This is a genomic window from Streptomyces sp. LMG1-1-1.1, assembly GCF_040815545.1.
GTDB lineage: Bacteria > Actinomycetota > Actinomycetes > Streptomycetales > Streptomycetaceae > Streptomyces.
The window spans coordinates 563,315-619,054 of record NZ_JBFPNH010000001.1 but is presented as its reverse complement, the minus strand read 5'-3'; the positions used below and the strand labels follow the sequence as shown (position 1 = coordinate 619,054).

Annotated in this window: 47 protein-coding genes and 2 pseudogenes (1 of these 49 running past the window's edge); 23 read left to right on the top strand and 26 right to left on the bottom strand. The window is 73.6% G+C overall.

Annotated features, from left to right (window positions below; all coding sequences use genetic code 11):
- Positions 1-36: 36 nt before the first annotated feature.
- Together MRBLMG1_RS02535 and MRBLMG1_RS02530 are read right to left on the bottom strand one after the other, a co-directional pair.
- Complete coding sequence (locus tag MRBLMG1_RS02535; RefSeq protein WP_367820202.1) at positions 37-744, bottom strand: ABC transporter ATP-binding protein; 708 nt, start codon at positions 742-744, stop codon at positions 37-39.
- A gap of 78 nt (positions 745-822) precedes the next feature.
- Complete coding sequence (locus tag MRBLMG1_RS02530) at positions 823-2,295, bottom strand: ABC transporter permease (RefSeq protein ID WP_367820201.1); 1,473 nt, start codon at positions 2,293-2,295, stop codon at positions 823-825.
- 107 nt (positions 2,296-2,402) lie between these two features.
- Between MRBLMG1_RS02530 and MRBLMG1_RS02525 the strand changes: the two genes are divergently transcribed.
- The gene (locus MRBLMG1_RS02525) at positions 2,403-3,227 is read left to right on the top strand and encodes an MBL fold metallo-hydrolase (protein ID WP_367820200.1); all 825 of its coding nucleotides are present in this window, start codon (positions 2,403-2,405) and stop codon (positions 3,225-3,227) included.
- Positions 3,228-3,506: 279 nt separating this feature from the next.
- On the opposite strand, the gene MRBLMG1_RS02520 is transcribed toward MRBLMG1_RS02525, so the two are convergent.
- Positions 3,507-4,715, bottom strand: a complete 1,209-nt coding sequence (locus MRBLMG1_RS02520; protein ID WP_367820198.1) for an ROK family transcriptional regulator — start codon at positions 4,713-4,715, stop codon at positions 3,507-3,509.
- Between the two features lie 80 nt (positions 4,716-4,795).
- Between MRBLMG1_RS02520 and MRBLMG1_RS02515 the strand changes: the two genes are divergently transcribed.
- Positions 4,796-5,368, top strand: coding sequence for a winged helix-turn-helix transcriptional regulator (locus tag MRBLMG1_RS02515; RefSeq protein ID WP_367820196.1), 573 nt, complete (start codon positions 4,796-4,798; stop codon positions 5,366-5,368).
- Positions 5,365-6,291, top strand: a complete 927-nt coding sequence (locus MRBLMG1_RS02510; protein WP_367820194.1) for a ketopantoate reductase family protein — start codon at positions 5,365-5,367, stop codon at positions 6,289-6,291. Before MRBLMG1_RS02515 ends, MRBLMG1_RS02510 begins: the two co-directional genes overlap by 4 nt.
- A gap of 200 nt (positions 6,292-6,491) precedes the next feature.
- Here MRBLMG1_RS02510 and MRBLMG1_RS02505 read toward each other — a convergent pair whose 3' ends face one another.
- The 4 genes from MRBLMG1_RS02505 to MRBLMG1_RS02490 form a co-directional block, all read right to left on the bottom strand.
- Positions 6,492-7,742 carry a serine hydrolase domain-containing protein gene (locus tag MRBLMG1_RS02505; RefSeq protein ID WP_367820192.1) on the bottom strand — a complete coding sequence of 417 codons (1,251 nt, stop codon included), beginning with the start codon at positions 7,740-7,742 and terminating at the stop codon, positions 6,492-6,494.
- Positions 7,743-7,871: 129 nt separating this feature from the next.
- Complete coding sequence (locus tag MRBLMG1_RS02500; RefSeq protein WP_367820191.1) at positions 7,872-8,102, bottom strand: hypothetical protein; 231 nt, start codon at positions 8,100-8,102, stop codon at positions 7,872-7,874.
- 85 nt (positions 8,103-8,187) lie between these two features.
- The gene (locus tag MRBLMG1_RS02495; protein WP_367820189.1) at positions 8,188-8,790 is read right to left on the bottom strand and encodes a hypothetical protein; all 603 of its coding nucleotides are present in this window, start codon (positions 8,788-8,790) and stop codon (positions 8,188-8,190) included.
- A 175-nt stretch (positions 8,791-8,965) separates the two neighbouring features.
- A complete protein-coding gene (locus MRBLMG1_RS02490; protein WP_367820187.1) occupies positions 8,966-10,612 on the bottom strand; it encodes an FGGY family carbohydrate kinase in 1,647 nt (548 codons plus the stop codon).
- A gap of 110 nt (positions 10,613-10,722) precedes the next feature.
- Here MRBLMG1_RS02490 and xylA point away from each other — a divergent pair, with 110 nt between their 5' ends.
- On the top strand, positions 10,723-11,892 hold the full coding sequence (gene xylA, locus MRBLMG1_RS02485; protein ID WP_367820185.1) for a xylose isomerase: 1,170 nt from the start codon (positions 10,723-10,725) through the stop codon (positions 11,890-11,892).
- Positions 11,893-11,910: 18 nt separating this feature from the next.
- Here xylA and MRBLMG1_RS02480 read toward each other — a convergent pair whose 3' ends face one another.
- Entirely contained in the window at positions 11,911-12,984 is a 1,074-nt protein-coding gene (locus tag MRBLMG1_RS02480) for a LacI family DNA-binding transcriptional regulator (RefSeq protein WP_367820183.1), read from the bottom strand.
- A gap of 95 nt (positions 12,985-13,079) precedes the next feature.
- Positions 13,080-13,400, bottom strand: a complete 321-nt coding sequence (locus MRBLMG1_RS02475; protein ID WP_367820182.1) for an L-rhamnose mutarotase — start codon at positions 13,398-13,400, stop codon at positions 13,080-13,082.
- A 159-nt stretch (positions 13,401-13,559) separates the two neighbouring features.
- Between MRBLMG1_RS02475 and rhaI the strand changes: the two genes are divergently transcribed.
- From rhaI to MRBLMG1_RS02445, 6 genes are all read left to right on the top strand, one after another.
- Positions 13,560-14,726, top strand: a complete 1,167-nt coding sequence (rhaI, locus tag MRBLMG1_RS02470) for an L-rhamnose isomerase (RefSeq protein ID WP_367820180.1) — start codon at positions 13,560-13,562, stop codon at positions 14,724-14,726.
- A 95-nt stretch (positions 14,727-14,821) separates the two neighbouring features.
- Positions 14,822-16,867 (top strand): bifunctional aldolase/short-chain dehydrogenase, encoded by a 2,046-nt coding sequence (locus MRBLMG1_RS02465; protein ID WP_367820179.1) that lies wholly within the window; start codon positions 14,822-14,824, stop codon positions 16,865-16,867.
- Positions 16,864-18,354, top strand: coding sequence for a rhamnulokinase (locus tag MRBLMG1_RS02460; RefSeq protein ID WP_367820178.1), 1,491 nt, complete (start codon positions 16,864-16,866; stop codon positions 18,352-18,354). The genes MRBLMG1_RS02465 and MRBLMG1_RS02460 overlap by 4 nt, the downstream gene beginning before the upstream one ends.
- A complete protein-coding gene (locus MRBLMG1_RS02455) occupies positions 18,354-19,070 on the top strand; it encodes a (Fe-S)-binding protein (RefSeq protein WP_367820176.1) in 717 nt (238 codons plus the stop codon). Before MRBLMG1_RS02460 ends, MRBLMG1_RS02455 begins: the two co-directional genes overlap by 1 nt.
- Positions 19,071-19,141: 71 nt before the next feature.
- Positions 19,142-20,545 carry a LutB/LldF family L-lactate oxidation iron-sulfur protein gene (locus MRBLMG1_RS02450; RefSeq protein WP_367820321.1) on the top strand — a complete coding sequence of 468 codons (1,404 nt, stop codon included), beginning with the start codon at positions 19,142-19,144 and terminating at the stop codon, positions 20,543-20,545.
- Complete coding sequence (locus MRBLMG1_RS02445; protein ID WP_367820174.1) at positions 20,542-21,207, top strand: LutC/YkgG family protein; 666 nt, start codon at positions 20,542-20,544, stop codon at positions 21,205-21,207. Before MRBLMG1_RS02450 ends, MRBLMG1_RS02445 begins: the two co-directional genes overlap by 4 nt.
- 71 nt (positions 21,208-21,278) lie before the next feature.
- Here MRBLMG1_RS02445 and MRBLMG1_RS02440 read toward each other — a convergent pair whose 3' ends face one another.
- From MRBLMG1_RS02440 to MRBLMG1_RS02425, 4 genes are read right to left on the bottom strand one after another with little or no spacing between them, the layout of a single operon-like run.
- Positions 21,279-22,304, bottom strand: a complete 1,026-nt coding sequence (locus MRBLMG1_RS02440; RefSeq protein ID WP_367820173.1) for a LacI family DNA-binding transcriptional regulator — start codon at positions 22,302-22,304, stop codon at positions 21,279-21,281.
- Positions 22,305-22,333: 29 nt separating this feature from the next.
- The gene (locus MRBLMG1_RS02435) at positions 22,334-23,272 is read right to left on the bottom strand and encodes a carbohydrate ABC transporter permease (RefSeq protein WP_367820171.1); all 939 of its coding nucleotides are present in this window, start codon (positions 23,270-23,272) and stop codon (positions 22,334-22,336) included.
- On the bottom strand, positions 23,269-24,201 hold the full coding sequence (locus MRBLMG1_RS02430) for a carbohydrate ABC transporter permease (protein ID WP_367820169.1): 933 nt from the start codon (positions 24,199-24,201) through the stop codon (positions 23,269-23,271). The genes MRBLMG1_RS02435 and MRBLMG1_RS02430 overlap by 4 nt, the downstream gene beginning before the upstream one ends.
- Positions 24,198-25,505, bottom strand: coding sequence for an ABC transporter substrate-binding protein (locus MRBLMG1_RS02425; protein ID WP_367820167.1), 1,308 nt, complete (start codon positions 25,503-25,505; stop codon positions 24,198-24,200). The genes MRBLMG1_RS02430 and MRBLMG1_RS02425 overlap by 4 nt, the downstream gene beginning before the upstream one ends.
- Positions 25,506-25,713: 208 nt before the next feature.
- Here MRBLMG1_RS02425 and MRBLMG1_RS02420 point away from each other — a divergent pair, with 208 nt between their 5' ends.
- Together MRBLMG1_RS02420 and MRBLMG1_RS02415 are read left to right on the top strand one after the other, a co-directional pair.
- On the top strand, positions 25,714-27,738 hold the full coding sequence (locus MRBLMG1_RS02420) for a beta-galactosidase (protein WP_367820165.1): 2,025 nt from the start codon (positions 25,714-25,716) through the stop codon (positions 27,736-27,738).
- Between the two features lie 184 nt (positions 27,739-27,922).
- Positions 27,923-29,500, top strand: coding sequence for a glycoside hydrolase family 53 protein (locus MRBLMG1_RS02415; protein ID WP_367820163.1), 1,578 nt, complete (start codon positions 27,923-27,925; stop codon positions 29,498-29,500).
- Positions 29,501-29,568: 68 nt separating this feature from the next.
- Here the strand turns inward: MRBLMG1_RS02415 and dgoD are convergent, their stop codons facing one another.
- The 5 genes from dgoD to MRBLMG1_RS02390 all read right to left on the bottom strand — a co-directional run bounded on the left by dgoD (position 29,569) and on the right by MRBLMG1_RS02390 (position 34,184).
- A complete protein-coding gene (gene dgoD, locus MRBLMG1_RS02410; protein ID WP_367820162.1) occupies positions 29,569-30,714 on the bottom strand; it encodes a galactonate dehydratase in 1,146 nt (381 codons plus the stop codon).
- On the bottom strand, positions 30,711-31,463 hold the full coding sequence (locus tag MRBLMG1_RS02405) for an SDR family NAD(P)-dependent oxidoreductase (protein WP_367820160.1): 753 nt from the start codon (positions 31,461-31,463) through the stop codon (positions 30,711-30,713). The genes dgoD and MRBLMG1_RS02405 overlap by 4 nt, the downstream gene beginning before the upstream one ends.
- A 50-nt stretch (positions 31,464-31,513) precedes the next feature.
- Positions 31,514-32,521 carry a sugar kinase gene (locus MRBLMG1_RS02400; protein WP_367820159.1) on the bottom strand — a complete coding sequence of 336 codons (1,008 nt, stop codon included), beginning with the start codon at positions 32,519-32,521 and terminating at the stop codon, positions 31,514-31,516.
- 74 nt (positions 32,522-32,595) lie between these two features.
- On the bottom strand, positions 32,596-33,234 hold the full coding sequence (locus MRBLMG1_RS02395) for a bifunctional 4-hydroxy-2-oxoglutarate aldolase/2-dehydro-3-deoxy-phosphogluconate aldolase (RefSeq protein WP_367820157.1): 639 nt from the start codon (positions 33,232-33,234) through the stop codon (positions 32,596-32,598).
- Between the two features lie 26 nt (positions 33,235-33,260).
- Positions 33,261-34,184, bottom strand: a complete 924-nt coding sequence (locus MRBLMG1_RS02390) for an SMP-30/gluconolactonase/LRE family protein (protein WP_367820156.1) — start codon at positions 34,182-34,184, stop codon at positions 33,261-33,263.
- A gap of 159 nt (positions 34,185-34,343) precedes the next feature.
- On the opposite strand from MRBLMG1_RS02390, the gene MRBLMG1_RS02385 reads away from it, so the two are divergent.
- The gene (locus tag MRBLMG1_RS02385; RefSeq protein ID WP_367820154.1) at positions 34,344-35,621 is read left to right on the top strand and encodes an ROK family protein; all 1,278 of its coding nucleotides are present in this window, start codon (positions 34,344-34,346) and stop codon (positions 35,619-35,621) included.
- A 16-nt stretch (positions 35,622-35,637) separates the two neighbouring features.
- On the opposite strand, the gene MRBLMG1_RS02380 is transcribed toward MRBLMG1_RS02385, so the two are convergent.
- Positions 35,638-36,411, bottom strand: a complete 774-nt coding sequence (locus tag MRBLMG1_RS02380; protein WP_367820152.1) for an IclR family transcriptional regulator — start codon at positions 36,409-36,411, stop codon at positions 35,638-35,640.
- Positions 36,412-36,577: 166 nt separating this feature from the next.
- On the opposite strand from MRBLMG1_RS02380, the gene MRBLMG1_RS02375 reads away from it, so the two are divergent.
- The 3 genes from MRBLMG1_RS02375 (at position 36,578) to MRBLMG1_RS02365 (ending at position 39,797) form a co-directional block, all read left to right on the top strand.
- On the top strand, positions 36,578-37,732 hold the full coding sequence (locus MRBLMG1_RS02375; protein ID WP_367820150.1) for a mandelate racemase/muconate lactonizing enzyme family protein: 1,155 nt from the start codon (positions 36,578-36,580) through the stop codon (positions 37,730-37,732).
- Positions 37,729-38,751 (top strand): zinc-dependent alcohol dehydrogenase, encoded by a 1,023-nt coding sequence (locus MRBLMG1_RS02370; RefSeq protein ID WP_367820148.1) that lies wholly within the window; start codon positions 37,729-37,731, stop codon positions 38,749-38,751. The genes MRBLMG1_RS02375 and MRBLMG1_RS02370 overlap by 4 nt, the downstream gene beginning before the upstream one ends.
- Before the next feature lie 80 nt (positions 38,752-38,831).
- Complete coding sequence (locus MRBLMG1_RS02365; RefSeq protein ID WP_367820146.1) at positions 38,832-39,797, top strand: hypothetical protein; 966 nt, start codon at positions 38,832-38,834, stop codon at positions 39,795-39,797.
- A 46-nt stretch (positions 39,798-39,843) separates the two neighbouring features.
- On the opposite strand, the gene MRBLMG1_RS02360 is transcribed toward MRBLMG1_RS02365, so the two are convergent.
- Positions 39,844-40,146, bottom strand: coding sequence for a hypothetical protein (locus MRBLMG1_RS02360; protein WP_367820144.1), 303 nt, complete (start codon positions 40,144-40,146; stop codon positions 39,844-39,846).
- Positions 40,147-40,372: 226 nt separating this feature from the next.
- On the opposite strand from MRBLMG1_RS02360, the gene MRBLMG1_RS02355 reads away from it, so the two are divergent.
- Positions 40,373-41,494, top strand: coding sequence for a LacI family DNA-binding transcriptional regulator (locus tag MRBLMG1_RS02355; RefSeq protein ID WP_367820319.1), 1,122 nt, complete (start codon positions 40,373-40,375; stop codon positions 41,492-41,494).
- Here the strand turns inward: MRBLMG1_RS02355 and MRBLMG1_RS02350 are convergent.
- Both MRBLMG1_RS02350 and MRBLMG1_RS02345 read right to left on the bottom strand, forming a co-directional pair.
- Positions 41,464-43,665 carry a glycosyl hydrolase family 95 catalytic domain-containing protein gene (locus tag MRBLMG1_RS02350; protein WP_367820142.1) on the bottom strand — a complete coding sequence of 734 codons (2,202 nt, stop codon included), beginning with the start codon at positions 43,663-43,665 and terminating at the stop codon, positions 41,464-41,466. The genes MRBLMG1_RS02355 and MRBLMG1_RS02350 overlap by 31 nt on opposite strands.
- On the bottom strand, positions 43,662-45,431 hold the full coding sequence (locus MRBLMG1_RS02345; protein ID WP_367820141.1) for a beta-galactosidase: 1,770 nt from the start codon (positions 45,429-45,431) through the stop codon (positions 43,662-43,664). The genes MRBLMG1_RS02350 and MRBLMG1_RS02345 overlap by 4 nt, the downstream gene beginning before the upstream one ends.
- Between MRBLMG1_RS02345 and MRBLMG1_RS02340 the strand changes: the two are divergent.
- Positions 45,339-47,570 (top strand): annotated as a pseudogene (locus MRBLMG1_RS02340) (glycoside hydrolase family 3 C-terminal domain-containing protein); the annotation flags it as partial. The gene MRBLMG1_RS02345 and the pseudogene MRBLMG1_RS02340 overlap by 93 nt on opposite strands.
- A gap of 95 nt (positions 47,571-47,665) precedes the next feature.
- On the opposite strand, the gene MRBLMG1_RS02335 reads toward MRBLMG1_RS02340, so the two are convergent.
- Positions 47,666-48,562, bottom strand: a complete 897-nt coding sequence (locus MRBLMG1_RS02335) for a helix-turn-helix domain-containing protein (RefSeq protein WP_367820139.1) — start codon at positions 48,560-48,562, stop codon at positions 47,666-47,668.
- Positions 48,563-48,606: 44 nt separating this feature from the next.
- Here MRBLMG1_RS02335 and MRBLMG1_RS02330 point away from each other — a divergent pair, with 44 nt between their 5' ends.
- Complete coding sequence (locus tag MRBLMG1_RS02330; protein ID WP_367820137.1) at positions 48,607-49,062, top strand: hypothetical protein; 456 nt, start codon at positions 48,607-48,609, stop codon at positions 49,060-49,062.
- A gap of 279 nt (positions 49,063-49,341) precedes the next feature.
- On the opposite strand, the gene MRBLMG1_RS02325 is transcribed toward MRBLMG1_RS02330, so the two are convergent.
- From MRBLMG1_RS02325 to MRBLMG1_RS02315, 3 genes and pseudogenes are all read right to left on the bottom strand, one after another.
- Complete coding sequence (locus MRBLMG1_RS02325; RefSeq protein WP_367820135.1) at positions 49,342-49,776, bottom strand: YdeI/OmpD-associated family protein; 435 nt, start codon at positions 49,774-49,776, stop codon at positions 49,342-49,344.
- 533 nt (positions 49,777-50,309) lie between these two features.
- Complete coding sequence (locus MRBLMG1_RS02320; RefSeq protein WP_367820133.1) at positions 50,310-50,720, bottom strand: RidA family protein; 411 nt, start codon at positions 50,718-50,720, stop codon at positions 50,310-50,312.
- Positions 50,721-50,834: 114 nt separating this feature from the next.
- Positions 50,835-51,368 (bottom strand): annotated as a pseudogene (locus MRBLMG1_RS02315) (alpha-xylosidase); the annotation flags it as partial.
- A 377-nt stretch (positions 51,369-51,745) separates the two neighbouring features.
- Here MRBLMG1_RS02315 and MRBLMG1_RS02310 point away from each other — a divergent pair.
- The 4 genes from MRBLMG1_RS02310 to MRBLMG1_RS02295 all read left to right on the top strand — a co-directional run.
- The gene (locus tag MRBLMG1_RS02310; RefSeq protein WP_367820132.1) at positions 51,746-52,375 is read left to right on the top strand and encodes a GntR family transcriptional regulator; all 630 of its coding nucleotides are present in this window, start codon (positions 51,746-51,748) and stop codon (positions 52,373-52,375) included.
- 170 nt (positions 52,376-52,545) lie between these two features.
- Entirely contained in the window at positions 52,546-53,448 is a 903-nt protein-coding gene (locus MRBLMG1_RS02305; RefSeq protein ID WP_367820130.1) for a dihydrodipicolinate synthase family protein, read from the top strand.
- Positions 53,445-55,334, top strand: a complete 1,890-nt coding sequence (gene araD, locus MRBLMG1_RS02300) for an L-arabinonate dehydratase (protein WP_367820317.1) — start codon at positions 53,445-53,447, stop codon at positions 55,332-55,334. The genes MRBLMG1_RS02305 and araD overlap by 4 nt, the downstream gene beginning before the upstream one ends.
- A gap of 232 nt (positions 55,335-55,566) precedes the next feature.
- A protein-coding gene (locus tag MRBLMG1_RS02295; protein ID WP_367820128.1) for a carbohydrate ABC transporter permease crosses the window boundary here: on the top strand, positions 55,567-55,740 show its 5' end (the start). Its footprint extends 765 nt past the window's final position; the window shows 174 of its 939 coding nt (coding positions 1-174); its start codon is at positions 55,567-55,569; its stop codon lies off the right edge, out of view.

The following is a 55,740-nucleotide window of genomic DNA, read 5'->3' as shown; positions in this document are numbered from 1 at the left end:
ATTGCCGAACATGGTGGGAGCGGAGTGATCCCCGTCTCACCCCACGGGGGAGCCTGGCACGGTCGAGGGGCGGTTCTCCTTGAGGGTGATCCGGCCCTTGCGCAGGGTGGCCAGGCGGGGCGCCCGGCGGGCGACGGCGCTGTCGTGGGTGACCATGACGAAGGTCAGGCCGTGCTCCCTCCACAGCCCTTCGAGCAGGTCGACGATCTCGTCGCGCATCGACTCGTCGAGGTTGCCGGTGGGCTCGTCGGCGAGCAGCACCTTGGGGCGCTTCACGAGCGCGCGGGCGATGGCCACGCGCTGCTGCTGACCGCCGGAGAGCTCGGAGGGCAGGTGTCCGAGGCATTCGCCGAGGCCCACCGACTCCAGCGCCTCGGCGGCCCGGCTCCGCCGCTCGGCGGTCCTGACGCCCAGCGGGACGAGCGCGGTCTCCACGTTCTCCTGGGCGGTGAGGGTGGGGATGAGGTTGAAGCTCTGGAAGACGAAGCCGATGTTCTCGCCGCGCACGGCGGTCAGCCGGCGCTCGGAGAGCCCGGCCAGGTCGGTGCCGTCGAGCAGCACCCGGCCGGAGGTGGGGCGGTCGAGGCCGCCGAGCATCTGCAGGAGCGTCGACTTGCCGCCGCCGGTGGGGCCCTGGATGACCAGGCGGTCCCCCTGCTCCAGGGTGAGGTCGATCCCGGCGAGGGCGTCGACTCTCGTCTGTCCCCGCCGGTACTGCTTGGTGACGCCGATGAGTTCGTACATGCTGCGACTCCTGTGGTGCGTGAGGGGGGTTCGGGCGCGTCCGGCGGCTCGGGGCCGGACGCGCCCCGGGGCGCTCTGCTACTCGACGCGGCGCAAGGCGTCCGCGGGGCGCAGCCGCGAGGCGCGCCAGGCGCCGAAGGCTCCCGCGACGAGGCCGCCACCGAGGGCGAGGAGGACGGCGAGGCCCACGGTGGTGACGCTCACCGGGGCGGTGAGCGCGATGTCGACGGTCTTGCCGACGGCCGTGCGGGCTCCGCCGGCCGGACCGCCGAAGGCCATGCCGCCGCCCCGGCCGCCGAACCCGCCCGCGCCGGTGCCGAGTTCGGCGGTGAGGGTCGGGCCGGCGGCGGTCACGGCGTACGCGCCGGCCAGGCCGATCGCGATGCCGAGGGTGCCGCCGATGATGCCGTTCACAAGGGCTTCGCCGACGACCTGGCGGGTGACCCGGCCGCTCTTCCAGCCGAGCGCCTTGAGCGTGCCGAACTCGCGGACGCGGCGGCCGACGGCGGCGGAGGTGAGCAGCCCGGCGACCAGGACCGCGGCGAGCAGGACCGCGTACGACAGCCACTTGCCGACGTTCGACGCGAGGTCGGCGGCGGTGTCGAGGGAGCCGGAGACCGTCTGGGCGAGGTCGGCGGAGGTGGTGACGGTGGTGCCGGAGACGTTCCTCTGGATGGCGGTCTTGACCGCGTCGATCCGGGTGGAGTCGGTCGTCTTCACGTAGATCGTGGTGATCTTGGCGGCGGAGGCGGAGAGCGTCTGCGCCTGCTTCAGGGGCAGGTAGACCTGGGCGGCGGACTGGCCGCTGTCGGCGGTGGCGATGCCGATGATGGCGAACTTCACGCCTTTGACAATGAGTTGGCCGCCGACGGCCAACCCCTGCTGCTGGGCGTAGGCACTGTCGAGGACGACGGCCTTCGCGTCGGTCTCGGTGGTCTTGAAGGTGCGGCCCTGGGAGATCGTGGAGGTGGTGAGGGGGCCGAGGCCGGGGGCGGTGACGTCGGTGCCGTAGAGGGTGAAGGAGTCGACGTCGAAGGCCGCGCCGCCACCGGTGACCGTGTCGCCGGGACCCGATCCGCCGGTCCCGCCGCCCGGGCCGCCGGGCTGGGCCCGCTGTGCTTCGCCGCGCTGTACCTGACCGCGCTTGAACTCGCCGTTGATCTTCAGGTTGACGAGGCTCAGGCCGCCCACCGCCTGCTCGACGCCCGGCTGCTTCGCCACCGTGGCGACGGTGGAGTCCGCGAGGGTCTGGAAGCCCTGGACCATCAGCCGGTCACTGCTCTGCTCCGCCCCGTCCTCCTTGCCCTGGAACTCGAACCGGGGGCGCTGGGCCTGCCCGCCGCTCTCCGGCCGCTCCTGGGCCTTGGTCACCGTCAGGTCCGTGCCGAGTCCGTAGAGCGACTCGAGGACCTTGCCCTGCGCCCGGCTCATGCCGGAGGAGACGGAGTTGACGACGATGACCAGCGCGATGCCGAGTGCGAGCCCGGAGGCGACGACGAGCGCCGCCTTTCTGCGGCGGCGCAGTTCGCGCCTGAGGTAGGTGAAGAACATGAGCGCGAAGGTAGGGGCGTCGCGTGATGACGGGATAAGGCCCGCGTGAGAGCCGGATGAGAGCGGAACCTCGCCTACCGCCCGTTGGTGGTGGGAGAGTCGGCGGCATGACCGACCGTACGTCTCTCGCCCGGATGGATCCCGTGACCGCGCTGGTCGACGCCTCCGGGACGTTCTTCAAGTCGGCGCGTGACGCGTTCCCCGGGGCCGCCGCGGCGGACTGGGAGCGGGCCGCCGCCCTCGACCCGGGCGCCTTCGGGCCGGAGGGGGCGTGGCGGCTGGACTTCCGGTGCTTCGCCGTCGCCGACCCGGACGGTGCGGGCTGGACGCTGATCGACGCCGGGGTGGGCCCCGCCGAAGGACCGGGGGCGCCCTGGTGTCCCGTGCCCGGCCGGCTGCCGGGCCTGCTCGCGGAGGCCGGGATCGACCGGGGCGACGTGCACACCGTCGTCCTGACGCACCTGCACGAGGACCACACCGGCTGGGCGGCCGGCGCCGACCGCCTCCCGTTCTTCCCGCGCGCCCGGTACGTCGTCCAGCGCGCGGAGACCGCGGCGCTCGACCGGGAGGACCCGGTGTGGACGTGGGTGGTCGAACCCCTGCGCGGCGCCGGGCTGTTGTGGGAGGTCGAGGGAGAGCAGCGGCTGCGCCCGGGAGTCACCCTGCTGCCCACGCCCGGGCACACCCCCGGCCATCAGTCCGTGCTCGTCGAACGGCCGGACGGCCGGGACGTGTTGGTCACCGGCGACCTCCTCGTCCACGCCGTCCAGCTCGCCGACCCCGCCGTGGCCTACGCCCACGAACAGGACCCCGCGACCGCCCGGGCCTCCCGCGAGGAGTGGCTCGCGCGGGCCGCTGCCCGCGGGGCGGTCCTGGCGACCGCGCACCTGACGAGACCGTTCGTGGAACCGCCGGGCGCGGCGGCTCCGTAGCGGCGGCGGGGCGGCCCTGGAAATCCCGTATCGCGGGGCCGTCGTCGGGTCGGTCGGCCGGGTGCTCGGGAGGCGGGGTCGTCGTGGGCTCGGCCCGCTGGGCTCTCCGTACGGCGGTGCCGTCGTCGGCCCCGTCGGCGGCGCTCCCGTACGGCAGAGTCGTCATCGCCTCGGTCGGCGGGCCTCCCGTCCGGCGGGGTCGTCGTCGGCTCCGTCGGCGGGGGCTCCCGTAGGGCGCGGTCGTGCGGCGAGGGGCCGTACGGTCGGCGCGCCGCGCGGTCAGTCGCCGGCCGTCGGGGCGTAGGCGAGGGGATCGGCGAGGACGTCGTGGAGGACGAGGGAGGCGGCGCCGCGCGACGCGTCGGTGGCGGGTGAGGCGGGGCGCAGACGGCCGGCGTCGGGGTTCCAGAGGCCGGAGACGACGCGGGCGGAGAGTTCGTCCGCGAGGGCGGGCGCGAGCCACGGCATCAACTGCGGGTAGATGCCGCCCAGGACGACGGCCTCGGGGTCGAGGAGGTTCACGGCGCCGGAGAGGGCGCGCCCGAGCATGCGGCCCGCGGCGCCGAGGGCCGCGAGGGCGCGCGGGTCCGCCGCCTCGGCGCGCCGTACGAGGTCCGGGACGCCGGTCGCCCCGGCCGCACCGACGAGGGCGGCCTGGCCCGCGTACTGCTCCAGGCAGCCGCGGGAGCCGCAGCGGCAGCGGGGGCCTTCGGCGTCGACGACCAGGTGGCCGATCTCGCCGGCGAACCCGTGCGCGCCGCGCAGGAGTTCGCCGTGGACGACGATCGCGCCGCCGACGCCGATCTCGCCCGTCAGGTGCAGGAAGGTCCGGAGGTCGCCGTGCGTGCCGAACCGCAGCTCGGCGAGGGCCGCCATGTTGGCCTCGTTGTCGGAGGTGAGGGCGAGGCCCTTCGTGGCGGGGCGGAGCGCGGTGAGGGCGTCGCCGAAGAGGCGTTCGGCGGCGACCTCGTTCCAGCCGAGGTTGGGGGCCTGCCGGACGGTGCCGCCGGACACGAGGCCCGGCAGCGCGAGTCCGGCTCCCGCCGGGGCGAGCCGCAGTCCCGCGGCCGTGTCGAGGACCTCCGCGGCGATCCGGGCGGCGCGGGAGAGGACGTCGGCGGCGGCGGCGCGGTTGTCGAGGCGTTCGGTGCGGCGGACGCGGTCGGCGCCGGTGAGGTCGACGACGCAGACGGTGACGTAGTCGACGTTGATCTCGACGCCGAGTCCGGCGCAGCCCGTGTCGGCCGGCTTCAGTACGGTGCCGGGCCGGCCCGCCTGCCCACTGAACGTCTTCCCCGACTCGACGAGGAAGCCCAGGTCGAGGAGCTGCTCGACGAGGGACGAGACGGCGGGCCGGGTGAGCCCGACGCGGGCCGCGACGGCCGCGCGGGTCGTCTCGCCGGCCTCGTGGACGGTCCGCAGGACGAGGCTCAGGTTGTGCCGGCGCACTCCCGACTTGTCGGCCTTGGGTTCCGTGGGCTGGTTCATGGTGAGCGAGAGCCTAGTCGTCCGTTTCGCTCTCGTGAAAACAGTTCGGTCACCGAACTCTTGTGGGCTAGGCTCCGGCCATGACGCTTCCGCGCGACTACCGCGGCCAGACCTGCGCCCTCGCCCGCTCGATGGAGATCGTCGGCGAGCGCTGGACCCTGCTGATCCTGCGCGACGCCTTCTACGGGGTGCGCCGGTTCGGGGAGTTCGCCGCGCACCTGACCGTGCCCAGGGCCGTCCTGACCGACCGGCTCACCACCCTCACCGAGGCGGGCGTCATGGAGCGCCGCCCCGAACCGGGCACCGGCCGCCGCGAGGTGTACGCGCTCACGCCCAAGGGCGTCGCCCTCTGGCCCGCCGTCCGCGCGCTCACCGCCTGGGGCGAGGAGTTCTACGCGGCGGACGGCGGTCCGCGCCGCGTCTTCCGGCACGCCGCCGACGAGGCCCCGCTCACCCCCGAAGGCCGCTGCACCGGCTGCGACCGCGCCGTCCCGGTCACGGACGTCCTGGTCACCCCCGGCCCCGGGCTCGCCCCGCCGGGCCCGGACGCCGACCCCGTCACGGCGGCACTCGCCCGCCCGCACCGGCTGCTCCACCCCCTGATCACCACCACCGCGCCCGCGGGGCGCCCCACGAGAGGTCCACAGTCATGAAGATCCTGGTCGTCGGCGCCGGCGCCACCGGAGGCTACTTCGGCGCCTTCCTCGCCCGCGCCGGAGAGGACGTCACCTTCCTGGTGCGGCCGGGCCGCGCGGCCGCGCTCCGCGCGCGCGGGCTGCGGGTGGTGGGCCGCGACGAGGAGTGGGTGCTGACGCCCCGCCTGGTCACGGCCGACGAGCTGGACGGCCCGTACGACCTCGTCCTGCTCTCGGTGAAGTCCACCGGGCTCGACCGCGCGATCGAGGACATCGCCCCCGCCGTCGGACCGGACACGGCCGTCGTGCCCCTCCTCAACGGCCTCGCCCACATCGACGCCCTCAACGCCCGCTTCGGCGGGTCGGCCGTCCTCGGCGGCGTCGCCAAGGTCGTCACCACCCTCGACGACGACGGCGACATCCGGCGGCTCGCCCCGCTCGCCCACCTGGCGTTCGGCGAGCAGGACGGCACGGTCTCCCCGCGCGTGGAGAAGATCCGGGCCGTCCTCGACGGGGCCGGGATCGACGCGCCGGTACCGGAGCGGGTCATCACGGCGATGTGGCACAAGTGGGTGTTCATCACGACCTTCGGCGCCGTCACCAGCCTGATGCGCGGCTCCGTCGGCGACGTGTACGACGTCCCGGGCGGCCCCGCCCTCGGCCCCGCGGTCCTCGACGAGGCCTCCGCGGTCGCCGCCGCGGCCGGCCACCCCGTGCCGGAGGCCGAACGCGCGGCCACCCTCGCCGTCGTCTCCGTCCCCGGCTCGCCGATGGTCCCGTCGCTCTACCGCGACCTCGTCGCCGGCCGCCCCACCGAGGTCGAGCACCTCTTCGGCGACCTCACGTCCCGGGCGCGCGCCCTCGGCGTGGCGACACCCCTCCTCGACCTGGCCACGCTGCACCTGCGGGTCCACCAGCGGCGGGTGACGGCGGGGGCGTGAGTCCTGCGCCGGGGCCCTCGATCGGGTCCCGGCGCCTGGGCGTCGGCCGGGCCGGGCGCCTGCCGGGCCTGGCACAGTCTGCGCCTGGCGCAGACCCAGGCCGGGTGTGAGCGGGGCACAGGCGGGCGCAGACCGTCGCCTTCGTCGCCGTCGTCGTCGCCCATGCCCGCGCCCCTGCCCACGCCCACGCCCCTCCCCCGTCAGAGGTCGGACAGCGGCGTTTCCGGGGCGAGTTCGGCCGCGATGCGATCGGCGATGATCTGCGCCGTGTTCCCGTCGGGAGTCGTCGCCGTCTGCGTGGTCGAGACCGCGAGGGCGAGGCGCTTCGAGGGCAGGTAGGCCTGGATCGCCGCGTAGCCGGAGAACGACGGGTTCTGGACCACCCAGCCGTTGAGGACGAGGACGCCGAGGCCGAAGTGCTTGGCCGGGGTCTGCTTCAGGCAGATCGAGGCGGGGCACGTGCGGGTGCCGCCGCCGAGGCCGACCGTGCCGGGGTTCAGGAAGGTGCGGTAGGCGCGGGGCGAGAGGAGTTCGCCGCTCCCGATGGCTTCGGCGGAACGGGCCAGGTCACAGATGTGGGTGGTGATGACGGCGCCCGGCGCGGTGGTCCACGACGGGTTCCAGAAGGTCGACTCCTCGTAGAGGCCGCGGTCGGAGAGGAAGGCGTGCAGGACCGGGCGCGGGATGTCGGGGCTGCGGTTGCTGCGGGTGTCGCGCATTCCGAGCGGACCCGTGACGCGCTCCCTGACGAACCGGTCGATCGGAACGCCGGTGATCTTCTCCAGGGCCTTGACCAGGAGCACGTAGTTCGCGTGCGAGTAGCTCCAGCTGGTGCCCGGCTCGTACCAGAACGAGTGCCGGAGCGGGTACGCGAGGAGCTGGTTCGGCGTCCACGCGCGGAAGGGGTGCGCCGTCAGCTCGGCGTCGAACGCCGGGTCGGTGACGTAGTCGTGGAGTCCGCTGGTGTTGGTCGCCAGCATGCGCAGCGTGATCCGGTCCGCCTTGGGCAGGTCGGGCAGCCAGCGCTCGACGGTGTCGTCGAGGTCGACCTTCCGTTCCTGGACCAGCTGGAGCAGGGCCGTACCGATGTGGGCGAAGGCCACCGAGCCCGCCCGGAAGTGCATGTCCGGCTCGGCCGGGACGCCGGTCATGGACTCGCCGAGCGCGTCGGTGACGACCTCGCGGCCGTCGACCGTCACCCGCAGCTCCACGGCCTTCAGCCGCAGGTCCTTCTTCGCCTTGCGGGTGATCTCCAGAACCCGGCGCCCCTGCGCGTCGAGCGGGCGCTCGGTCCGCACGCAGTCGCGTCGGCCGTGCCCGCCCGGCCCTTCGGCGAACGCGGGTGCGGCGGCGGTGGTCTGAAGCGTGACGGCGAGCAGCGCGGCCCAGAGGAGCGCCCTGCGGGTGCCCGTGCGGGTGCGTGGCCGCGTGCGGAAGGAGGTGCGTGTCATGGCCGCACTATGTCCGGAGGGCGGGCGCCTTTCCGTCCGAACACTCCGTACGGGGCGTCGGTCCCGCCCGTGTGGGGGCAGGCCGAAGCGGCGTTCGGCGGTACGGGAGCCCGCTGGCCCGGCCCCGGGTTACGGGCGTCCGCCGCGGCGGACGTACGAGTCGCCGGCCGTGGGGGTGGAGTTGTGGACGGCGGTGGTGCCGAAGGAGACGCGGTCGTGGCGGGCCTGGCGCAGGGCCTGCTGTTCGAGGAGCAGGCCTTCGGCCGTCTCCGTGCGGCCGGTGCCACGGCGCAGCAGCACGACCGTCAGCAGGACGCCGATGCCACCGAGTACCCCGAACGCGATCAGTAGAGCGACCACTGTGCCTCCCCCGTCGATACCGCGGCCACGGTAGCCCGGGCCGCCCGCCGCCGCGCGGGGAATCGGGGAACGGACTCCCCGCGCGTCAGCGGTAGTCCTCGGGATGCCCCTGCATCCACGCGTTGATCCGGTCGCGGGTGCCGATCAGCAGGCTCTGGTGCTTCTTGAGGTTCCCCAGGGAACGGTCGCCTTCGAGCTCGCCGTCGAGCTGCTGGATCCGGCCGATCGGCTCGGCGAAGTGGCCGGGGCCCTGCGGGTCGGCCTTCATGGCCCGGTCGAGGGACGTGAGCTCGTCGTAGACCCGCGCGAGGACGTGCGAGCAGTCCGCGGTAGCGTCGCACGATTCGAACTGGGTCGCCTGGAGCCCGGCGAAGGCGTCGCGGACCAGCTCGGGCGGTCCCGACTCTGAGCCCGAGGCCGAGTCCGGCGAGTCGCCCGTCGCGCCCGCTTCCGCGGCCGGTCCGTCGGTCTCCTGGACGGTCGGCGACGCCGGGGCCGGCGTGGCGGGCGTGACTGCCGGACCGGTCGGCGTGGCCGGCGTGGCTGCCGGGCCGGTCATGGCGGTCGCGTTCGCCGGGGAGCTCGCCGTCGGCCCGCTCGCGTCGTTCCTGTCGGCCGTGCCGCAGGACACGCTCAGCGCGGCCAGGACGACGGCGACGACCGCGCCCGGCCTCGCGGACTTGGACATGGGACTCCCCCCTCGCACAGAACTCCCCCTGCTCTGCTGTTTCCTGATGACTGATCAGTCGACCGGTCCATCAGCTGGTCAGTCGGCTGGTCAGTCGACCCTAGAGCAATGACTCCCGGCCGACGGAGGAGGCCGGGGTTCTGGCCGGATACCGATGCGGGGGCGGCCGGACCCGTCAGCGCAGCAGGGTCGGGGCCGCGGCCGTCAGGACGTCGTCGATGCGCTGCCAGGCGGCGTCGTCGCGGGCGAGCGGGGGCAGGACCTCGCCCGCGCCGGTGCCCCAGGCGGTGGCCACGGCGACGGGGTCGGCGCCTGTCACGGCGCCGTGGGCGAGGGCCGCGGCGCCGAGGGCGACGAGTTCGTCGGCGGCGGGGACGACGACGGGGCGCCCTGAGAGGCGGCGGACGGTCTCGGTCCAGGCCCGGCCGCGCGCGCCGCCGCCGATGAGGCGCAGCGGGCGGGCGCGCGCGGCGGGGTCGGCCGGGTCGAGGCCGCAGGCCGCGAGGAGTCCGTCGAGGGCGCGGAGCACGGTGAAGGCCGCGCCCTCGTAGGCGGCGCCGAGGATCGCGCGGGGGTCCGTGCCGTGCCGGAGACCGGTGACGAGCCCCGCCGCGTGCGGCAGGTCGGGTGTGCGTTCGCCGTCGAGGTACGGCAGGACGACGACGCCCTCGCCCGGCAGCGCGTCCTCCCTGTCCAGGCCCAGCAGGGTGGCGAACCGGTCGACGGCGAGGGTGCAGTTGAGCGTGCACCCGAGCGGCAGGTACGTGCCGTCGGTGGCCGAGAACCCGGCGAGCCCGGGGTCCACCGGGCGTGCCCGGGTCGCGGCGAAGACCGTGCCGGACGTGCCGAGGCTGACGACCGGGTGGTCGAGCAGGCCCGCCCCACCGAGCCCGAGGCCGACGGCGGCCGCCATGTTGTCACCGGTCCCGGCGGCCACGACCACGCTGCGCGGCAGGCCGAGGGCCTCGGCCGCGGACGGGGTGAGCGTGCCCACGCGGGTGGCACCGGAGGGGGCCACGGTGGGCAGCATGGCGGGGTCGAGGCCGAGGAGGTCGAGGATCTCGGGGTCGTAGGCACCGGGCGGGGCGACGGGGGTGGGCGTGGGTGCGGGCGTGGGTGCGGGCTCAGGCGTGGGCTCGGGCGTGGACGTAGGCCCAGTCGTGGGTGCGGGCGTGGGCGTGGGTGCGGGCTCAGGCGCGGGCTCGGGCGCGGGCTCGGGCGCGGGCTCGGGCGCGGGCTCGGGCGTGGGTGCGGTCCCGTACCAGCAGGTGCCCGAGGCGTCGCCCGGGTCGGTCACGGCGAGGCCGGTGAGGCGTTCGGTGAGGTGGTCGTGGGGGAGGCGGACGGCGGTGGTGGCGGCGGCGTGGGCGGGTTCGTGTTCGCGGAGCCACTGCCATTTGGCGGCGGTCATGGAGGCGACCGGGACGGAGCCGGTGCGTGCGGGCCAGGAGGCGGGGCCGCCGAGGCGGGCGGCGAGGGCGGCGGCCTGGGGGGCGGAGCGCGTGTCGTTCCAGAGGAGGGCGGGGCGCAGGGGGCGGCCGTCGCGGCCGAGGGTGACGAGGCCGTGCTGCTGGCCGGCGACGGCGATGCCGGTGACGGAGGCGGCGGGGACGCCGGCTTGCCGTACGGCCTCTCGGACGGCCGTGACGAGGGCGGTCCACCACTCGTCGGGGTCGCTCTCGCGCGCGCCACCGGTGCCGGTGACGGTGTGCGGGGCACGGCCCACGGCGAGGAGTTCGCCGGTCTCCGCGTCGACCGCGGCGGCCTTGGTGGACTGCGTGGAGCTGTCCACGCCGATCACGACGGAGCGGCTCGCGGGCACGCCCTCACCTCATCTCTCAGCTCGTCGGGGCTGGCGCCGAGCGGCCCCGTCCCGTATTAGTTATCTCAGAAAACAAATCCCACGGCCAGAGCAAGACGCAAGGAGAGACCATGACGGAGCCCTTCTCCCCCACCCCCGAGGACCGGTTCACCTTCGGTCTGTGGACCGTCGGCTGGCAGGGACGCGACCCGTTCGGCGAGGCCACCCGCCCCGCCCTCGACCCGGTGGAGGCGGTCGAGCGGCTGGCCGGCCTGGGCGCGTACGGCATCACCTTCCACGACGACGACCTGATTCCCTTCGGCGCCACGGAGACCGAGCGCGACACGGCCGTCAAGCGCTTCCGGGCCGCCCTGGACCGCACCGGGCTCGCGGTGCCGATGGCGACCACGAACCTGTTCACCCACCCCGTCTTCAAGGACGGCGCCTTCACGGCCAACGACCGGGACGTGCGGCGCTTCGCGCTGCGCAAGACGCTGCGGAACATCGACCTGGCCGTCGAGCTCGGCGCCACCACCTACGTCGCCTGGGGCGGCCGCGAGGGCGCCGAGTCCGGCGCGGCGAAGGACGTGCGGGTCGCGCTCGACCGGATGAAGGAGGCCTTCGACCTGCTGGGCCAGTACGTCACCGAGCAGGGCTACGACCTGCGCTTCGCGATCGAGCCGAAGCCGAACGAGCCGCGCGGTGACATCCTGCTGCCCACCATCGGGCACGCGCTCGCCTTCATCGAGCGGCTCGACCGCCCGGACCTGGTCGGCGTGAACCCGGAGACCGGCCACGAGCAGATGGCCGGCCTCAACTTCCCCCACGGCATCGCGCAGGCGCTGTGGGCGGGCAAGCTCTTCCACATCGACCTCAACGGCCAGTCGGGCATCAAGTACGACCAGGACTTCCGCTTCGGCGCGGGCGATCTGCGCCAGGCGTTCTGGCTCGTCGACCTGCTGGAGACCGCCGGGTACGAGGGCCCGCGCCACTTCGACTTCAAGCCGGTGCGCACGGACGGCTTCGACGGGGTGTGGGAGTCCGCGAAGAACTGCATGCGCAACTACCTGATCCTCAAGGAGCGGGCGGCGGCCTTCCGCGCCGACCCCGACGTCGTGGCGGCGCTCGCCGCCTCCCGGCTGCCCGAGCTCGCCGTCCCCACGGCGGCCGACGGTCTCGCGGGGCTGCTGGCGGACCCGACCGCGTACGAGGCGTTCGACCCGGACGCGGCCGCGGCCCGCTCGATGGCCTTCGAGCGCCTCGACCAGCTGGCCCTCGAGCACCTGCTCGGGGTGCGCTGACCCGGCTCGCGCCGGGGGTCAGCGGCCGGCGAGCGTCGAGCGGCGGACGACCAGTTCCGGCTGGAGCACCACGTGCTCGTGCCGGTGGTCGGCCGCCTGGTCGCCGGTCTCCTCCAGGAGCAGTTCGGCGGCCTTGGCCCCGAGCGTGAGGGCCGGCTGCCGTACGGAGGTGAGGGGCACGGTCGCGGCGGCGGCGAACTCGATGTCGTCGTAGCCGACGATCGCCATGTCCTCCGGGACGCGGACGCCCGCCGCGTACAGCGCCTGGAGCACGCCGAGGGCGAGCAGGTCGTTGGCGCAGAAGACGGCGGTGGGGCGGGTGGGGAGGCCGAGCAGGCGGGAGCCCGCGTCGCGCCCGGAGGCCACGTCGAGGCGTTCGGCGGGGAGTTCCTGGAGCGCCGCCGCGGGCAGTCCGGCCTCGGCGAGCGCGAGCAGGGCGCCCTCGCGCCGGTCGCGGACCTGCTGGAGGTGGGCGGGTCCGCTGACGTAGGCGAAGGAGCGGTGGCCGGTCGCGGTCAGGTGGCGGATCGCGAGGGAGCCGCCGACGACGTCGTCGACGGAGACCGAGCAGCCGGCGCCGTCGCCCGCCACGCGGTCGACGAGCACGGACGGGATGCCGTGGCGCCGGAAGTCGCGCAGGGTGCCCCCGCTGGGGTCGGCGGGGGTGATGAGGACGCCCCGGACGCGCTGCTCGGCGAAGAGGGAGAGGTAGTCGGCCTCGTCGCCGGCGTTCTGGTCGCTGTTGCAGACCATGACGCCGAGCCCGGCGGCGCGCGCGGTGCGTTCGGCGCCGCGGGCGATGTCGACGAAGAAGGGGTTGCCCATGTCGAGGACGAGCAGCGCCATGATCCGGCTGCGGCCGGCGCGCAGCTGGCGGGCGGACTCGCTGCGCACGTAGCCGAGGCGCGCGATGACGCCGCGGACGTGCCGGAGCGTCGCGGGCGAGACCCGGTCCGGCTGGTTGATCACGTTGGACACGGTGCCGACGGAGACGCCGGCCTCGCGCGCCACGTCCTTGATGCCGACGTTCCCGGCGGCGCCGCCGTGTCCGGCGCTCCCGCCGTTCCCGGTCGTCCGCGCGGTGTCCGTCATCCGTCCCACCTGGTCCGTCCTGCCCCTGCCGCGCCGTCGTCGATACGGGGCCCGGCCCCGTCTTTCATCCTATGCGGCCCCACCGGTCCGCCCCCTCACGCGAGGTGGAAGACCTCGGTCAGCGGGCGCATGGCGGCGTCGGGCGCCCGTCCGTCGAGTTCCTCGAAGAAGTCCGCCATCTCGGCCTGCCACCGGGTGTTGACGTAGGCGGCGTCCATGGCGGCGCGCGCCCGGTCGAAGTCCGGGGTCTCCAGGTAGCCGACGAGGAGTCCGTCCTCGCGCAGGAAGAGCGAGTAGTTGTGCCAGCCGGCGGCGGAAAGCGCCGTGAGCATGTCGGCCCAGACGTGTGCGTGGCGGGCGCGGTACTCGTCCACGCGCTCGGCCCTGACTTTCAGCAGGAAGCAGACCCGCTGCACGTTCGTCCTCCGTTCCCGTCGACTGAAATGTTTCATTTCCTTGGGGTCAGGACGCTAGGGCGTGATCGCTCGCATGGTCAAGAGTCTTGACGGCACCACGCGTGATGGCTAGCTTCCCCCACGTACTGAATCGATTCATTTCAAGGCTCCGAGGTGGACATGCCCGACATCGCTGCCGTGAAGGCCGCACTCGCCGCCCAGCGGATCGAGACGCCCTCCTGGGGCTACGGCAACTCCGGGACCCGCTTCAAGGTGTTCGCCCAGCGGGGCGTGCCCCGCGACCCGTACGAGAAGCTCGACGACGCGGCGCAGGTCCACGCGTACACCGGCGTCGCCCCCACCGTGTCGCTGCACATCCCCTGGGACCGGGTCGACGACTACGCCGCCCTGGCCGCGTACGCGAAGGAGCGCGGCGTCGGACTCGGCGCGATCAACTCCAACACCTTCCAGGACGACGCCTACCGGCTGGGCAGCGTCTGCCACCCCGACCCCGCCGTCCGCCGCAGGGCCGTGCGCCACCTGCTCGACTGCGTCGACATCATGGACGCGACCGGCTCGACCGATCTGAAGCTCTGGTTCGCCGACGGCACCAACTACCCCGGCCAGGACGACGTCACGGCCCGGCAGGAGCGGCTGGCCGAGTGCCTCGCCGAGGTGTACGCGCGACTCGGCGACGACCAGCGGATGCTCCTGGAGTACAAGCTCTTCGAGCCGGCCTTCTACGCCACCGACGTCCCCGACTGGGGCACGGCGTACGCCCACTGCCTCAAGCTCGGGCCGAAGGCGCGGGTGGTCGTGGACACCGGCCACCACGCGCCGGGCACCAACATCGAGTTCATCGTCGCCCTGCTGCTCCGCGAGGGCAGGCTCGGCGGCTTCGACTTCAACTCGCGCTTCTACGCCGACGACGACCTGATGGCCGGCGCCGCCGACCCCTTCCAGCTCTTCCGGATCATGCACGAGGTGGTCGGGAACGGCGGCCTGGACCCCGCGGCGGGCATCGCCTTCATGCTCGACCAGTGCCACAACATCGAGGCGAAGGTCCCGGCCGTGATCCGCTCCGTGGGCAACGTCCAGGAGGCCACCGCCAAAGCGCTCCTCGTCGACCGCGACGCCCTCGCCGCCGCCCAACGGGACGGCGACGTCCTGGCCGCCAACGCCGTCCTGATGGACGCGTACGACACCGACGTACGGCCCCTGCTGCGCGCGTTGCGCGAGGAGCGGGGCCTGGACCCCGACCCGGTCGCCGCGTACCTCCGCTCCGGCCGGCAGGAGCGGATCGCCGCCGAACGCACCGGCGGCGACCAGGCCGGCTGGGGCGCGTGACCCCTCCCGACCCCCGTCCGCCCCCAGAGGGGTGTCCCGCCGATCAGGCCGGGCCCGCGACGCCCGGCACCGCACCTCGCCCGAAGGAAGATCCCATGGCCTCCGCGCCCCACCCCGACGTCAGCTCCCTGCTCGGCCGGTCCCACCGGCTCGGCTCGGACCCCCGCACCAACAACTACGCGGGCGGCAACACCTCCGCCAAGGGCACCGTCACCGACCCCGTCACCGGCGGCGAGACCACCCTGATGTGGGTCAAGGGCTCCGGCGGCGACCTGGGCACCCTCACCGAGGACGGGCTCGCGGTGCTCCGCCTCGACCGGCTGCGCGCCCTCGTGGACGTCTACCCGGGCGTCGAGCGCGAGGACGAGATGGTCGCCGCCTTCGACCACTGCCTGTACGGCAAGGGCGGCGCGGCCCCCTCCATCGACACCGCCATGCACGGCCTGGTGGACGCGGACCACGTCGACCACCTCCACCCGGACGCGGGGATCGCGCTCGCCTGCGCCGCCGACGGCGAGAAGCTGACCCGCGAGTGCTTCGGCGACGCGGTGGCGTGGGTGCCGTGGCGCCGCCCCGGCTTCCAACTGGGCCTGGACATCGCCGCCGTGAAGGCGGCCGAGCCGCGGGCGATCGGCTGCGTCCTCGGCGGTCACGGCATCACGGCCTGGGGCGCGACCTCGGACGAGTGCGAACGCAACGCGCTCCTCATGATCAGGACCGCCGAGGCCTTCCTCGCCGAACGGGGCCGCCCCGAGCCGTTCGGACCGGTCGTCGAGGGGTACGCGGCCCTGCCCGAGGCGCGGCGCCGGGAGCGCGCCGCGGCGCTCGCCCCGTACGTGCGGGGGCTCGCCTCCCAGGACCACCCGCAGGTCGGCCACTTCACCGACTCCGAGGCGGTGCTGGACTTCCTGGCGCGCGCGGAGCACCCCCGGCTCGCGGCCCTCGGGACCTCCTGCCCCGACCACTTCCTGCGCACGAAGGTCCGGCCGCTCGTCCTCGACCTGCCCGCCGACGTGCCGCTCGCGCAGGCCGTCGCCCGGCTGCGGGAGCTGCACACCGCGTACCGCGAGGAGTACGCGGCCTACTACGCGCGGCACGCCGACGGGGACTCCCCCGCGCTGCGGGGCGCGGACCCGGCGATCGTGCTGGTGCCCGGCGTGGGCATGTTCTCCTTCGGCCGCGACAAGCAGACCGCGCGGGTCGCGGGCGAGTTCTACGTCAACGCGATCCACGTGATGCGGGGCGCCGAGGCGGTGTCCTCGTACGCGCCGATCGAGGAGTCGGAGAAGTTCCGCATCGAGTACTGGGACCTGGAGGAGGCCAAGCTGCGGCGGATGCCGAAGCCCCGGCCGCTGGCGACCAGGGTCGCGCTCGTGACGGGCGCGGGCAGCGGCATCGGCCGGGCCATCGCGCACCGCCTGGCCGCCGAGGGCGCCTGCGTGGTCGTCGCCGACGTGAACGCGGACGGCGCCGAGGTCGTCGCCGGCGAACTGGGCGGCCCCGACAAGGCGGTGGCCGTCGCCGTGGACGTCACCTCGGAGGAGGAGATCGGCGCGGCGTTCCGTACGGCGGCGCTCGCCTTCGGCGGGGTCGACCTGGTCGTCAACAACGCCGGCATCTCGATCTCCAAGCCGCTGCTCGACACGACGGCACGGGACTGGGACGTCCAGCACGCCGTCATGGCCCGGGGTTCGTTCCTGGTGTCCCGGGAGGCGGCGCGGGTCATGACCGCCCAGGGACTGGGCGGCGACATCGTCTACATCGCGTCCAAGAACGCCGTGTTCGCCGGCCCGAACAACATCGCCTACTCCGCCACCAAGGCCGACCAGGCCCACCAGGTCCGCCTGCTCGCCGCCGAGTTGGGCGGGCACGGCATCCGCGTCAACGGCGTCAACCCGGACGGCGTGGTGCGCGGTTCGGGCATCTTCTCCGCCGGCTGGGGCGCCCAGCGGGCCGCCACGTACGGCATCGAGGAGGAGGAGCTCGGCGCGTTCTACGCCGGGCGGACGCTCCTCAAGCGGGAGGTGCTGCCCGAGCACGTGGCCAACGCGGTCTTCGCGCTGACCGGCGGCGACCTGAGCCACACGACCGGGCTGCACGTGCCGGTGGACGCGGGCGTGGCCGCGGCCTTCCTGCGATGAGCGGACCCCACGGCGTCTTCGCCGCGGCGGACCTCGGCGCCACCAGCGGACGGGTGATGGTGGGGCGCGTCGCGCCCGGACTGCTCGACCTCACCGAGGTCCACCGGTTCCCCAACACCCCGGTACCGCTGCCCGACGGACTGCGCTGGGACGTCCTCGCCCTCTTCGGCGGGGTCCTGGACGGCCTGCGCGCCGCCGCCCGCGCCGGCGGGGTCGACTCGATCGGCGTCGACTCCTGGGCGGTGGACTACGGCCTCCTCGACGCCGACGGCACGCTGCTCGGCCCGCCGTTCCACTACCGCGACCGGCGCACGGACGGTGTCGCGGAGAAGGTGCGCAGGAAGCTGGGCCCGGCGGAGCTCTACCGGGTCAACGGCCTCCAGCACCTCCCGTTCAACACCGTCTACCAGCTGGCCGCTGCCGCGGGAACGAGTCAACTGAGGTCCGCACGCACCCTGTTGCTCATTCCTGACCTGATGGTCCACTGGCTGACGGGGACGGTCGGCACCGAGGAGACGAACGCGTCGACGACGGGGCTCCTCGACGCCAGGACCGGCACCTGGTCCACGGAGCTGCTCGGCCGGCTCGCGCTCGACCCCGACCTCCTGCCCGCCCTGCGCTCCCCCGGCGACCCGGCGGGCGAACTCCTGCCCTACGTCAGCGAGTTCACCGGGCTCGCGGCCGGGACACCGGTGACGACGGTCGCCTCGCACGACACCGCCTCGGCCGTCGCCGCCGTACCCGCGACCGCCCCGGGCGCCGCCTTCGTCTCCTGCGGCACCTGGTCGCTCGCCGGGCTCGAACTCGACGCGCCGGTGCTCACCGAGGAGTCCCGGGCCGCCGGCTTCACCAACGAGCGCGGGATCGACGGCACCGTCCGCTACCTGCGCAACATCATGGGGCTGTGGCTCCTGGAGGAGTGCCGCCGGACCTGGGCGGCGCAGGGGCTGCCGGCCGGCCTCGACGACCTCCTGGCGGACGCGGCGCGCGCGGAGCCGTTCGGGCCGGTCGTCGACCCGGACGCGCCGGAGTTCCTCGCGCCCGGCGACATGCCGGAGCGGATACGGGCGTACTGCCGCCGCACCGGGCAGCCCGCCCCGACGAGCCGGGGGGCGGTGGTCCGCTGCGTCCTGGAGAGCCTGGCCCTCGCCCACCGGCGCGCACTGCGGCGGGCCGGTGAGCTCGCGGACCGGGAGATCACCCGGATCCACCTGGTGGGCGGCGGAGCCCGCAACGAACTGCTCTGCCGGCTGACGGCGGACGCCACCGGGCTGCCGGTGGTCGCCGGTCCCGTGGAGGCCACCGCGCTGGGCAACGTCCTCGTCCAGGCACGCGCCGCCGGCCTCGTCGGCGACCTCGCCTCGATGCGCGCGCTCGTGGCGCGTACCCAGCCGACGCGCCGCCACGTACCGCAGAATGACCCTGCCGCCCGTGCCGCCTGGGACGCGGCCGCCGCCCGACTCGAACCGTCCCCGAGGAACCCGTGATGCGCGTCGCCCTCTTCGTCACCTGCGTCAACGACGCCGTCTTCCCGGCGACGGGCGTGGCCACGGTCCGGCTCCTCGAACGGCTGGGCGTGGACGTCGACTTCCCCGCCGGGCAGACCTGCTGCGGGCAGCCCCAGTTCAACACCGGCTACCGGGCCGACACCGCGCCGCTGGTGCGCCGCACGGTCCGGGCCTTCGACGGGTACGACCACGTGGTCACCCCGTCCGGCTCGTGCGCGGCGATGGTCCGCCACCACTACCCGGGGTTCGGCGAGGAGGCGGCGGGCCTGGGCCCGCGGACGTACGAGCTGACGGAGTTCCTCGTGGACGTCCTGGGGGTCACGGACGTCGGCGCGTACTTCCCGCACCAGGTCACCTACCACCCGTCCTGCCACGGGCTGCGGTTGCTCGGCCTCGGGGAGCGGCCGCGGCGGCTCCTCGAAGCGGTGAAGGGCCTGGAGCTCGTGGAGCTGCCCGGTGCGGAGGAGTGCTGCGGCTTCGGCGGCACCTTCGCGGTGAAGAACCCGGACGTCTCGGCGGCGATGGGCGCCGACAAGATCGCGAACGCGCTGTCCACCGGCGCCGAGGTGCTGTGCGGCGCCGACAACTCCTGCCTGCTGCACGTGGGCGGGATGCTGAGGCGGCAGGCGGCGCCGCTGCGGGCGCTGCACCTGGCGGAGATCCTGGCGAGCACCGAAGAGGAGCCCTGGCGATGAGTGACGAGAAGGGGCGCGCGTCAGCCCACAATGAGGGGCGGTGGTCGGGCGACGGGCGGGCCTTCGTCGGCATGCCGTCCTTCCCGAAGGCGGCGCACACGGCGGTCGGCGACACGACCCTGAGGGCGAACCTCCGGCACGCCACGCACACGATCCGGGACAAGCGGGCGCGTGCCGTGGCCGAGTTGGACGACTGGGCCGCGCTGCGCCAGGCCGGGAAGGAGATCAAGGACCGGACGCTCCGTCACCTCGACGTGTACCTGCTCCAGTTGGAGGAGGCGGTGACGGGCGCCGGCGGCACCGTGCACTGGGCCGCCGACGCGGACGAGGCGAACCGGATCGTCACGGAGCTGGTGAAGGCCACCGGTGAGACCGAGGTCGTCAAGGTCAAGTCGATGGCCACCCAGGAGATCGGACTCAACGAGCATCTGGAGGCCGAGGGCATCGCCGCGTACGAGACGGACCTCGCGGAGCTGATCGTGCAGCTCGGCGACGACCGCCCGTCGCACATCCTGGTGCCGGCGATCCACCGCAACCGCGGCGAGATCCGTGACATCTTCCGCGAGAAGATGGGCCGTTGGGGGCGTCCCGCACCCGAGGGGCTGAGCGACACCCCGGCCGAGCTCGCGGAGGCGGCCCGGCTGCACCTGCGGGAGAAGTTCCTGCGGGCCAGGGTCGGGATCTCCGGGGCGAACTTCATGGTCGCCGAGACCGGCACCCTCGTCGTCGTCGAGTCCGAGGGCAACGGCCGCATGTGCCTGACGCTGCCCGAGACCCTCATCTCCGTCGTCGGCATCGAGAAGGTCGTCCCGACCTGGCGTGACCTGGAGGTGTTCCTCCAGACGCTCCCCCGCTCCTCGACGGCCGAGCGCATGAACCCGTACACCAGCATGTGGACCGGCACGACGGACGGCGACGGCCCGCGCGCCTTCCACCTGGTGCTCCTCGACAACGGCCGCACGGACGCCCTCGCCGACGAGGTGGGACGGCAGGCCCTGCGCTGCATCCGCTGCTCGGCCTGCCTCAACGTCTGCCCGGTGTACGAGCGGGCCGGCGGGCACGCGTACGGCTCCGTCTATCCCGGCCCCATCGGCGCCATCCTCACGCCCCAGCTCCGGGGCACGACGAGCGAGATCGACGCCTCCCTCCCCTACGCCTCCTCGCTCTGCGGCGCCTGCTACGAGGTGTGCCCGGTCGCCATCGACATCCCCGAGGTCCTGGTGCACCTGCGCGAGCGGGTCGCCGACCAGGGCGGCAGGGGCCACCGTCTGGAGAAGGCCGCCGTCAAGGCCTCCACCTGGCTCCTCGACCACCCGAACGCGCTCGCGGCGGCCGAGCGCGTCGCCTCCGCCACCCGCACCCTCCACCCCAAGCGGCTGCCGGGCCCCGGCACCGGCCCGTGGTCGGACCACCGCGACCTGCCCGACGTACCCGCCGAACCGTTCCGCGACTGGTGGAAGAGGAACCGCACATGACGGAACCCCGCAGGAAGGATCCGCACACGGCCGACTCCCGCGCGCGGATCCTCGCCCGGATCCGCGCCGCCGTCGCCGACGCGCCGCAGGCGCCCGAGGTGGCCCGCGCCTACCGCGCCGACCATGTCGCGGACGACCCCGGCGCCGTCCTCGACCTGCTCCACGAGAACCTCGCCGACTACCGGGCGCATGTGCACCGGACCGCGCCGGACGGACTGGCCGGGCTGATCGCCCGGCTGCTCGCGGAGCGCGGCGCGCGCAGTGTCGTCGTCCCGCCCGGACTGCCCGACGAGTGGCTCGCCGCGACGGAAGCCGAGCGACGGACCGACGCGCCCCCGCTGAGCCCGTACGAGCTCGACGCCGCCGACGCGGTGGTGACGGGCTGCGCGCTGGCGGTCGCGGAGACGGGAACGATCGTCCTCGACGGCGGTGCGGGACAGGGGCGCCGGGCCCTCACCCTCGTGCCCGATCTGCACGTCTGCGTGGTGCGGGCGCCCGAGCAGGTGGTGACGTCGGTCCCCCGGGCGCTTCCCCGGCTCGATCCGGGACGCGCGCTGACGTGGATCTCGGGGCCGTCGGCGACGAGCGACATCGAGCTGGACCGGGTGGAGGGGGTGCACGGGCCGCGGACGCTCGAAGTGATCCTGGTGAGCGGGGGGTGACGGCGAACGGCCGGGCTCCCGGAGGAGCCCGGCCGTTCACCGTGCGGGTACGCCTGGTGGTGCCTCGTCGATCAGGCCGACTCGCGGCGGACGAGTTCCGTCGGGAGGATGACGGCCGCCGGCTCCTCGCCCGCTATGCGGGCCAGGAGGGTGCGGACCATCTCGGTGCTGATCCGGTCCCAGGGCTGGCGGATGGTGGTCAGCGAGGGACGGGACGAGACGGCGGCCGGGGAGTCGTCGAAGCCGCCGACGGCGATGTCCTCGGGGACGCGCCGGCCGGCGCGGGCGAGGGTGTCGAGGACGCCCTGCGCCATGAGGTCGGAGGCGACGAAGACGGCGTCGAGGTCCGGGGCGCGTTCCAGGAGCGCGCGGGCCGCGTCCTCGCCGCTGGCGCGGCTGTAGTCGCCGGCGGCGATGAGGGTCTCGTCGACGGGCAGGCCGAACTCGGCGAGGGTCTCGCGGTAGCCGGCGAGCCGCTCGACGCCGCCGGGCGTGTCGAGGGGGCCGGTGACGGTGGCGATCCGGCGCCGGCCGGAGGCGTACAGGTGGCGGACCATGTCGCGGGCGCCGTCGCGGTCGTCGGCGGCGACGTAGCCGATCTTGGCGGTCTGGCCGAGCGGTTTGCCGCAGGCGACGACGGGGACGCCGGCCTCGTGCAGCCGGGCCACCACGGGGTCGCCGGAGTGGCTGGAGACGAGGAGGACGCCGTCGACGTGGCCGGCCTCGATGTAGCGGAGGTTGCGGCGGCGTTCGTCCTCGGTGCCCGCGATCATCAGGAGGAGCGGGATGTCCTGGGCGGCGAGGGCCTGGGTGCAGGCCCGGAGGAGGACGTTGAAGTTGGGGTCCTCGAAGAAGCGCTCCTGCGGCTCGGTCAGGAGGAAGGCGACCGAGTCGGACTTGCCGGTGATCAGCGAGCGGGCGTGCCGGTTGACGACGTATCCCGTTCTCCGGATCGCGGCGTCGACGGCCGCCTTGGCGGTCGGGCTGACGTAGTGGCCGCCGTTGAGGACACGGGAGACGGTGCCGCGCGAGACTCCGGCCTCGCGGGCCACGTCGTGGATGGTCGCCGGTCGGCGCCTTCCCGCTGGTGTGCTCATGCTGTGTGTTTCCCCTCGATCCCCTGTGGTCAGGACTTTACGGCGCCGGAGAGCAGATCGAGGCTCCAGAAGCGCTGGATGACCAGGAAGAGGGCGATGAGCGGGACGACGGCGAGGAGGGCTCCGGTGATGACGAGGGTGTAGAGGGCGGGCTGGCTCGCGCCCTGCTTGAGGAGGGTGAACAGGCCCACCGTCATGGGGAACTTCTCGTCGTCGCCGAGCATGATGAACGGCAGCAGGAAGTTGTTCCAGATGGCGACGAACTGGAAGAGGAAGACCGTCACCAGGCCCGGGGACATCATGGGGACGGCGATCCTCAGGAAGATCCGCCATTCGCCGGCGCCGTCCATGCGCCCGGCCTCGACCAGTTCCACGGGGATGGCGGCCTCGGCGTAGACGCGGCCGAGGTAGACGCCGTACGGGGAGAGGATCAGCGGGAGCAGGACCGACGCGTAGGAGTCCGTGAGGTCGGCCTCGGCCATCAGCAGGTACTGCGGGATGGCGAGGATGACGGGCGGCATGAGGACGCCGGTGAGGATCACGTTGAAGAACGCCTCGCGGCCGCGGAAGCGGTACATCGCGAAGGCGTAGCCGGCGAACGCGGAGACGACGGTGGAGAGGACGGCGCCGAGGCCCGCGTAGAAGACGGAGTTGGCCATCCAGCGCCAGTAGATGCCGTCGCGGTACGCGTTGAGGTCGGCGACGTTGTCGGCGAAGCCGTCGCCGGGCAGGAACGTGAAGGTGGAGAAGAGGTCCTGGCCCGACTTGGTGGCGGCGACCACGACCCAGGCGACGGGCAGCAGGCAGTACAGCGCGCCGAGGACGAGGGCGGCCGTGGGCAGCAGGGCGGTGCGGCGCGGGCCGGGGGTCCTCCCGGCCGGGGCGGCGGGCGGGCCCTGGGAGGTGCCGGGGGTGGTGCCGGCGGCCGGGGCCGCCGCGCGGCGGGACGGGGAGGCGAGCCCGGTCATCGGCTGGCTCCTTGCGTGGTGCGGCGGTTGGACACCCTCAGGAGGGCGAAGGAGAGCGCGAAGGTCGCGAGGGCGAGCACCACGGCGGTGGCCGAGGCGGCGTAGATGTTCCCGCCGGTGAACGCGTCGCTGTAGACCTTCATCAGCGGGCTCCAGTCGGAGGGGATCCCGTTCGTGAGCGGCTTGAGCGTCATGGGCTCGTTGAAGACCTGGAGGGTCGCGATGATCGAGAAGAAGAAGGTGAGCACCAGCGAGGGCGCCACCATCGGGATCTTGATCCGGAGCGCGATCTGGAGTTCCGAGCAGCCGTCGAGCTTCGCCGCCTCGTACACCTCGGCGGGCAGGGAGCGCAGGGCCGTGTAGATGACGATCATGTTGAAGCCGGTGCCGCCCCAGACGGCGATGTTGGACATCGCGAGGTAGAGCGGGCCGCCGTCCATGAGGTCCGGCTGCGGCAGCCCGAACGTGTCGAGGAGGTAGTGGAAGGGGCTGACGGCCGGCAGGTAGAGGAAGCCCCACAGGACGGCCGCGATGACGCCGGGGACGGCGTACGGCAGGAAGATCGCGAGGCGGGCGAAGGAGCGGGCCCGGACACGCTCGGAGTCGAGCAGCAGCGCGAAGAACAGGGCGAGGCCGAGCATCACGGGGACGACGATGGCGCCGTACCCGAGGACGCGCAGGGCGCTGTGCAGGAACGCGGAGTCGGTGAGGGTGGACGTGTAGTTCTGCAGACCGGCCCACACCTCGCTCCTGGCGCCCTTGCCGAGGCCGAGGCCCTTGATCTCGACCTTGTGGAAGCTGAGCCAGACCGCGTAGCCGATGGGCAGCGCGAAGAAGAGGGCGAAGAGGACGGCGGCGAGGAGGAGGAAGCCGTACGGGGCCGCCTTGACCCCGTACGACCGGCGCACGCCCTGGGAGGGCTGCGTCACTTGGCGACCTCGAAGCCCTGCTTCTTCAGGTCCGCGACGGTGGCGGTCTGCAGGGCGGTGAGGGCGGTGTCGAAGCCGGACTTGGCCTTGGCGGCCTTGCCGAACTCGTCCTTGAAGGCGGTGTAGGCGACGTTCACGTTGGGGCCCCAGGCGGCCGGGGCGGTGGTCTTCGCTATCTCGGCGGCGCGGGTGTAGAAGTCGGGCTGGTTGGCGAAGTAGTCGGGGGCCTTGGCGAGGGCGCCGCTGGTCTGGGCCGCGGTGGCGGCCGGGTAGATGCCGCTCTCCTTGACGAGGGCGGCGAGGGCCTTCGGGTCGGTGTTCAGCCAGACGGCGAACTCGGCGGCGGCCTGCTTGTGCTTCGAGTCGGAGGTGACGGCGGTGGAGGAGCCGCCCCAGCTGCCGGTGGTGTTCTCGCCCTTGGTCCACTGCGGGAGCGGCGCCATGGCCCACTTGCCCTTGCCGTCGGGGGCGGCGGTGGTGAGGGTGCCGGGGGCCCAGACGGCGCTGACCCAGGCGAGCTGGTCGCCGGAGTTCATGGCCTTGTTCCAGGCGGGGGTGTACATGGGCTGGTTGTCGACGGCGCCTTCGGCGACGAGGCCGCCCCAGAAGTCGGTGACCTTCCGGGTGGCGGCGTCGTCGATGCCGACCTTCCAGGTGTCGCCCTCGAAGCTCCACCACTTGGCGCCGGCCTGCTGGGAGAGGCCGGCGAACAGGCCGGAGTCGTTGGCGGAGAAGGTGGTCAGGGACTTGCCGGGGGCCTTCTTCTTCAGGGTGCGGGCCGTGGCGGCGAACTCGTCCCAGGTGGTGGGGACGGTCAGGCCGTACTGCCGGAAGAGGTCCTCGCGGTAGAAGAACATCAGCGGGCCGGAGTCCTGGGGCAGGGCGTATACGGCCTCGCCGCCGAAGGTGGTCTGCTGCCAGATACCGGGGGCGAACTTGTCCTTGACGCCGGGGACCTCGGAGGCGATGTCGGCGAGGGAGTCGTTGCTGACCAGGGTCGGCAGGGCCTGGTACTCGGCCTGGACGAGGTCGGGCCCCTTGTGCGCCTTCGTCGCGGTGATGATCTTGGTGACCAGGTCGTCGCCGGAGGCCTGCTTCTGCACGGTGACCGTGATGTCGGGGTGCTCGGCGTTCCAGAGGGCCGCGACCTTGTCCATGCCGGGCGCCCAGGCCCAGTAGGTGAGCGAGACGGGGCCGGAGTCGGCCTTGTCGCCCGAGTCGGAGGATCCGCAGGCGGTGAGTCCGGTGGCGCCGAGGAGGACGGCGGTGGCGGCGGCGAGTCCGCGGCGCGTGATGTGAGGCATGGGGTGCTTCTCCCTGACCGAAAAAGGGGCCTCTCCCTCGACGGGGAGGCCGGTCATGCGTCTGTGAGCGTTCACAGTAGAGAAACGTTCCAGACACTTGTCAATGGTTGTTCGTGTGCGGTTATGTTGCGTTGCCACATCGAGATCGAGTGTGTGCACGTTCCCAAGCAACCGAAGCTTTCATCGTTCGAGGTTTCAGGAGAGACTCATGCCGCAGACCACTCCCAAGGGCCTGCACCGGCTCGCGTTCGGCGGGGACTACAACCCCGAACAGTGGCCGGAAAGCGTCTGGCAGGAGGACGTCCGGCTGATGCGGGAGGCCGGCGTCACCATGGTGAGCGTCGGCATCTTCTCCTGGGCGCTCCTGGAGCCCGAGCCGGGCCGGTACGACTTCGGCTGGCTCGACCGGCTCCTCGACCTGCTCCACGAGCACGGCATCCGGGTCGACCTGGGCACGCCCACCGTGGCCCCGCCCGCCTGGTTCTACCGCGCCCACCCCGAGGCACTGCCCGTCACCGCCGAGGGCGTGCGCTTCTCGTACGGCTCACGCGGGGCGATCTGCCACAGCTCCACCGCCTACCGCGCCGCCGCAGCCGGCATCACCACCGAACTCGCCCGGCGCTACGGCAGCCACCCCGCACTCGCCCTCTGGCACGTCCACAACGAGTACGGCGTACCCGTCAGCGCCTGCTACTGCGACCACTGCGCCGCCCACTTCCGCCGCTGGCTCCAGCGGACCCACGGCTCCGTGGAGGCGGTGAACGAGGCGTGGGGCACCGCCTTCTGGGGGCAGCGCTACTCCTCGTACGACGAGATCGACCCGCCCCGCGTCACCCCCACCGTCGGCAACCCCGCCCAGCAGCTCGACTACCGCCGCTTCGCCGACGCCACCATCCGGGAGAACTTCCGGGCGGAACGGGACATCCTGCACGAGCTGGCGCCCGGCATCCCCGTCACGACGAACTTCATGACCGCGCTCAGCCAGTGCGACTCGATCGACTACTGGGCCTGGGGCCGCGAGGTCGACCTCGTCACCAACGACCACTACCTGATCACCGACGGCCGCCGCACCCACGTCAACCTGGCCATGGCCGCCGACCTCACCCGCTCCGTCGCCGGCGGCGCTCCCTGGCTGCTCCTCGAGCACTCCACGTCCGGGGTGAACTGGCAGGCCCGCAACCCGGCCAAGCGCCCCGGCGAGATGGCCCGCAACTCGCTCGCCCACGTCGCCCGCGGCTCCGAGGGCGCCATGTTCTTCCAGTGGCGCCAGTCCCGGCAGGGCGCCGAGAAGTTCCACTCCGCGATGGTCCCGCACGGCGGCACCGACACCCGGATCTGGCGCGAGGTCGTCGCCCTCGGGGCCGACCTCGACACGCTGGCCGAGGTCCGCGGCACCCGGACCGTCCCGGACGTCGCCGTGCTGTGGGACTGGCACTCCTGGTGGGCGCAGAACCTGGAGTGGCGGCCGAACGAGGCCCACGAGGCCCGCGAGCGCGCCGACAGCTTCTACGAGACCCTCTACGACCGGCACCTCACCGTCGACTTCGCCCACCCCGAGGCAGACCTCTCCGGCTACCCGCTGGTCGTCGTCCCCGCGCTCTACCTCACCACCGAGGCCGCCGGGCAGAACCTGCGCGAGTACGTGGAGAACGGCGGCACGCTCGTCGTCTCGTACTTCTCCGGCATCGTCGACGAGCACGACGCCGTGCACCCCGGCGCCTACCCGGGCGCGCTGCGGGACGTCCTCGGCCTCACCGTCGAGGAGTGGTCCCCGCTCCTCGACGACCAGCGCGTGACGGTCTCCGGGCCGGACGGGGCCACGCTCACCGGCGACGTCTGGACGGAGTTCGTCCGGCCGCGCGGGGCCGAGACCGTGTGGACGTACGCCGACGGCCCGGCCGCCGGCGGGCCCGCGGTCACCCGGCACCGGCTCGGCCGGGGCACCGCCTGGTACGTCTCCACCCGACTGGACGCGGCCTCGCTGGACGCGATCATCGCCGCCGCCTGCGCGGACGCAGGGGTCGCCGCGCGCACCGGACTCCCGCGCGACGTGGAGGTCGTACGGCGCGCCGGGGACGACGGGCGGATGTACCTCTTCGCGCTCAACCACTCCGCCCAGGACGCCGTGGTGCCGCTCGACGGCGCCGGGGTGGAACTGCTCTCCGGCACGCCGGTCGACGGGAAGTTCACCGTCGCGGCCGGTGCCACCGGCGTCGTACGCCTGGACGCCTGACCGCACGCCTCCCCCACCGGGCCGTCGCCTCCCGGCGGCCCGCCGGCCCCCCTGCCTCCGGGCCGGCCCCCCGATCTCCCCGGGGGCGGCAGCACCCGCTGCGCCGCCCCCGGGCGAGCCGTACCACCCGTAAGGAACCACCCGCTCCACATTCCTCGCCACCCACCGTCGAAGGGACTCGACGATGCACCCCGTCCGAAGCCGCATCCGCCCGCGAGCCGCAGCCGTCGTCGCGGCGCTCGCCGCCCTGCTGCTGGCCCCGCTGCCCGCCGCCCAGCGGGCCGAGGCGGCCGCCACGCTCACCAACACCGGGTTCGAGAGCGACGCCACCGGCACCGCCGCCCCGGCCGGCTGGTCCACCTACTCCGCAGCCGGGCAGAACGCCGCCTCGTTCACCGAGGCCGGCGGGCACGGCGGCGGCTACCGCCTCAGTCACTGGGCGTCCACCGCGTACAAGGTGGAGACGTACCAGTACCTGTCCGGGCTCGCCAACGGCACGTACACGCTGAGCGCCTGGGTGCGCTCGGGCGGCGGGCAGAACTCCGCCTATCTGGCCCTGCGCAACTGCGGCTCCGCCGAACAGCGCACCGACCTGCCGGTCACGTCGTCCTGGATACGGATCGTCACGCCGATCACCGTGACGGGCGGCGCCTGCACGATCAGCGTCAACTCCGACGCGAACGCCGGGAACTGGATCAACGTCGACGACCTGACGTTCACCTCCGGCACCACCGGGCTCACGGTCAAGGGCGTCGACCTCTCCGCGCTCAAGAAGAGCGAGGACCTCGGCGGGACCTACAAGTCGAGCTCAGGCACCACCGGTGACGCGGTCGCCCTCCTCAAGGGCGCGGGCGCGAACTACGGCCGCCTCAAGGTGTGGGTGAACCCGGCCGACGGCTACAACGACAAGGCCCGCGTCCTCGCCACCGCCCGGAAGATCAAGGCGCAGGGCATGAAGCTCCTCGTCGACTTCCACTACTCCGACATATGGGCCGACCCCGGCGCCCAGACCAAGCCCGCCGCCTGGGCCGGCCACTCGTACAGCCAGCTCAAGACCGACGTCTACAACCACACGTACGACGTCCTCAACGCCCTCAAGGCGCAGGGCACCACGGCCGACATGGTGCAGATCGGCAACGAGATCGACACCGGCATGCTCTGGCCCGAGGGCTCCACGAGCAACTGGACCCAGCTGGCCGGGCTGCTGAAGTCAGGCGTCTCCGCCGCCAAGGCCGTCTCGTCGAGCACCCAGATCGCGCTGCACCTCGCCCACGGCGGCGACAACGCCCTCTACCGCACCTGGTTCGACAACGCGACCGCGCAGGGCGTGACGTACGACGTCATCGCCCTCTCCTTCTACGGCTACTGGCACGGCGCCCTGTCCTCGCTCCAGACCAACCTGGACGACATCTCGGCCCGCTACGGCAAGAAGGTGATGGTCGCGGAGACCGCCTACCCGTTCCGCCTGGACAGCGAGGACGCCCACGAGAACATCATCGACCTGCCGAGCGAACTCGTCGCCGGCTACCCGGCGAGCAGCGCCGGCCAGTCGGCGTGGCTGCGGGACGTCATGAACGTCGTGGAGGCGGTGCCGAACGGCCGCGGCCTCGGCGTCGTCTACTGGGAGCCGGCGTGGACGGCCGTGACGGGCAACGGCTGGGACCCGGCCGACCCCGCGTCCGGCAACGGCTGGGAGAACCAGGCCCTGTTCGACTACGACAGCAAGCTGCTCCCGGCGGCGGCCTGGCTGGCCCACCGCTGACCGCACCACCCACGACGAGGGGCGGGCTCGTGAACGAGCCCGCCCCTTCCGTACGTCCAGGCGACGCCCTACCACTCCGCCAGCGAGCCGTCGTCCCGACGCCAGGCCGGGTTCCGCCAGCGGTGCCCCACCTCGGCGGCCCGCTCGACGGCCTTCTCGTCGACCTCGATGCCGAGACCCGGGCCGGTGGGCAGGCCCACGTGCCCGTCCTCGTACCGGAAGACCGACGGGTCGACGAGGTAGTCGAGCAGGTCGGAGCCGGTGTTGTAGTGGATGCCGAGGCTCTGCTCCTGGATCAGCAGGTTCGGCGCGGCGAAGCCGACCTGGAGGCAGGAGGCGAGCGCGATCGGCCCCAGCGGGCAGTGCGGGGCGAGGGAGACGTCGTACGCCTCCGCCATGGCGGCGATCCTGCGCACCTCCGAGATGCCGCCGGCATGCGACAGGTCCGGCTGCGCGACCGCGATGCCCTGGTCGAGGACCTTTTTGAAGTCCCAGCGGGAGTACAGCCGTTCGCCGGTCGCGATGGGGATGGAGGTGGAGCGCACGATGTCGCCGATGCGGTCGGTCAGCTCGGGGACGACCGGCTCCTCCACGAAGAAGGGCAGGTACGGCTCCAGGAGCGGCAGGACCCGGCGGGCCATCGGCGCGGTGAGGCGGCCGTGGAAGTCGATGGCGATGTCGAAGTCGTCGCCGACCGCCTCGCGGATGGAGGCGACGCGGTCGACGATGCCGTGGACGGCCGCCGGGGTGTCGATGAGCCGCAGCTGCGCGGAGGCGTTCATCTTGATCGCGGTGAAGCCCTCGTTCTTCCGGGCCAGGGCTTCCGAGGCGACCTCGTCGGGCCGGTCGCCGCCGATCCAGCTGTACACGCGCGCGCGGTCGCGGACGTTGCCGCCGAGCAGCTGCCAGACCGGGACGCCGAGGGCCTTGCCGGTGATGTCCCAGAGAGCCTGGTCGATACCGGCGACGGCGCTGGAGAGGACGGGGCCGCCGCGGTAGAAGCCGCCCTTGGTGAGGACCTGCCAGTGGTCCTCGATCTTCATCGGGTCCTGGCCGATCAGGTAGTCGGAGAGCTCCTCGACCGCCGCGGCGACGGTGTGGGCGCGGCCCTCGACGACGGGCTCGCCCCAGCCGGTGATGCCCTCGTCGGTGTCGACGCGCAGGAAGCACCAGCGGGGGGCGACGAGGTAGGTGCGCAGGGAGGTGATCTTCACTTGGAGTCCTTCTTCACGGTCCAGCCGCCGTCGACGACCAGGTTCGTTCCGGTGATGTAGGCGGCGTCGGCGGAGGCCAGGAAGGCGACGGCCGAGGCCACTTCCTCGGGGCGGCCGAGCCGGGCGAGGGCGGTCGCGTCGGCGGAGAGACGGCGCCCCTCCTCGTCGACGTCGTTCCAGACGTCGGTGAGGATCGGGCCCGGCAGCACGGAGTTGAAGCGCACGTCCGGTCCGTACTCGACGGCGAACTGGCGGACGAGGGCGCACATGCCGCCCTTGGCGGCGGCGTACGCGGGATAGCCCGGAAGCCCGAAGTCGGCGTGCACGCTCGACGTGGCGACGACGCTGCCCCGCTCGGCGCGCAGGTCGTCGAGGAAGGTGCGGGCGGCGAGGTACAGGGCCCGCAGGTTGACCGCCATCTCCCGGTCCCAGACGGCGACGGGGAGTTCGTGGGCGGCGCCGGGCGTGTGGATGAAGGCGTTGCTGTGGAGGACGGCGACCGGCCCGAAGCGGGTGTGCGCCTCCTCGCGCAGGGCGGTCCAGTCCTCCTCGGAGGAGACGTCGCAGCGTACGTACGCCGCTCGGCCTCCGTCGGCGCGGATCGCCGCGGCGACGGCCTCACCGGCCTCGTCGGCGATGTCGGAGACGACCACCGAGGCGCCCTCGGCGGCGAGGCGGACGGCGCTGGCCGCGCCGATGCCGGAGGCGGCACCGGTGACGAGGGCCGTCCGGCCGGAGAATCGGTTCATGGGTTCGGATTCCTGTGTGCGGGGACGGTGGGAGGGCCGGGCGCGACGGCTCAGCGGCTGATGTCCTGGGCGGCGAGCAGGTCGAGTTCGGCGCGGCGCGGGAGGCCTTCCCAGTCGCCGGGGACGGAGACGGCGAAGGCTCCGCAGAGGGCGGCGAGGCGGAGGCGTTCCTGGACCGGGGAGCCGTCGAGGACGGCGGCGAGGTAGCCCGAGACGAAGGCGTCGCCCGCGCCGACGGGGTCGACGGCGCTGACGGGCACGGCGCCGTGGACGTGCAGGTCGTCGCCGGCGGCCACGAGGGCTCCCCTGGCGCCGAGTTTGAGGACCGCCTGTCCGGGGCCGAACCGGGTCAGGGCCCGGGCCATCCGGTCGGGCTGGTCCTCGGGGACGAAGAGGGTGGCCTCCTCGGGTCCGGCGAAGACGATGTCGGCGTACGGCAGGAGCCGGCCGAGCACGTCGGCCGCCTCGGCGCGGCTCCAGAGCCGCTCCCGGTGGTTGACGTCGAACGACACGGTGACCCCGGCGGCCCGGGCGACCACGACGGCGCGCTCGACGGCGGCGCGGGCGGTGGGGCCGAGCGCCGGGGTGATGCCGGTGACGTGGAGGATCCGGGCGCCGGCGATGCGGGCCTCGTCGAGGTCCGCGGGCGCGAGCCGGGAGCCCGCGAGACCGGCCCGGTAGTACGAGACGCGCAGCCGGTCGGCGGTGCGTCGCTCGCGGAGCATCAGCCCGGTGGGCACCGCCGGTTCCGTGCGGGCGCCGGAGACGTCGACGCCTTCGGCGCGGAGTCCGGTGAGGACCATCGCGCCCACCGCGTCCTCGCCGACCCTGCCGGTCCACGCGGCCCGGTGGCCGAGGCGGGCGACCCCGATGGCGACGGTCGCCTCGGCGCCCGCCCAGCCGAGGCGGAGCGGCGCGCCGGTGGCGAGCGGGCCGGGCTGGAGGGCCGCGGCGACGGCCATGGCCTCGCCGAGGGTGAAGAGCGCGGGCGGGGGCGCCGCCGGGCCGGGCGCCGGTGCCGCCGGTGCGTGAGGGGCTGCCGGTGTGTGAGGGGCCATCAGCGCGTGAGGGGCTGCCGGTGCGGGATTGGCGTCCGGCCCCGGTGCCGGTGTCCCGGACTCGGGCGGGTGCGTCATCGGCGTATCCCGTCGAGGAAGGCGGCGGCGCGGTCGGTCAGCGCGGCGAGGGAGCCGCCTTCGCAGGCGTCGCCCACGAGGGGGCTGCCGATGCCGAGGGCGGCGGCGCCGGCGGCGAGGTAGGCGGGGGCGTCGGCGGCGCTGATGCCCCCGGTCGGGACGAGGGGCACGTCGGGCAGCGGGGCGCGGACGGCGCGCAGGTACTCGGGTCCGCCGGCGGCGGCGGGGAAGAGCTTCACCATGGTGGCGCCGGCCCGCCAGGCGGTGAGGATCTCGGTCGGCGTGTAGGCGCCGGGGAGCACCGGTACGTCCAGGCGGGCGGCCTCGGCGATGACCTCGGTGGAGGTGGTCGGGGTGATGAGGTAGGCGGCGCCGGCTTCGACGGCGGCCTGGGCCTCGGCGGGGGTGGTGACCGTGCCGGCGCCGAGCGCGAGGCCGGGCGGGGCGTCGGCGGCGTACTCCCGGAGCGCGTCGAGCACGCCCGGGGTGGTGAGGGTGAACTCGGCGGCGCGGACGCCGGACGCGACGAGGGTGTCGGTGACCTCGGCGAAGCGGTCGGCGGAGGTGGAGCGGAGGATCGCGATGACGGGGGCGGCCGCCAGGGCGGCGAACAGCCCCTCGTGCGGGGTGGTCATGGGAAGGTTCCTTGTCGGAGTGCGGCTCAGCGGTCGGCGTACGGGGTGGTGGGCAGGCCGGTGGCCCCGGGGCGGCACACGAAGAGGCGGCCGGCGTCGGGTTCGGCGCGCAGGCGTTCCTCGTCGAGGCCCTCGGTGGCCGTGGTGATGACCAGGACGTCGAGCCCGGGTCCGGCGAAGGCGCAGCTGGTCACGTGGGAGGCGGCGACCTCCACGCGCGCGTGGAGGGTGCCGTCGGCGGTGAAGGCGAGGACTTCGCCGCCGCCCCAGACGGCGACCCAGACGCGTCCTTCGCTGTCGACGGTGAGGCCGTCGGGGACGCCGCGGTCGAGGACGGCGAAGGGCCTGCGGTCGCTCAGGGCGCCGGTGCCGGGGTCGTAGGCGAAGACGTCGACGCGGCCGGTGGGGCTGTCGGCGTAGTAGAGGCGGCTGCCGTCGGGGCTCCAGGCGAGGCCGTTGGAGATGGTGACGGAGTCGAGGAGGGTGACCAGGCCGTCGCCGTCGAGGCGGTAGAGGGCGCCGGCGCCGGGGCTCTCGTCGTACGCCATGGTGCCGGCGAGGAGGCGGCCGGCGGGGTCGACGGCGGCGTCGTTCATCCGGCGGGGCAGGCCGTCGTCGGGGAGGACGGGTGCGGCGATTTCGACGGCGTCGGCGACCGGGCGGTCCTCGGCCAGGTGCAGGAAGGAGGTGCCGGCGGCGGCGAGCAGGGCGCCGGAGGCGCAGGGCACGACGGCGCCGACGGGGCGGTCGAGCCGGAGCGTCGCGACGGGCGCGAGGTCGGGCAGGTCGGCGCCGGTGCCGTCGGGTCCGCCGGGCGTCAGGGCCGCCCGGTGGACGAGCCCGTCGGGTATGTCCACCCAGAGCAGCTCGTGGCGCCGGGGGTCCCAGACGGGCCCTTCCGTCAGGCGTCCGGGCAGGGGGGAGCAGGGCACGGCCCTGAGGTGCTGCATCTGGCCTCCTCGGTCGACCACGGGTGCGGGGTGGGTGCTGGCGTGGTGAGCAAAAAACTACGGGTTCGTCTAACGGTTGTAAATAACCCGGCGCCCGCTTCTTCCAACCCTTCGAATAAGATCGTCACGGACGGGATGCCCTAGCGGAGGACAGCACAGATGATCAAGCGGACATCACAGGACATCCGCCGCCTCAACCGCTTCGAGGTGCTGCGGCGCTTCTACGCCGGGACCGGTGCGATGAGCCGCCAGGACCTCGCGGCGGCCACCGGCCTCTCCTTCGCCACCGTCGCCAACCTCACCGCCGAACTCCTGGAGGCCGGCGTCCTCGTGGAGGCGGGCCACGAGGACTCCAGCGGCGGCCGCCCCCGGGCCCGGCTCGCCGTCAACGCCGAGCGGGGCGCGCTCATCGGCATCGACATCGCCGAGACCTCGGTGCACGCCGAACTCTTCGACCTGGCCCTGGAGGTCCGGCACTCCGTCGAGCGCCCCCTGCCGCCGGGCGACGTCCGGCCCGCCGACGTCGTCGAACAGCTCGCCGCCTGCGTCGAGGAACTGCTCGACGGCTCCGGGGTGCCCCGCGAGCGGGTGCTCGGGGCCGGCGTCAGCGTGCCCGGCATGGTGGAGCGCGAGGGCGGCGTCTCGTCGTTCTCCCCGTACTGGTCCTGGCACGAGGTGCCGCTGCGGGCGCTCCTCGACGAGCGGCTGGGGCTGCCCCTCTGGCTGGACAACCCGCTGCGGGCCAGCACGGTCGCGGAGCTGTGGTTCGGCGCGGGACGCGAGGTGGACGACCTGGTCGTGCTGACGCTGCGGGCCGGCGTCGGCGCCGGGATCGCGATCGGCGGACAGCTCTACCGCGGGTTCACCAACAGCGCGGGCGAGTGGGGCCACACCTGCCTCGCGCTCGACGGCCGGCTCTGCACCTGCGGCAACCGGGGCTGCGTGGAGGCGTACGTCAGCACCCGCGGGATCGCCCAGACCTGGCGCGAACTCGCCCCCGGCGACGAGCGGGCCACCGGACCGGACGACGCGGCCACGGTCGCGGCCCTGGCGCGCGCGGCGGCGGAGCAGGACCCGGTGGCCGCGGCCGTCATCGACCGGACCGGGCGCTACCTCGGCGCCGCGGTGGCCAATCTGGTCAACCTGCTCAACCCCCGGGTGCTCGTGCTCGGCAACCAGGTCGTCGACCTGCTCGGGGAGCGGCTCCTGACCGCCGCCTACGAGGCCGTCACCCGGCACGCCCTGCCGCTGCCCCACCGGGCCGCGACGCTGCGGCGCAGCGCCGTCCCGCACAACGCCGTCACCCGGGGCGCCGCCGCCTTCGCCCTGGAGGGCTTCCTCGACGACCGCGAGGTCTTCGGCCCGGTCAGCCGCATGCGCCAGCCCCGCGAACGCCGGGACGGCCGGCGCGCGGGGCAGGCCGATGCGGGGTCCTGAGACGCCCGCGCCCGGGTCAGCGTGCGGCGGGCCGGTGGCCGAGGCGGGCCGAGAGTTCGCCGGCGCCCTTCACTGCGAGGGCGGTGAGCTCGTTCTCGCGGTCCTCGGTCCAGCGGTGCACCGGCACCGAGATGGACAGGGCCGCGACGACGCGGCCGGAGCGGTCCCGGACCGGGGCGGCGACGCAGCTGACGTCGGGGTTGGACTCCTGCTGCTCCAGGGCGACGCCGAGGATGCGGATCTCCGCGAGCGCGGCGCGCAGGCCGTCCGGGTCGGTGAGGCTGCGGGGCGTCATGGCGGCCAGCTCACAGCCTTCGAGGCGCTCGTCGAGCTCGGCCTCGGGCAGGGCGGCGAGGAGCATCTTGCCGACGGCGGTGCAGTGGGCGGGGAGCCGGCGGCCGGCGGCCGAGACCATCCGTACCGCGTGAGTCGAGTCGACCTTGGCGACGTAGATGACGTCCGTGTCCTCCAGGAGGGCCACGTGGACGGTCTCGCCGCAGCTCTCGGCCACCTCGTGGGCGACCTGCCGGCCCTCGGCCGCGAGGTCGAGCTGCTCGGCGTAGCGGCTGCCGAGCTGGTACGTCCGCACGCCGAGGCGGTAGCGGCCCGGCTGCTCGGGGACCGGGACGAGGTAGTTGCGGGCGGCCAGGGTGCTGACCAGCTCGTGGGTGGTCGTGCGCGGCAGCCCGAGCCTGCGGGTGATCTCGGGTGCGGACAGGGTGCCGTCGCCCTGGAGGAAGAGCTCCAGTATGTCGAACGCCCTGGTCACCGCGGGCACGAGTCGTCCCATGGCCCCCACCTCACCCTCACGCTGTTCGATATTCCGTACCACGACCGAAATCGCGGACAGAGAGTAACGCGGGCGCCGTCCCGTTGACACCCCCACGGGCCGCTGCCTACGGTCACGCCCGCCGCCACACCGAACGGTGTTCGACAGTCCGAACGGAGCAACCACCGTGCGCATCACGGGAATCAGCACTCATGTCGTCGGCACGCCCTGGCGCAACCTCACGTACGTCCTCGTCCACACGGACGAGGGGCTCACCGGTGTCGGCGAGACCCGGATGCTCGGGCACACCGACGCGCTGATCGGCTACCTCCGCGAGGCGGAGGCCAACCACATCGCCGGATCCGACCCGTTCGCCGTGGAGGATCTCGTCCGGCGCATGAAGTACGGCGACTTCGGGCGGGCCGGCGAGATCGTCATGTCCGGCATCGCGGTCGTCGAGACGGCCTGCTGGGACATCAAGGGCAAGGCGCTCGGCGTGCCCGTCTGGCAGCTGCTCGGCGGGAAGGTGACCGACCGGGTGAAGGCGTACGCCAACGGCTGGTACACCACCGAACGCACCCCGGAGGCCTACCACGCGGCGGCCCGCGGGGTCGTGGAGCGCGGCTACCGGGCCCTGAAGATCGACCCGTTCGGGAACGGCCACTACGAGCTGGACGCCGAGCGCTCGCGGGAGGCGGTCGCGCTGATCGAGGCCGTCCGGGACGCGATCGGGCCGGACACGGAGCTGATGGTGGAGATGCACGGCCGCTTCTCCCCCGCGACGGCGGTCCGCCTCGCCCGCGAACTCGCCCCGTTCCGGCCCGCGTGGCTGGAGGAACCGGTACCGCCGGAGAACCTCAAGGCCCTGCGGAAGGTGGCCGACAAGGTGGACCTGCCGATCGCGACCGGCGAGCGGATCCACGACCGGATCGAGTTCCGCGAGCTCTTCGAGTCGCAGGCCGCGGACATCGTCCAGCCCGACGTCGGGCACATCGGCGGCATCCTGGAGGCGCGCAAGCTCGCCGCCACCGCCGAGACCCACTACGTCCTCGTCGCCCCGCACAACGTCGGCGGCTCCGTCCTCACCGCGGCCTCACTCCAACTCGCCGCCTGCACACCGAACTTCAAGATCCTGGAGCACTTCAACGACTTCGCGGACGCGGAGATCAAGAAGGTCGTGCGCGGAGCGCCCGAGGTCGACCCGAACACCGGGTGCTTCGCGCTCTCCCACGAACCGGGGCTCGGCGTCGAACTCGACGTCGACGCGGCCGCCGAGTTCCCGCAGCAGCGCGCCCGATTCGACCTGTGGGCCGAGGGCTGGGAGCGGAGGCAGCCGAAGTGAGCGGCGCCTCCAGCCGCGCGATCGTGGTCGAACGGCCCGGCGCCCACCGGCTCGTCGCGCGGGAGCTGCCCGCTCCGGGCCCCGGCGAGGTCCGCGTCCGGGTCGCCGCCGCCGGGATCTGCCTGAGCGACCGCGAGCTGTACGAGGGCCGCCGGGCCCCGGGTTACGTCCGCTACCCGGTGGTCCCGGGCCACGAGTGGTCCGGGACCGTGGAGGCCGCGGGCGACGGGGTCGACCCCGCGCTCCTGGGCCGGCCGTGCGTCGCGGAGGGCTTCCGGTCCTGCGGGACGTGCGAGCGGTGCCGGTACGGGGAGACCAGCCTGTGCGCCGCCGGGTACGCCGAGACCGGCTTCACCGAGCCCGGCGCCTTCGCCGACCACCTGGTGGTCCCCGCCCGCCTGCTGCACCCGCTGCCCGAGGGAGTGGACCTGCGGGCCGCCGCGCTCCTCGAACCCGCCGCGGTCGTCGCCGCCGCGGTACGGGCCGGACGGCCTCGGCCCGGCGAGCGGACCGCCGTCGTCGGCGCGGGCACGCTCGGCCTGCTCGCCGTCCAGTGGCTCGCCGCCTCCTCGCCGGCCGAACTGACCGTCGTCGACCCGAGGTCCGAACGGGCCGCGCGGGCCCTCGCGTTCGGCGCGACCCGGACCCTCACCCCGTCGGAGGCCGACGGCGACACGGGACGCTTCGACCTGGTCGTGGAGACCGCGGGAGCGCCGACCACGGCCGCCTCCTCCTGCCTCCTCGCCCGCCGGGGCGGCCGGGTCGTGCTCACCGGCATGTTCGCGGCGGGGGCCACGGGCATCGACCCGGTGCACCTCTCCGTCAGCCAGTTGGAGGTCCGCAGCGTCTTCGGCGCGTCCTCCGCCGCCTGGGCGGACGCGGTCCGCGCGCTCACCCTGGGGCTGCTCGACCCCGCCCCGCTCGTCACCCACACCTTCCCGCTGGAGCGGTTCGGCGAGGCGCTCGCCCTGGTGGGCGGCGGCGACCCGGCGACGGGCAAGGTCCTCCTCCGGCCCTGAGCGGGGCACACCGTCCGCCGCACGGCGTCCGCCCACCCCACTCCCCGTACCGCGTCCGTCCCACCGAACAGAGGATTGCGATGACCCTCCGCCCGGCTCCCCGACGTCCCGGCGGCGACGCGCTCCGCCGCATCGGCCACCCCGCGCCCGCCGTCGATCCCGCCGACGCCTCGCCGCACGCCTTCCCCGACGGAGGGCGGTGGCGCACCGAGATCCCCTCAGTCGAGGGCCCGGGGCCGCTGGCGGCGGTGCTCGCGGAGAGCGAGCGGCTCGACGTGCCGGTGCACCGGGTGAGCCAGGGCAGCGGTGTCTGGATGCTGACCGACGCCGAGATCTCCGAGATGGTCGCCGCCTGCGCCGAACGGGCGGTCGAACTGTGCCTGTTCACCGGCCCGCGCGGCACGTGGGACACCGGCGCCGCCACCCGGACCGACTCCGGCGGTGCGGGCCCGCGCGCCCGCGGCCACGACGGGCTCGCCGGCTGCGTGGAGGACGCCCTGCGCGCCGCCCGGCTGGGTGTCCGGTGCCTGCTGGTCGCCGACGAGGGGGTGCTCTGGACGCTGCACCGGCTGCGTACGGAAGGGGTGTTGCCGGCCGACACGACGTTCAAGGTGTCCGCGCTGATCGGGCCGGTCAACCCGGCCGCGTACGCGGTCCACGAGCGGCTCGGCGCCGACTCCCTGAACGTGCCCGCCGATCTGACCCTCGCCCACGTCACCGAGATCAGGCGGGTCAGCCGGGCTCCGATGGACCTGTACATCGAGGCGCCGGACGACCTCGGCGGCCACGTCCGGATGTACGAGGCGGCCGAGTTGATCCGCCGGGGCGCGCCGCTCTACCTGAAGTTCGGCCTGAGCGGGGCGGCCGGCATCTACCCGTACGGCGCCCACCTGCGCGAGCACGCCCTCGCCACCGCCCGTGAGCGCGTCCGGCGCGGGCGGCTGGTCCTGGACCTCCTCGCCCGGCACGGCGCGGACGACGGCATGTCCCCGCTCGGCTCCCGGGACCCGGGGCCGCTCGTCCGCTTCCCGTCCGACACCGCCTGACGGTCCCGCACGGGGGGCTCCTCGCCCCCCCCGTGCGGGGCGCCCCTCAGCCGGCGAGCGGTTCGGCCAGCAGGTCATCGACGAGGGTGAGGCGGGTCTCGGGGAAGTACTCCGCGATGGCCTCGCGCATCATCGCCTCGCCCTCCGGGTCGGGGGTCCCGCACTTCTCCCGCGTCTCCCGGTCGGGCCAGCGGGCGTACGCCACCCAGGTGCCGTCGTCGGCGCGGTGGAGGCGGGAGCCGTAGCTGCCGCACTCCTGATGGATCGCCAGGGTCACCCGGTGCCAGCCGTCGACGAGCAACTGCTCCCGGTCCGGACGCACGCGCCACCGGTACACCACAGCGAACATCTCTCCGCCTCCCTCGTCCGAGCGGGCGGTCCGCGCCGCCCCCGGGAGGACTGGACTACACCGACCAGTTCATTGTCAAGACTGAACGGTTCGGTCCATGCGCGTCGCCGACCCGTCGTCGAAGCGCTTCGATTTTCCGCCGCCACCGGTCTGGACACGTCAACTCCCCCACGTTACGGTCGGCTCGGGTCGCCGCAACGATCGACCGGCGAACCGCGTCGAAGCGATTCACTCCGTCACGGCCCGCAGGGAGACGGATGGTCACCCTGCCGAGGTCGCCCGGCACGCCGGAGCGTCGGCCAGCACGGTGAGCTATGTCCTCAGCGGCAAGCGGCCCACCTCCACCGTCACGCGGCAGCGGGTCCGGGCGAGCATCGAGCGGCTCGGCTACCAACCCCACGCGGGCGCCCGGGCGCTGGCCAGCAGCCGCTCGCGGATCATCGCGCTGATGGTGCCGCTGCGCACCGACATGTACGTGCCGGTGATGCTGGAGATCGCCGTCGCCGTCGCCACCACCGCCCGCGCCCACGGTTACGACGTCCTGCTGCTCACCGGCGAGGAGGGCCCGTCGGCGCTGCGCCGGGTCACGGGGAGCGGCCTCGCCGAGGCGGTGATCCTGATGGACGTCCAGCTCGACGACGACCGCCTGCCGGTCCTCCGCGCGGCGGGCCCGCCCGCCGTCCTCGTCGGACTGCCCACCGATCCGACCGGCCTGAACTGCGTCGACCTGGACTTCCGGGCGGCCGGCGAACTGTGCGTGGACCATCTGGCCGGACTCGGACACCGCGAGATCGCGGTGATCGGCGAGTCCCCCGGGGTGTACGCCCGGCACACGGGCTTCGCCGAACGGACCCTGCGCGGGCTGCGTTCCCGGGCGGCCGAGCACGGCGTCCGGCTGCTGCACCGGCCCTGCGAGGGCAGACACGACGCCGTGGCGGGGGTGCTCGCCCGCGTCGCCGACGAACGTCCCGGCGTCAGCGCCTTCGTCGTGCAGAACGAGACGGCCGTGGAACCCCTGCTCGCCCTCCTGCGGCGGACCGGCCGCGCCGTGCCCGAGGACGTGTCGGTGGTCGCGGTCTGCGCCGACCAGATCGCCGCCCAGGCCTCGGTGGCCCTCACCTCCGTGGCGATCCCCGCGCGGGAACTGGGCCGCCGGGCCGTCGAGCGGCTCCTCGCCCGCCTCACCGGCGGGGCGGACGGCGCGGGAGCCCCGGACGTCCAGCTCCTCGCCCCCGTCCTCACCGTGCGCGACAGCTCCGGCCCTCCGCCGGCGCCCCCGCACCGCGCCCCGGACGGGACGGTCCTGCTCGGGCGGGCTCAGGAGCACACGACGTTCTCCTCCCCCTGACGCAGGACGAGCCCGGTCGTCCCCGCCGGACTCCGCAGCTCGACCCGGGCGTCGCGGTCGGGACGCAGGACCGCGCGGTACGCCCCCGGTGACCAGGTCAGGTCGACGCGGGCGCCGAACCGGGTCCGTACGCCGGTGATCCGGCCGCGCGGGCAGCGGGCCGGGGGCGCGGGCAGCAGGACGAGCCGATCGGGCGTCGACTGCACGAGGGCCTCGACGAGCAGGGCCGGCAGGGCGTGGGCGGCGTCGGCGTTGTACACGTCGCGGGCCGGGTAGTGGGCGCTCATCAGCGAGGCGTGGAAGTAGTCGCCGGTGAGGACCCGGGCGAGGGCCTCCTCGGTGCGGGCGGGATCCCCCAACCGGGCGGCGATCAGGCCGCGGTGGAGGTGCCCGTGGGCCGAGTCGTCCTCGCTGACGCGCAGTTCGAGGGCACGGCCGGCGGCCCTGGCGAGTTCCGGCGTGTCGTACGGGTTGATCTCGTCGAGCGGCCAGACGGGGTAGAGATGGCTGAGATGCCGGTGCCGGTAGTGGTCACCGAGGCCCGGCCGGGCCCATTCGGCCAGCGCCCCCTCGTCGTTGATCCGGTACGGCGGGAGGCGGTCGGCGAGCTCCCGGAGGCGTGCGGCGTCCGTGGCCGACGCGCGGTCGGCGGCGGCGCGCAGGGCGTGCCGGGCGGCGGCGATGTCCATCGTGGCGTCGACCGCGCCCCAGCTTCCGCCGCTCGGCCGGTTCTCCGGGGAGTACGAGGGGACGATCGCGATCCGGCCACCCGGTCCGGTCCTGCTCAGGAAGTCCTCGTAGAAGGCGGCGAGTTCGGCCAGGAGCGCGGAGGTCCGCGCGGTGCGGCGGCCGGTCGCCTCCTCGTGGTCGAGGAGGGGCTTGAGCAGCCAGTCGGCGCCCGCGGTCCACAGGTGCAGGGGGTACTCGCGGCTGAAGTGGTACGTGTGACCCGACGTGCCGTCCGTGTGGGACGGCGCGACGATGCCCCGGGCGCCGAAGATCGCCCGCGCGTTGTCCCTCCAGTCGGCCGCCTGTCCCTCGACGAGGGCCGCGTGGGCCCGCGTCACCTCGGGCAGGTCGGCGGCGACGGCCGAGGCGGTCTGCAGGTTGAGGTTGGCGTTGGTGGTGAACGCCCCGGACCAGGCGGTGTCCCAGTCACCCGTCCACAGCCCGGGGAGCCGGGGCGGCAGCAGTCCGGACGAGGAGAGCAGGTGGTAGCGGCCCGCCGCGAAGAGGCGTTCGAGCAGGGCCGGGCTCGCGGGGCGCCGGAGGAGCGCGGAGCCGGGGAGCGCCCGTTCGGCCGGGTCCGCCCCGAGGTCGAGGGTGACGCGCCGGTAGGCCGCTCCGTGCAGGGCGGTGTGCCGGGCGAGGAGGCGGGCGTGGACGGCGGCCGGGTCCGCGGGGCCGTCACCGGCGGCCAGCGCCCGGAGGGCCTCCGCCTCCTCGTCCGGGTCGAGGCTCCCCTCGTGGCGCCGGACGCGGGTGAGCAGCAGAAGGCGTCCGGCGCCCTCGATCCGGACGCCGGCGGCGGTGACCGTGGCGCGTCCGGTGTCGGTGCGGAGGAGGGTGACGCCGGTGTAGCCGAGCGGGCTGTCGGGGTAGCGGGCGCACAGGGTGAGGACGGTGTCGCGGCGGGCTGTGGCGACGCCCCGGCCGATCGCCAGGCCCGCGGGGGCGCCGGGCAGCCGGTGGTCGAGGTCGATCGCGACGGAGGGGCCGGGGACGGTCACGTACTGCACGACGACGTCGTCGGCGCGAGAGACGAAGACCTCCGAGCGCCGCTCCCCGCACACTCCGGTCACCACCCCGGTGGCGAAGTCCACGGACCGGCGCACCGGGAGCGCCCCGGCTGCGGGCGCCCGCCGGACGCGGGTGGCGAAGCCGGGATGGAAGGGCTGGACCCAGCGCAGCGGCCGGCCGTCCGTGAACGCCTCGGCTGCAATGGCGTCCCCGGCCGGCAGGGCGTCCTGGAGGGCGGGGAGCCGGGCGGCGAGCCCGGGCGGCGCGGTGTCGGCGGGTGCGTTGTTCGGCCGGACGAGGGTGTGGTGGGTGACGGTCACCCGGTCGTCCTCCGGGTCGCCGTCGACGAGGGCGCCGTGCCGGCCGTTCCCGGCGAGGAAGGCGTCCTCCCAGCGGGCGGCGGGTTCGGGTTCCCAGGTGCCGTGGATCACGGGTGCTCCTCCGGTACGTCGGCGGCGTGTTCCTCCAGGCCCGCGACCCCGTACCGGTCCAGCTTCAGCGTCCCTTCGACCACCGTGTCGGTGAGGAGGTCGCGGTGGCGGCCGGGCAGCGGCACTGTGACCGGGGCGGTGCCGTGGTGGAGGAGGAAGAGCAGCTCGCCGCGGCGGACGGCCTCGACGTCCGCGGGGAGGGCGTCGAGGACGGGGCGCACCCCTGCCTCGCGGGCGGCGGTGGCGAGCAGGCCCCTCAGGGCGGCGGGTTCGGGGAGGGGGGAGAGGTACCGGGCGCGGCCGTTGCGGAGGACGGCGGGCAGGCCGTCGAGTTCCCCGCCCCGGTAGGCGGCTTCGATCTCGGCGCCGTCGGCGGGGGCGAGTTCCTCGGACCACAGGGTTCCGCGGAAGGCGCCGCAGTCGACGTGCTCGCCGTCGTAGAGCGGCCACCACTCGCGGACGCGGTCGATGCCGAGGAGCGTGCGGAGCTGGGCGTCCAAGCCGCCGGGACTGACGCGGTCGTCCCGGTCGGCGACGCCGGTGAGGAAGCCGCAGACGAGGGTGCCTCCGCCGCGGACGTACGCGACGAGGTTGTCGATCGCGGTGTCGTCGAGGAGGTAGAGGTGCGGGACGACGACGAGCCGGTGACCGGTGAGGTCGTGGTGGGGGTGGGCGAAGGAGGCGGGGAGGTGGGCGTCGAAGAGGGCGCCGTGCCAGGCGCGGACGATGCCGGCCTGGTCGACGTGCCGCGACAGCGCCCCTTCCTGGTCGCCGGCCCACCAGGAGTCCCGGTCGTGGAGGACGACGACGTCGGTGGTGACGCGGCCGCCGGCGACCCGCGGGCCGAGTCGGGCGAGGTCCTCGCCGATGCGGACGGTCTCCCGGAAGACGCGGCCGCGTTCGTCTGCGTGGCCGAGCGTGCCGGAGTGGAACTTCTCGGCGCCCTGGCAGGACTGGCGCCACTGGAAGTAGCAGACGGCGTCGGCGCCGTGGGCGACGGACTGGAGCGCCCAGAGCCGGTCGAGCCCGTACGGCTTGGGGTGGTCGACGCCCCGCCAGTCGACGGCCCCGGCGGCCTGTTCCATCCCCATCCACGGCGGGCCGCCGGCCTCGGAGCGGCTGAGGTCGCCGATCATCGCGTTGTACCGGCCGCCGCCCGGGTCGCGGGGGTCGGGGTAGACGCCGACGGAGACGACGTCCTCCTCCGCCGCCCAGGCCCAGCCGTCCTGGCCGGACCAGAAGGGCATGAAGTTAGTGGTGGCGGGGAGGTGCGGGGTGTGGCGCCGTACGATGTCGCGTTCCGCGCGGTAGCACTCCAGGAGCAGGTCCGAGGTGTAGCGGCGGAAGTCGAGGACGTGTGCCGCGTTCCTCAGGTAGTGGGCGCGGCGCGGTGGCAGGACCTCGCCCCAATCGCCGTACCGCTGGCCCCAGAAGTCGGTGCCCCAGGCGGTGTTGAGGGCGTCGAGGGTGCCGTGGCGGTCCCGGAGCCAGCGGCGGAAGGTGCGGGCGGCCTGGTCGCCCCAGTCGTGGGTGCAGTACTCGTTGTTGATGTGCCACATGGTCAGGGCGGGGTGCCGGGCGTAGCGGGCGGCGAGGTCCTCGGTGATCGCGGCCGCGTACCGCCGGTAGACCTCGCTGGAGTGCGAGAAGTGCTGGCGCGAGCCCCACCGGAGTTGCGCGGCCGGCCGGACCAGGAGCTCCTCGTCTGCTCCGACGCGGGCGCCCCCTCCAACCTGGCCGACTCCCAGGCCTACTTCGCCACCCACGAGGAGGCCGTCGCGGCGGCACTGCGCGCCGGCGTCGACTCCTTCACCGACCACGGGACGGACAGCTCGATCATCCTGGGCCGGCTGCGCGGGGCCCTGGAGCGCGGGCTGATCGACCACGAGGACGTGGACCGAGCGGTACGGCGACAGTTGACCGTGCGCTGCCCGCTCGGCGAGTTCGACCCGGACTCCGGCCCGTACGCCGCCGAGGACCGCTTCGACACCCCCGAGCACCGGGAGCTGGCCCGCGAGGCGGCGGAAGCGGCGGTGGTCCTGCTCGCCAACGCGCCGACGGCCGACGGGCGGCCGCTGCTCCCCCTCGCCGCCGACCCGGGCCGGATCGCGGTCGTCGGTCTCCTCGGCGACGCCTGCAAGCTGGACTGTTACAGCGGTACCCTGCTCCACCGTTCCTCCCCGCTGGACGGTCTGCGAGAACGGTTCGGCGCCGACCGGGTGGACCTCGCCGAGGGCGTGGACCGGATCAGGCTGCGTACCGCGACCGGCCTCCGGCTGCGGGTGCCGGAGGCCACGGCCGCGGAGCCCGTACCCGACGCGGGGGCCGCCCTCGACGCGGCCCTGGTCGCCGGCCGCACCGACCTGCCGCCCCTGACCGCCGACCCGGAGGGCTCCGAACCGGCCCTGATCGACTGGGGCGACGGGATCCTGACCCTGCGCGCCCCCGACGGCCGGTATCTCTCGGTCGCCGACGACGGCCTCGTCCGCGCGTCGGCGACCGAGCCCGGCGGCTGGGTCGTCCAGGAGACGTTCCGGCTCGAAGCCCATGAGGACGGGCACCTCCTTGTGCACCTCGGGACGGGGGGCTATGTCTCTGTCGCCGCCACGGGCGTGAAGGTTGCCGCCGATCGCACATCCGCCGAGACGTTCACCGTCGAGACCGTCGAACGCGGCGAGGACGCCGTCGCCCGTGCCGCCGCCGCGGCCGACGTGGTGGTCGTCGTCGCCGGCAACGACCCCCACATCAACGGCCGCGAGACCGAGGACCGCACGACCCTCGCCCTTCCCGCCCACCAGGACCGCCTGTGGCGGGCCGCGCACGCCGCCAACCCCCGCACCGTCCTCGTCCTCGTCTCCGCCTACCCGTACGCGGTCCCCGAAGCGGCGGCGACAGTCCCCGCGCTCCTCTGGACCGCGCACGGCGGCCAGGCCGCCGGCACGGCACTCGCCCGCGTCCTCGCCGGCGACGTCTCCCCCGCGGGCCGGCTCCCCCAGACCTGGTACACCACCGACGCCGACCTGCCCGACATGCTCGACATGCTCGACATGCTCGACATGCTCGACATGCTCGACATGCTCGACATGCTCGACTACGACGTGATCGGCGGCCGCCAGACCTACCTCTACTTCGACGGGACTCCCCTCTTCCCCTTCGGCCACGGCCTGTCGTACACGACCTTCGGGTACGAGGAGCTGACCGCCTCCGTCGACGGCCGGACCCTCCACATCTCCTGCACCCTCACCAACACCGGCCCCGTCACCTCCGACGAGGTTCTCCAGGTCTACGCCCGCGCCGCCGCTCCCTCCGTACCCCGCCCCCACCGCGAACTCGTCGCCCACGAGCGAACCCACCTCGCCCCCGGCACCTCCACCACCCTCACCTTCGAAGTCCCCCTCTCCGCCCTCGGCCACTGGGACGTGGCCCACGGCCGATGGACCGTCGAGCCCGGCCCGTACGAGATCCAGGCGGGCGCGTCCAGCACGGACATCCGCCGCACGGTCCACATCGAGGTGCCCGGCACGCCCCCGAGCCCCCGCCCCGACGTAGCCGACGGCCTCCCCACAGCCGACTACGACGACCAGTCCGACACCGCGATCGTCGACCGCACGAAAACCTCGGGCGACGCGGTCACCCCTTCCTCCCCGAACGCCCCCGGCACCCTCGTCTACCACTCCCGCCACTTCGCCGACGGCGTCACGCGAGCAGCCATCACCGTCGCAGGCGAAGGCACGGTCGACATCTCACTCGCCCCCGACCCCTCGGTCCGCATCGAAGTGCCGAACACAGGCAACCCCTACACCTACCGCACGCTGCGCGCCCCCCTGGAAGCCCACGACGTCGCGGACCTGCACGTCACCCTCCACGGGTCGGTACGCCTCGCGCGCCTGGACTTCGGGGGCTGATCCTGTGCGGGGCGGGGGCCTGGCACGGGAGCGGTCCGATGCCGGGCCCCTGTCGTGTTTCCGGGAGGACCTGAAGCAGCGAAGGAAGCCGCCCGTCACTGCATGCTCTGCCGCAGCGCTTTGATCATGGCCAAGGAGTCCGCAGGGGACAGCGCCTCAGCCGCAAGCCGATGGTAGGTCGCGTTCAGGTAGGACAACGTGGTGCCCTCCCGTTCCAGGTGGCCCCGCGCCTGCGCCTCCGTGTAGGCGAGCATGGACCGGTCGGCCAGGGTCAGGAGCGTCAAGGGCATGTGGGACGGGCGCCTCTCACCCATGCTGAACGGCGCCACCTGGACGAATGTCAGGGGGCGCGCCGCCACTTCGACGATGTGGTCAAGTTGCGCGGCCATGACGTCGGGTCCACCGACCATCTGACGCAGGCAGCTCTCGTCCAACACGACGAAGTGCAGGGGCGGTCGCCGCCGCTCCAGAACCTGCTGTCTTTCCCGCAGGATGTCCACCCTCCGCGCGGCCTGGTCGGCGGTGACCGATCCCCGCTCGACGTTGAACGCCGCCAGCACCTCCGCATATTCGACGGTCTGGAGTAGTCCCGGAACGATCCCGATGTCGAACATGCGAATCTCGACGGCCTGGCGCTCGTAGTGCACGTACTCAGGGAAGCCCTCCAGGAGCACCCCGTCCCGCATCCTCTGCCACTCGCGCTCGAACGAATGAGCCGCATCCGTCAGGCCGAGGGCCGAATCAATCTCCTGCGACATTTTGAGAGTTGGAGATCTGCGCGCCGTTTCGACGGCAGAGACGTGTTTCCCCGAGTACGAGGTTCGCGCCGCAAGGTCCTCCTGCTTCCAGCCTCGTTCCTCACGCAGCCTGCGCAAACGTGCCCCGTATGCCGCCTCGGCCCCACCGTCCGGGTCCAGCTCCTTCCGATTGACCACAACTCTCCTCCCGGAGACATCCGTTGAAGATTTGAAGACCTGCCGAATATAGGTCACGCTGATGGCTCCTGGTAGCGGCTTCACTACGGAGAGGAGCACCCATGCCCGAAAGCGACCGCCCAGCCCCGGTCCCCGACCTCGGGACGTTCATGGCGGCAGACACACCCGAGGGAAAGCCCCGCCTCGGGAAGGTGACCGCCTGGGACGGCGAGTTCGTCCACCTGCAACGGCCGGGCGGGGGAGGCGCGTGGATGGCGGTACCGGGCGAGTTGCGGCGTCCGACCGGGGAGGAGCGCGCGCTGATCCGCGTGCTCACCACCCCGGTCGCGAAGGCGGGCCGCGTGCAGCAGACGTGCCCGGAGTCGCCGGTGGTGCTCTCGGTGGGTCCCGTAGCGCCCGCCGTGGCGGTTCCGGGGTGCGCCACGTGCGATGCCGCGGCCGAGCGCGAGCGGTACAGCCGCCGGGCGTACGACCATTCGGCGGCGGCGGACTTCCGGGTCGAGATCCGCAACCACCCTCACGGGGATCCGATGCCGACGCGCAGGGAGCGGCCGTGACGGCGTCAGCCGCGAGCGTGACGCCGGTCTACCGCATGGTGAGGCACCCCGGGCCGGAGTGCGAACTCACCATGACCGCAAGGTGTATGGACGGCGGGTGCGCGTGGGAGTCGGAGCCGACGCCGGCGCTCGGGACCGGCCCGCTCGGGTGCGAGGCGCACACCGCGGGGACGGGGCACGCCACGTTCGCCGTCCGGGTGGAGTACATCGCGCTGGTGACTACCGAGGGCGCGAGCAGGGCGGGCGGTGGATGACGCGGTGGCGTCTCGCTTCCCGGTGTCAGCCGCGGAGGGAGTCGATGGCCTTCTCGATGCGCCGGCGGCGCGTGTCGGCGCCCTTCGCGCTCTCGATGGCGAGCACGTGCTGGCGCTTGCGGGTGTGGGAGAGGCTGTCGTAGGCGGCGCGGACGAAGGGGTCCTCGTCGAGGGCCGCGGCGAAGTCCTCGGGTTCGACGACGACACGGGGCTCGGTGTCGAGCTCCAGCTCGACCTCGACCTCCTCGCCGGTCTCGACGCCCGCGGCCTCGCGGTTGGCTTTGCTGAGGCCGAGCAGGTGGCGGCCTCGCATGATGGCGACCCGGCTCTTCCAGGAGTGTCCGTTGACCGTGATCGTCACCGGCGGCCGCGCGCCTCCGCCGAGCGCGGCCACCACTTCGGGCGGAACCTCCAGACCCCGCATGCGCTCGGGCGGCTCGACGTGGGACAGAAACTTCATGGTCTTCCTCCTGTTGATCTGTCGGCTCACCGCGGATCGGCCCGCCCGGCTCCGACGGCCGCTCCGAACGGCCGGATGCCGGGGCGCCGCAGCCGAGACCGCAGACGTCGCCGTCCGGGTCCGCGACGGTACCGCTGCAGGCGCCCCACGGCGGAGCACCGGCGGGCCTGAGGATCGTAGCGTCGGCCTTCCGTGCTCCGTCGTTCCCTCTCGGCCATGTCGTGGATCAGTTCCCGCCTTGGACGCCTTTGGCTCCCAAGGTCGTTGTGGAATAGGAAAGTTCGGGGTGCGCAAGTCGGTCGCGGACCGCGTCGGGCAGCCGACAGGGGTGATGTTCCCGGGCTCGGTCCGTCCCGACTCGGACAGCGCGGACGACGGCTTTGACCAGGGCCGCCGCTCCCGAGCGCTCGCCGAGAGCGGGGCGGGGGTCTGTTCCGCGCGCCGCGGCCGTCCGCCAGTGGCCCCGCACCGGTGGTGACCGCCGGAAGTGGCACCGCCGCTCCACGACGGGTGACCCCGGATGGCCCGTCGGCTCAGGAATCGAGCACGGCGGCGACGGCTTCGATCTCTACGAGCTGGCCGTCGTAGCCGAGCACGGTGACACCCATCAATGTGCTGGGCACGTCGTGGTCACCGAACGCGTCGCGGACGACCTCCCACGCCGTCACCAGGTCCTCCCGCCGGTGAGAGGCGACGAGAACACGGGTGCTGATGACATCGCGCAGTGACGCGCCGGAGTCCTTCAGAGCGGTCCGCATGTTCTCCACGGCCCTGGCCGCCTGTCCCCCGACGTCCCCGATCGCCGCGGTGGAGCCGTCCTCGTTCAGGGGGCATGCTCCGGCCAGGAAGATCAGGCGCGACTCGGCCGGGGCCGTGGCCGCGTAGGCGTACTCCGCGACATCGGAGAGGGAGGCGGAACGGATCAATGTGACGGCACGCGGCACGGGCTTCCTTTCGCAGCAGTTCCGGAGCACTGAGGACCTTCTCAGAGGTCGACGCCAGGTTCGACACATTTTCCTGGCCCGTCGACTGCCGTGACGGACGTCCGAGGCCCTGGGTCAGTTCTCGTCTTCGACGCCTCCGGGTCCCAGGGTCCGTACCTCGTAGGGGAGGTCGGTTCCCGTGGCTGTCGCGGTCGGGCCGGTCGCCGTCCGCGTCACGCGGTAGACCGCCGCCGGGGCGCCCCGGTGGTCGGGGACGGTGACGGTGGTGGTGGTGCCGGGCGGGGCGCCGCGGGCCGCCAGGAGGGTCAGGCCGTCGAGCCAGGCGGCGTCCGGGCGGGAGTGGTCGGCGGCGAGGGGGAGGACGGCGTCGGGGCGGACGTAGAGGGGGAGGCTGTTGAGGTCGTGGGTCTCGTGGCGCCAGGCGGGGCCGGTGACGGTCTCGCCGGTGAGGAGGTGGGTCCAGGGGCCTTCGGGGACGTACACCTCGACTTCGCCGCCGGGGTTCATGACGGGTGCGACGAGGAGGTCGGGGCCGAGCATGTACTGGCGGTCGAGGGTGCGGCAGGCGGGGTCGTCGGGGAATTCGAGGAGCATGGGGCGCATGACGGGGGTGCCGGTGGTGTGGGCGTCGACGGCGGCGGCGTACAGAGTTCAGGGTGTCGCCGCGGGTCAGGACCCGCTTGACGGAGGCGTAGGCGGTGAAGCGGTCGGCCTCGGTGCGCAGGTCGCGGACTTCGGTGGCGTACGAGGCGTGGACGCCCTCGCGCATGAGCCAGAAGCCGTCGGTGAACTTCATGCTGGTCCTTGGGGAGGGGGAGGAGGGGCTCCGCGGAGCCCCCAATAGTCATCCCAGAAAACAAAACGGTGAACCAGCCCCGGCGCCCCCTCGGATCCCGCGCGATAGAAAACGCTTTCTCGAACCGTGCGCGAAGCATTGACGAAACACGAACGCCCCCCTAGCTTCATGCCCGTTGCACTTCGTACGTCATATATGAGACGCGATACACGAGATCTGAGAGTGCTCCATGGCCTTCGCCCCCAGCCCCATCCCGTCCCGCACCCAGTACGTCCTGGAGGCGATCAAGCACGACATCCTCACCGGGGGCCTCAGACCCGGCCAGGCGCTCGTGGAGACCGAACTCGCCGCGCGCTTCGGGGTGTCGAAGACCCCGGTGCGCGAGGCGCTCAAGACCCTCGCGGGCAGCGGGCTCGTGGTGATGAGCCAGTACAAGGGCGTCACGGTCCGGATGGTCGACGCGGACATGGCGCGCTCCGTCTACGACGTGCGGCTGCTCCTGGAGCCCGAGGCGGTCCGCCGCGCGGTCGCCTCGGGCGCCCCGCTCGACGCGGCGCACGAGGCACTGCGCCTGGCCGCCGGAGCCGAGGACCCGGCGGAACGCTCCCTGGCCAACCGGGAGTTCCACCGCGCGCTCTACCTGCCCTGCGGCAATCCGCTGCTCGGCCGGATGCTCGACGAGGTTCGTGACCAGGCCGCCCTGGTCTCCACGGTCGCCTGGGCCGCCGTCCCCTCCTGGGAACGCGAGGCCGCGGAGCACGAGGAGATCCTGCGGCTGGCCGTCGCGGGTGACGTCGACGGGGCCGGCCGCGCCGTACACGACCACATCGCCTCCTTCGTCGAACGTGCCTTCCCCTAGGGCCTGTCCGTCCTGTCCTTTCGGATCGCGTCGGTCACGCCGCCCGGTCACCGCGACCGGCCGACGACGAAGCGCGCGGACGCGACCGCGCCGACACCCCCTTCCCCGTGAACAGCGGGCCGTGCGCCCACCCCGTGGCCGCACGGCCCGTGAACGAACTGCGAGGCACCATGGAATTCGAGACACTGAGGACCGCCCTCGCCGACGTCGTGGCGATCCCGGTCACCCCCTTCGCCGAGGACGGCTCGGTCGACACCGCCGCCCACCGCGCCCTGCTGCGGCGGCTGCTCGACGGCGGGGTCCGCACCCTCACCCCGAACGGCAACACCGGCGAGTTCTACGCCCTCACCCCCGAGGAGCGCCGCGCCGTCACCGAGGCGACCGTCGAGGAGGCGGGCGGGCGGGCCGTGATCCTGGTGGGCGTCGGCCACGACGTGCCGACCGCGGTCGAGGCCGCCCGGCACGCCCACGCCACCGGCGCCGACATGGTGATGGTCCACCAGCCCGTCCACCCGTACGTCTCCGAGAGCGGCTGGGTCGACTACCACCGAGCCATCGCCGAGGCCGTCCCCGAACTCGGCGTCGTCCCCTACATCCGCAACCCGCTCCTGGGCGGGGCCCGGCTCGCCGAGCTCGGCGCCGCCTGCCCGAACGTCGTCGGCGTGAAGTACGCGGTGCCGGACGCGGCCCGGTTCGCCGGCTTCGCGCGGGACGCGGGCCTCGACCGGTTCGTGTGGGTGGCGGGCCTCGCCGAGCCGTACGCCCCGGCGTACTTCGCGAGCGGCGCGACCGGCTTCACCTCCGGCCTGGTCAACGTCTCCCCCGGGCTCTCCCTGGAGATGCTGCACGCGCTGCGGGCCGGCGACTACCCGACGGCGATGAAGGTGTGGGAGCGGATCCGCCGCTTCGAGGAGCTGCGCGCGGCGAACGGCAGCGCCGACAACGTGACCGTGGTCAAGGAGGCCCTCGCCTCCCTCGGCCTGTGCCGCCGCGCGATCCGCCCACCCAGCCGTGAACTCCCCGAAGCGGCGCGGGCCGAGGTCGCGGCGATCGTCGGCGGGTGGCCGATATGAGCCGCGAGTCCGACGGAGCGAACCCTGAGGCCACCACCGCAAGCCCTGAGGCCACCACCGCGGACCCTGAGGCCACCACCGCGAGCCCTGAGCCCGACGGCGCGAGCCACGTGCCCACCGACGCGAGCCCCGCAGCCGACGGTGGGGGCCACGAGTCCGACCGCGGTGTCCGCAGGCCCGAAGAGCTCCGCAGCCACCAGTGGTACGGCACGGACGGGCTGCGCTCGTTCAGTCACCGGGCCCGGACCCGGCAGCTCGGGTACCTGCCCGAGGAGCACCTCGGCAAGCCGGTGATCGCGATCCTCAACACCTGGTCCGACATCAACCCCTGCCACGTCCATCTGCGCGACCGGGCCCAGGCCGTGAAGCGGGGCGTGTGGCAGGCCGGAGGCTTCCCGCTGGAGTTCCCCGTCTCCACCCTCTCGGAGACGTTCCAGAAGCCGACGCCGATGCTCTACCGCAACCTCCTCGCCCTGGAGACGGAGGAGTTGCTGCGCTCGTACCCGGTGGACGGGGCGGTCCTGATGGGCGGCTGCGACAAGACGACGCCCGCGCTGCTGATGGGCGCCGCCTCGGTCGACCTGCCGACCGTGTTCGTGCCGGCGGGTCCGATGCTGCCGGGCCACTGGCGCGGCGAGACCCTCGGCTCCGGTACGGACATGTGGAAGTACTGGGACGAGAAGCGGGCCGGGCTGATCGGCGACTGCGAGATGGCCGAGCTGGAGAGCGGACTCGCCCGCTCCCCGGGCCACTGCATGACGATGGGCACGGCGTCCACGCTCACCGCCGCCGCCGAGACGCTGGGCGTGACGGTGCCGGGCGCCTCCTCGGTGCCGGCGGTCGACTCCGGGCACGACCGGATGGCAGCGGCCTCCGGCCTGCGGATCGTGGAGCTCGTACGGCGGGATCTGCGGCTGTCGGAACTGCTGACCCGGGAGGCGTACGAGGACGCGGTCGCCGCGGTCCTGGCGCTCGGCGGCTCGACCAACGCCGTCATCCACCTGATCGCCATGGCCGGGCGGTCCGGGGTGAAACTGACCCTCGACGACTTCGACCGGCTCGCGCGGACGGTGCCGGTGCTGGCGAACCTGCGGCCGGGCGGGCGGTACCTGATGGAGGACTTCCACTTCGCGGGCGGCATGACCGGCTTCCTGTCGCGGCTCACCGACGTGCTGCACCTGGACCGGCCGACGGTCTCGCACGGGAGCCTGCGCGAGCAGCTCGCCGGCGCGCTCGTGCACGACGACGACGTGATCCGGGACCGGGCGAGGCCGCTGGCCGCCGAGGGCGGGGTCGCGGTGCTGCGCGGCAACCTCTGCCCGGACGGCGCCGTCATCAAGCACATCGCGGCCGAGCCCCGGCTGCTCGGGCACACCGGCCCGGCGGTCGTCTTCGACGACTACCGGACGATGCAGCGGACCATCGACGACCCGGCGCTCGGCATCACCGCCGACCACGTGCTCGTGCTGCGCGGCGCGGGCCCCAAGGGCGGCCCGGGGATGCCGGAGTACGGCATGCTGCCCATCCCCCGGTACCTCCTGGAGCAGGGGGTACGGGACATGGTCCGGATCTCCGACGCCCGGATGAGCGGGACGAGCTACGGGGCCTGTGTGCTGCACGTGGCGCCCGAGTCCCATGTCGGCGGCCCCCTTGCCCTCGTCCGCACGGGCGATACGATCACCCTCGACGTCGCGGCACGCTCCCTCCACCTGCACGTCACGGACGAGGAGCTGAGCCGCCGCCGGGCCGCGTGGACACCGCCGCCTGCCCGGTACGAGCGCGGCTACGGCGCGCTGTACATGGAGCAGATCTCCCAGGCCGACACGGGCTGCGACTTCGCGTTCCTGGCCCGGCCGGGAACCACCCCCGATCCGTACGCGGGCTGAGCCCGCCCCGAACACCCCCGATCCGTACGCGATCCGCACACCACCCCGAACACCCCCGATCCGCACACGGGGCCGAACACCGCCCCGAACCACCCCCGAACCGCACGCGGGCCGACCCGCGCCGAACCACCCCGTTCCACCGCCCGAGACCGCCCGAGACCGCCCTCGTCCCGCCTGTCCGAAATCTCGAACGTCGTTCGCGAAGCGCTTCACCGAGAACGGAGCCGCCGTCATGGCCTCAGCTGTGACCCCACCGCCCCCGGCCGTACCGGCACGGGCACGCCGCCGCACGGGAGCGAACCCCCGCCGACTGCCGTACCTGCTGATCGCCCCGGCCGGACTGCTGATGCTGGGCTTCATCGCCTACCCGGTGCTCAGCGTCTTCTACTACAGCCTCCAGCACTAC

What these genes read in the sequence shown, in the direction of transcription:
- MRBLMG1_RS02535 (WP_367820202.1), bottom strand. Translation starts at nt 744, where the DNA reads ATGTACGAACTCATCGGCGTCACCAAGCAGTACCGGCGGGGACAGACG.
- MRBLMG1_RS02530 (WP_367820201.1), bottom strand. Translation starts at nt 2,295, where the DNA reads ATGTTCTTCACCTACCTCAGGCGCGAACTGCGCCGCCGCAGAAAGGCG.
- MRBLMG1_RS02525 (WP_367820200.1), top strand. Translation starts at nt 2,403, where the DNA reads ATGACCGACCGTACGTCTCTCGCCCGGATGGATCCCGTGACCGCGCTG.
- MRBLMG1_RS02520 (WP_367820198.1), bottom strand. Translation starts at nt 4,715, where the DNA reads ATGAACCAGCCCACGGAACCCAAGGCCGACAAGTCGGGAGTGCGCCGG.
- MRBLMG1_RS02515 (WP_367820196.1), top strand. Translation starts at nt 4,796, where the DNA reads ATGACGCTTCCGCGCGACTACCGCGGCCAGACCTGCGCCCTCGCCCGC.
- MRBLMG1_RS02510 (WP_367820194.1), top strand. Translation starts at nt 5,365, where the DNA reads ATGAAGATCCTGGTCGTCGGCGCCGGCGCCACCGGAGGCTACTTCGGC.
- MRBLMG1_RS02505 (WP_367820192.1), bottom strand. Translation starts at nt 7,742, where the DNA reads ATGACACGCACCTCCTTCCGCACGCGGCCACGCACCCGCACGGGCACC.
- MRBLMG1_RS02495 (WP_367820189.1), bottom strand. Translation starts at nt 8,790, where the DNA reads ATGTCCAAGTCCGCGAGGCCGGGCGCGGTCGTCGCCGTCGTCCTGGCC.
- xylA (WP_367820185.1), top strand. Translation starts at nt 10,723, where the DNA reads ATGACGGAGCCCTTCTCCCCCACCCCCGAGGACCGGTTCACCTTCGGT.
- MRBLMG1_RS02480 (WP_367820183.1), bottom strand. Translation starts at nt 12,984, where the DNA reads ATGACGGACACCGCGCGGACGACCGGGAACGGCGGGAGCGCCGGACAC.
- rhaI (WP_367820180.1), top strand. Translation starts at nt 13,560, where the DNA reads ATGCCCGACATCGCTGCCGTGAAGGCCGCACTCGCCGCCCAGCGGATC.
- MRBLMG1_RS02465 (WP_367820179.1), top strand. Translation starts at nt 14,822, where the DNA reads ATGGCCTCCGCGCCCCACCCCGACGTCAGCTCCCTGCTCGGCCGGTCC.
- MRBLMG1_RS02460 (WP_367820178.1), top strand. Translation starts at nt 16,864, where the DNA reads ATGAGCGGACCCCACGGCGTCTTCGCCGCGGCGGACCTCGGCGCCACC.
- MRBLMG1_RS02455 (WP_367820176.1), top strand. Translation starts at nt 18,354, where the DNA reads ATGCGCGTCGCCCTCTTCGTCACCTGCGTCAACGACGCCGTCTTCCCG.
- MRBLMG1_RS02450 (WP_367820321.1), top strand. Translation starts at nt 19,142, where the DNA reads ATGCCGTCCTTCCCGAAGGCGGCGCACACGGCGGTCGGCGACACGACC.
- MRBLMG1_RS02445 (WP_367820174.1), top strand. Translation starts at nt 20,542, where the DNA reads ATGACGGAACCCCGCAGGAAGGATCCGCACACGGCCGACTCCCGCGCG.
- MRBLMG1_RS02440 (WP_367820173.1), bottom strand. Translation starts at nt 22,304, where the DNA reads ATGAGCACACCAGCGGGAAGGCGCCGACCGGCGACCATCCACGACGTG.
- MRBLMG1_RS02435 (WP_367820171.1), bottom strand. Translation starts at nt 23,272, where the DNA reads ATGACCGGGCTCGCCTCCCCGTCCCGCCGCGCGGCGGCCCCGGCCGCC.
- MRBLMG1_RS02425 (WP_367820167.1), bottom strand. Translation starts at nt 25,505, where the DNA reads ATGCCTCACATCACGCGCCGCGGACTCGCCGCCGCCACCGCCGTCCTC.
- MRBLMG1_RS02420 (WP_367820165.1), top strand. Translation starts at nt 25,714, where the DNA reads ATGCCGCAGACCACTCCCAAGGGCCTGCACCGGCTCGCGTTCGGCGGG.
- MRBLMG1_RS02415 (WP_367820163.1), top strand. Translation starts at nt 27,923, where the DNA reads ATGCACCCCGTCCGAAGCCGCATCCGCCCGCGAGCCGCAGCCGTCGTC.
- MRBLMG1_RS02405 (WP_367820160.1), bottom strand. Translation starts at nt 31,463, where the DNA reads ATGAACCGATTCTCCGGCCGGACGGCCCTCGTCACCGGTGCCGCCTCC.
- MRBLMG1_RS02400 (WP_367820159.1), bottom strand. Translation starts at nt 32,521, where the DNA reads ATGGCCCCTCACACACCGGCAGCCCCTCACGCACCGGCGGCACCGGCG.
- MRBLMG1_RS02395 (WP_367820157.1), bottom strand. Translation starts at nt 33,234, where the DNA reads ATGACCACCCCGCACGAGGGGCTGTTCGCCGCCCTGGCGGCCGCCCCC.
- MRBLMG1_RS02390 (WP_367820156.1), bottom strand. Translation starts at nt 34,184, where the DNA reads ATGCAGCACCTCAGGGCCGTGCCCTGCTCCCCCCTGCCCGGACGCCTG.
- MRBLMG1_RS02385 (WP_367820154.1), top strand. Translation starts at nt 34,344, where the DNA reads ATGATCAAGCGGACATCACAGGACATCCGCCGCCTCAACCGCTTCGAG.
- MRBLMG1_RS02380 (WP_367820152.1), bottom strand. Translation starts at nt 36,411, where the DNA reads ATGGGACGACTCGTGCCCGCGGTGACCAGGGCGTTCGACATACTGGAG.
- MRBLMG1_RS02365 (WP_367820146.1), top strand. Translation starts at nt 38,832, where the DNA reads ATGACCCTCCGCCCGGCTCCCCGACGTCCCGGCGGCGACGCGCTCCGC.
- MRBLMG1_RS02360 (WP_367820144.1), bottom strand. Translation starts at nt 40,146, where the DNA reads ATGTTCGCTGTGGTGTACCGGTGGCGCGTGCGTCCGGACCGGGAGCAG.
- MRBLMG1_RS02330 (WP_367820137.1), top strand. Translation starts at nt 48,607, where the DNA reads ATGCCCGAAAGCGACCGCCCAGCCCCGGTCCCCGACCTCGGGACGTTC.
- MRBLMG1_RS02325 (WP_367820135.1), bottom strand. Translation starts at nt 49,776, where the DNA reads ATGAAGTTTCTGTCCCACGTCGAGCCGCCCGAGCGCATGCGGGGTCTG.
- MRBLMG1_RS02310 (WP_367820132.1), top strand. Translation starts at nt 51,746, where the DNA reads ATGGCCTTCGCCCCCAGCCCCATCCCGTCCCGCACCCAGTACGTCCTG.
- MRBLMG1_RS02305 (WP_367820130.1), top strand. Translation starts at nt 52,546, where the DNA reads ATGGAATTCGAGACACTGAGGACCGCCCTCGCCGACGTCGTGGCGATC.
- araD (WP_367820317.1), top strand. Translation starts at nt 53,445, where the DNA reads ATGAGCCGCGAGTCCGACGGAGCGAACCCTGAGGCCACCACCGCAAGC.